At 41.0% G+C, this 47,421-nt stretch carries 40 protein-coding genes and 4 pseudogenes; 15 read left to right on the top strand and 29 right to left on the bottom strand.

What is annotated here, in order from left to right; translation table 11 throughout:
- Positions 1-117 precede the first annotated feature (117 nt).
- Together AB4407_RS18750 and AB4407_RS18745 are read right to left on the bottom strand one after the other, a co-directional pair.
- Entirely contained in the window at positions 118-246 is a 129-nt protein-coding gene (locus tag AB4407_RS18750; protein WP_372121609.1) for a hypothetical protein, read from the bottom strand.
- Positions 240-1,112 (bottom strand): hypothetical protein, encoded by an 873-nt coding sequence (locus AB4407_RS18745; RefSeq protein WP_372121608.1) that lies wholly within the window; start codon positions 1,110-1,112, stop codon positions 240-242. The genes AB4407_RS18750 and AB4407_RS18745 overlap by 7 nt, the downstream gene beginning before the upstream one ends.
- Before the next feature lie 612 nt (positions 1,113-1,724).
- Between AB4407_RS18745 and AB4407_RS18740 the strand changes: the two genes are divergently transcribed.
- The gene (locus tag AB4407_RS18740; protein WP_372121607.1) at positions 1,725-2,597 is read left to right on the top strand and encodes a hypothetical protein; all 873 of its coding nucleotides are present in this window, start codon (positions 1,725-1,727) and stop codon (positions 2,595-2,597) included.
- Here AB4407_RS18740 and AB4407_RS18735 read toward each other — a convergent pair.
- The 6 genes from AB4407_RS18735 to AB4407_RS18710 form a co-directional block, all read right to left on the bottom strand.
- Positions 2,586-4,463: a relaxase/mobilization nuclease domain-containing protein gene (locus AB4407_RS18735; protein WP_372121606.1), complete on the bottom strand. Its 1,878-nt coding sequence runs from the start codon at positions 4,461-4,463 to the stop codon at positions 2,586-2,588. The genes AB4407_RS18740 and AB4407_RS18735 overlap by 12 nt on opposite strands.
- On the bottom strand, positions 4,441-5,229 hold the full coding sequence (locus AB4407_RS18730; protein WP_372121605.1) for a hypothetical protein: 789 nt from the start codon (positions 5,227-5,229) through the stop codon (positions 4,441-4,443). Before AB4407_RS18730 ends, AB4407_RS18735 begins: the two co-directional genes overlap by 23 nt.
- 358 nt (positions 5,230-5,587) lie before the next feature.
- Positions 5,588-6,559, bottom strand: a complete 972-nt coding sequence (locus AB4407_RS18725) for a restriction endonuclease subunit S (RefSeq protein WP_372121604.1) — start codon at positions 6,557-6,559, stop codon at positions 5,588-5,590.
- Positions 6,559-8,439, bottom strand: coding sequence for a class I SAM-dependent DNA methyltransferase (locus AB4407_RS18720; protein WP_372121603.1), 1,881 nt, complete (start codon positions 8,437-8,439; stop codon positions 6,559-6,561). The genes AB4407_RS18725 and AB4407_RS18720 overlap by 1 nt, the downstream gene beginning before the upstream one ends.
- An 88-nt stretch (positions 8,440-8,527) precedes the next feature.
- Entirely contained in the window at positions 8,528-8,722 is a 195-nt protein-coding gene (locus AB4407_RS18715) for a hypothetical protein (RefSeq protein WP_272243397.1), read from the bottom strand.
- A 60-nt stretch (positions 8,723-8,782) separates the two neighbouring features.
- Complete coding sequence (locus tag AB4407_RS18710) at positions 8,783-10,591, bottom strand: recombinase family protein (protein ID WP_372121602.1); 1,809 nt, start codon at positions 10,589-10,591, stop codon at positions 8,783-8,785.
- 482 nt (positions 10,592-11,073) lie between these two features.
- Between AB4407_RS18710 and AB4407_RS18705 the strand changes: the two genes are divergently transcribed.
- The 3 genes from AB4407_RS18705 to AB4407_RS18695 all read left to right on the top strand — a co-directional run bounded on the left by AB4407_RS18705 (position 11,074) and on the right by AB4407_RS18695 (position 15,919).
- Positions 11,074-12,552, top strand: coding sequence for a peptide MFS transporter (locus tag AB4407_RS18705; protein ID WP_086027533.1), 1,479 nt, complete (start codon positions 11,074-11,076; stop codon positions 12,550-12,552).
- Between the two features lie 240 nt (positions 12,553-12,792).
- Positions 12,793-14,955 (top strand): collagenase, encoded by a 2,163-nt coding sequence (locus AB4407_RS18700; protein WP_372121601.1) that lies wholly within the window; start codon positions 12,793-12,795, stop codon positions 14,953-14,955.
- 181 nt (positions 14,956-15,136) lie between these two features.
- A complete protein-coding gene (locus AB4407_RS18695) occupies positions 15,137-15,919 on the top strand; it encodes a siderophore-interacting protein (RefSeq protein ID WP_372121600.1) in 783 nt (260 codons plus the stop codon).
- A gap of 146 nt (positions 15,920-16,065) precedes the next feature.
- On the opposite strand, the gene AB4407_RS18690 is transcribed toward AB4407_RS18695, so the two are convergent.
- The 6 genes from AB4407_RS18690 to AB4407_RS18665 all read right to left on the bottom strand — a co-directional run bounded on the left by AB4407_RS18690 (position 16,066) and on the right by AB4407_RS18665 (position 23,490).
- Complete coding sequence (locus tag AB4407_RS18690; protein ID WP_372121599.1) at positions 16,066-16,974, bottom strand: multidrug transporter; 909 nt, start codon at positions 16,972-16,974, stop codon at positions 16,066-16,068.
- 135 nt (positions 16,975-17,109) lie between these two features.
- Positions 17,110-17,814 carry a phosphonate utilization transcriptional regulator PhnR gene (gene phnR / locus AB4407_RS18685; protein WP_372121598.1) on the bottom strand — a complete coding sequence of 235 codons (705 nt, stop codon included), beginning with the start codon at positions 17,812-17,814 and terminating at the stop codon, positions 17,110-17,112.
- 67 nt (positions 17,815-17,881) lie between these two features.
- On the bottom strand, positions 17,882-19,591 hold the full coding sequence (locus tag AB4407_RS18680) for a putative 2-aminoethylphosphonate ABC transporter permease subunit (RefSeq protein ID WP_372121611.1): 1,710 nt from the start codon (positions 19,589-19,591) through the stop codon (positions 17,882-17,884).
- 20 nt (positions 19,592-19,611) lie between these two features.
- A complete protein-coding gene (locus tag AB4407_RS18675; RefSeq protein ID WP_102307070.1) occupies positions 19,612-20,721 on the bottom strand; it encodes a putative 2-aminoethylphosphonate ABC transporter ATP-binding protein in 1,110 nt (369 codons plus the stop codon).
- Positions 20,722-20,937: 216 nt separating this feature from the next.
- The gene (locus tag AB4407_RS18670; protein WP_372121597.1) at positions 20,938-22,359 is read right to left on the bottom strand and encodes an FAD-dependent oxidoreductase; all 1,422 of its coding nucleotides are present in this window, start codon (positions 22,357-22,359) and stop codon (positions 20,938-20,940) included.
- Positions 22,360-22,479: 120 nt separating this feature from the next.
- On the bottom strand, positions 22,480-23,490 hold the full coding sequence (locus AB4407_RS18665) for a putative 2-aminoethylphosphonate ABC transporter substrate-binding protein (protein WP_128644407.1): 1,011 nt from the start codon (positions 23,488-23,490) through the stop codon (positions 22,480-22,482).
- 351 nt (positions 23,491-23,841) lie between these two features.
- On the opposite strand from AB4407_RS18665, the gene phnW reads away from it, so the two are divergent.
- The 4 genes from phnW to AB4407_RS18645 all read left to right on the top strand — a co-directional run bounded on the left by phnW (position 23,842) and on the right by AB4407_RS18645 (position 28,705).
- The gene (gene phnW / locus AB4407_RS18660) at positions 23,842-24,939 is read left to right on the top strand and encodes a 2-aminoethylphosphonate--pyruvate transaminase (RefSeq protein WP_372121596.1); all 1,098 of its coding nucleotides are present in this window, start codon (positions 23,842-23,844) and stop codon (positions 24,937-24,939) included.
- Positions 24,939-26,378 carry an aspartate aminotransferase family protein gene (locus tag AB4407_RS18655; RefSeq protein WP_372121595.1) on the top strand — a complete coding sequence of 480 codons (1,440 nt, stop codon included), beginning with the start codon at positions 24,939-24,941 and terminating at the stop codon, positions 26,376-26,378. Before phnW ends, AB4407_RS18655 begins: the two co-directional genes overlap by 1 nt.
- Before the next feature lie 96 nt (positions 26,379-26,474).
- Positions 26,475-27,293 carry a phosphonoacetaldehyde hydrolase gene (gene phnX / locus AB4407_RS18650; RefSeq protein WP_372121594.1) on the top strand — a complete coding sequence of 273 codons (819 nt, stop codon included), beginning with the start codon at positions 26,475-26,477 and terminating at the stop codon, positions 27,291-27,293.
- A gap of 350 nt (positions 27,294-27,643) precedes the next feature.
- Complete coding sequence (locus AB4407_RS18645) at positions 27,644-28,705, top strand: OmpA family protein (protein ID WP_372121593.1); 1,062 nt, start codon at positions 27,644-27,646, stop codon at positions 28,703-28,705.
- 142 nt (positions 28,706-28,847) lie between these two features.
- Here AB4407_RS18645 and AB4407_RS18640 read toward each other — a convergent pair whose 3' ends face one another.
- On the bottom strand, positions 28,848-29,246 hold the full coding sequence (locus AB4407_RS18640) for an OsmC family protein (RefSeq protein ID WP_372121592.1): 399 nt from the start codon (positions 29,244-29,246) through the stop codon (positions 28,848-28,850).
- Positions 29,247-29,443: 197 nt separating this feature from the next.
- Between AB4407_RS18640 and msrB the strand changes: the two genes are divergently transcribed.
- From msrB to AB4407_RS18620, 4 genes are all read left to right on the top strand, one after another.
- Positions 29,444-30,586, top strand: a complete 1,143-nt coding sequence (gene msrB, locus AB4407_RS18635; protein WP_372121591.1) for a peptide-methionine (R)-S-oxide reductase MsrB — start codon at positions 29,444-29,446, stop codon at positions 30,584-30,586.
- 128 nt (positions 30,587-30,714) lie between these two features.
- Positions 30,715-31,830: a mechanosensitive ion channel family protein gene (locus tag AB4407_RS18630; RefSeq protein ID WP_372121590.1), complete on the top strand. Its 1,116-nt coding sequence runs from the start codon at positions 30,715-30,717 to the stop codon at positions 31,828-31,830.
- Between the two features lie 157 nt (positions 31,831-31,987).
- Positions 31,988-33,523: a mannose-1-phosphate guanylyltransferase/mannose-6-phosphate isomerase gene (locus tag AB4407_RS18625; RefSeq protein ID WP_372121610.1), complete on the top strand. Its 1,536-nt coding sequence runs from the start codon at positions 31,988-31,990 to the stop codon at positions 33,521-33,523.
- A gap of 15 nt (positions 33,524-33,538) precedes the next feature.
- Positions 33,539-34,960 (top strand): phosphomannomutase CpsG, encoded by a 1,422-nt coding sequence (locus tag AB4407_RS18620; protein ID WP_372121589.1) that lies wholly within the window; start codon positions 33,539-33,541, stop codon positions 34,958-34,960.
- Positions 34,961-35,073: 113 nt separating this feature from the next.
- Here the strand turns inward: AB4407_RS18620 and aroG are convergent, their stop codons facing one another.
- Together aroG and AB4407_RS18610 are read right to left on the bottom strand one after the other, a co-directional pair.
- On the bottom strand, positions 35,074-36,126 hold the full coding sequence (aroG, locus tag AB4407_RS18615) for a 3-deoxy-7-phosphoheptulonate synthase AroG (protein WP_012600346.1): 1,053 nt from the start codon (positions 36,124-36,126) through the stop codon (positions 35,074-35,076).
- 502 nt (positions 36,127-36,628) lie between these two features.
- Positions 36,629-37,078 (bottom strand): GNAT family N-acetyltransferase, encoded by a 450-nt coding sequence (locus AB4407_RS18610; protein ID WP_372121587.1) that lies wholly within the window; start codon positions 37,076-37,078, stop codon positions 36,629-36,631.
- 83 nt (positions 37,079-37,161) lie between these two features.
- On the opposite strand from AB4407_RS18610, the pseudogene AB4407_RS18605 reads away from it, so the two are divergent.
- Both AB4407_RS18605 and AB4407_RS18600 read left to right on the top strand, forming a co-directional pair.
- Positions 37,162-37,380 (top strand): annotated as a pseudogene (locus AB4407_RS18605) (IS110 family transposase); the annotation flags it as partial.
- A 477-nt stretch (positions 37,381-37,857) separates the two neighbouring features.
- Entirely contained in the window at positions 37,858-38,181 is a 324-nt protein-coding gene (locus AB4407_RS18600) for a hypothetical protein (protein WP_016786991.1), read from the top strand.
- 681 nt (positions 38,182-38,862) lie between these two features.
- Here the strand turns inward: AB4407_RS18600 and AB4407_RS18595 are convergent.
- Together AB4407_RS18595 and AB4407_RS18590 are read right to left on the bottom strand one after the other, a co-directional pair.
- On the bottom strand, positions 38,863-39,393 hold the full coding sequence (locus AB4407_RS18595) for a GNAT family N-acetyltransferase (protein ID WP_372121586.1): 531 nt from the start codon (positions 39,391-39,393) through the stop codon (positions 38,863-38,865).
- A complete protein-coding gene (locus AB4407_RS18590) occupies positions 39,390-39,659 on the bottom strand; it encodes a DUF1778 domain-containing protein (protein ID WP_139684390.1) in 270 nt (89 codons plus the stop codon). The genes AB4407_RS18595 and AB4407_RS18590 overlap by 4 nt, the downstream gene beginning before the upstream one ends.
- A gap of 152 nt (positions 39,660-39,811) precedes the next feature.
- On the opposite strand from AB4407_RS18590, the pseudogene AB4407_RS18585 reads away from it, so the two are divergent.
- A pseudogene (locus tag AB4407_RS18585) lies at positions 39,812-40,111 on the top strand (transposase); the annotation flags it as partial.
- 290 nt (positions 40,112-40,401) lie between these two features.
- On the opposite strand, the gene AB4407_RS18580 reads toward AB4407_RS18585, so the two are convergent.
- The 10 genes and pseudogenes from AB4407_RS18580 to AB4407_RS18535 form a co-directional block, all read right to left on the bottom strand.
- Positions 40,402-41,286 carry a hypothetical protein gene (locus AB4407_RS18580; protein ID WP_372121585.1) on the bottom strand — a complete coding sequence of 295 codons (885 nt, stop codon included), beginning with the start codon at positions 41,284-41,286 and terminating at the stop codon, positions 40,402-40,404.
- Between the two features lie 113 nt (positions 41,287-41,399).
- A complete protein-coding gene (locus AB4407_RS18575) occupies positions 41,400-41,942 on the bottom strand; it encodes a DinB family protein (RefSeq protein WP_372121584.1) in 543 nt (180 codons plus the stop codon).
- 111 nt (positions 41,943-42,053) lie between these two features.
- Entirely contained in the window at positions 42,054-42,515 is a 462-nt protein-coding gene (locus tag AB4407_RS18570) for a hypothetical protein (protein WP_372121583.1), read from the bottom strand.
- Positions 42,516-43,087: 572 nt separating this feature from the next.
- The gene (locus AB4407_RS18565; RefSeq protein ID WP_009845653.1) at positions 43,088-43,306 is read right to left on the bottom strand and encodes a DUF3820 family protein; all 219 of its coding nucleotides are present in this window, start codon (positions 43,304-43,306) and stop codon (positions 43,088-43,090) included.
- A 12-nt stretch (positions 43,307-43,318) separates the two neighbouring features.
- A pseudogene (locus AB4407_RS18560) lies at positions 43,319-43,417 on the bottom strand (DUF3313 domain-containing protein); the annotation flags it as partial.
- Between the two features lie 29 nt (positions 43,418-43,446).
- A complete protein-coding gene (locus AB4407_RS18555) occupies positions 43,447-43,800 on the bottom strand; it encodes an XRE family transcriptional regulator (RefSeq protein WP_135383695.1) in 354 nt (117 codons plus the stop codon).
- A 155-nt stretch (positions 43,801-43,955) separates the two neighbouring features.
- Positions 43,956-44,930 (bottom strand): heme o synthase, encoded by a 975-nt coding sequence (gene cyoE / locus AB4407_RS18550; RefSeq protein WP_372121582.1) that lies wholly within the window; start codon positions 44,928-44,930, stop codon positions 43,956-43,958.
- A complete protein-coding gene (locus AB4407_RS18545; RefSeq protein WP_372121581.1) occupies positions 44,920-45,975 on the bottom strand; it encodes a heme A synthase in 1,056 nt (351 codons plus the stop codon). Before AB4407_RS18545 ends, cyoE begins: the two co-directional genes overlap by 11 nt.
- A 116-nt stretch (positions 45,976-46,091) precedes the next feature.
- The gene (locus AB4407_RS18540; protein ID WP_372121580.1) at positions 46,092-46,700 is read right to left on the bottom strand and encodes a hypothetical protein; all 609 of its coding nucleotides are present in this window, start codon (positions 46,698-46,700) and stop codon (positions 46,092-46,094) included.
- Positions 46,693-47,013 (bottom strand): annotated as a pseudogene (locus tag AB4407_RS18535) (SURF1 family cytochrome oxidase biogenesis protein); the annotation flags it as partial. The pseudogene AB4407_RS18535 and the gene AB4407_RS18540, both read right to left, overlap by 8 nt.
- Positions 47,014-47,421: the final 408 nt, after the last annotated feature.

Raw genomic sequence — 47,421 nt, 5'->3', positions numbered from 1 at the left:
ATAATATATAAATAGTTCAAGATTACTTAATAACAAATCTTTAAGGATTGAAGTTAAAGAAATAAAGTGATTTGTAACAAGTAAACATAAAACTAAGTAATCAAAAAAACACAACTCTTAAGTTGTGTTTTTTGGTTTTGGCTCTTCGTTTTTTTGTTTTGATTGAATGCTTTCAATTTCTTTTCTAAGTTCTTCAATCACTCTTTTTTCTTCTTTTTCATAGTCAAAAAATTTAGTCGTTACCATAATTTTAAATTCCTTTTCTTGCGTTGTTTTTTAGTTGGTTCTGGCTCGTCTGGGTTTAGTTCTGGATCGTTTTGAGCTTCGAAACTGCAAGATTTTTCTACCGTCATAGCAAAATTTTCTTTGAGTTCTTGATCTGACACTTGATCAGAAAGAAAATAGTTTTTAACGTGTTCAATTTCAAAATCGTTAAGCTTGCGATCTCCAAGAACTTCTTTAAATTCGTCAATAGTAAGACCTTGAAAATTACTGTTTTCAGAAAGTGAAATGTCAGTGATTGAAGCTGTTTTTTTATGCTTATACCAGTATTTAATTTTGTTCTTTATATACTCTTTGTTGTTTGAATTTACTTGAACAGATTGCCAACCATTTTTAATCTGCTGTTTCGTCATTAAATCAAGGCTTTTACTATCTGACTTGCAGACCATTTGACCATTTTTAAATTGTTTAAAAACAAAGTTATTTTTATCATTATCAAGATAAAAATATGTGTTTCCGTGCTCGTCATTCCATTTTAACAAGCCAGAACGTTTAATTTTTGCCTGTTTCGGATTTATCTCGCTGTTTGCGTGTAGTAGTTCCAGACGTTCAAAAAAGTCCTTGTAACGCTCTAAAAAGCTCTTTTTTGTAATGTTTGGACTGTTGAAGTCGTCGAGACTGAAAGACTTGATAAGCTTGTTCTTGTCGTTTTTGACGTTGAACACCATATTTTTATTCTTGTCTAGGATTGGTTGAATGTTCGATTTTTGAAGCGTCTTGAAAAACTCGTTGGAGTTTTTAGACTGGTTCAGATTGTAGATTATGAATTGAGTTAGTAATTTCAGTAATTCTAATTCGTTCATATTTGAGTTGTATATAAATGATTTCATTTGTTCACCTCCATAGTGTTGAAGTAAAAAGTTTTAGCTCATATAACTACATAGAAGCACATTTATGAAAATATCAAAGTATTTAGAACTAGAATATTTATTTTTGTCAATAGATAAACGGATTAAAAATTGCCATATCAGAGATGAGCTTGCGATTTTAATGAGCGTCAAATCGCTTTGAGCGATTTTCTACGCATAGATCTATTCGACGTAGGAGAACAAACACATCTCAAAGTGAATGAGTTCACGAGTTTCACTATCTATATATAAAGTCTCTTATTAATAGTCTATATATAGGGGGGTGATATGTCGGTATTTGAAGGGGGGAGTAAGTCGGCATTCAAGGGGGGGAGTATTTCGGAGGTATAACGATATTGAATACAATTATTTTTATAATTAGACTTGAGTTAATTTATTTTAATGATATTCGTATAGTTAGAAAACAAAAAAGAGCACTTTGTAAAGCACTCTATTTTTTGAAAGCAAGGAGACAAACCCTTTTTTATTAGTAGTTAAATATTCGACCAGATAACTATAGATAAAATAACTTGAGTATTAATTTTTGTCAATACCATTTGGTTAGTCTCCATTAATTTTTAAGGAGACTTTTTAATGTCAAAAATATACAAAATAAGAACACCAAGAACTACAACACTACAAAGCACGGAAGAAAACACTTATAACTACTATTACAGTGATATTTCACTAACCGCTAAAAAGCTTTTCTTTATATTGATCGGAAATGCTCAATATTCATACTTAGACAATAATCAAGAGAATGACTTTAAAATCAAGGTTAGTAAAATCAAAAAACTCTTTAATAACTCAAAAAAAGGTTTTGATTTTTTTCTTGAACACTTAAACGAATTAAAATCTTCAAACAAAATTTTGTTCAATTCTATCAATAGAAATGAGATCGAATACTCGATTGTCGAACATACCGATCTAATAAAACCAAATCAAGATAAATCAGAAATTGATACATATTTCAACGTCTACGACATTATAAAGTGCAGAAGTGAATTAAGTTTATTTTTAACAATTACAGGTTCGAGACTGAGAACAAGTAAGCATAATTATAGAATAAACATTAGAACTATTTTCAACATAATGAAATTAAAACAATCTACAAAAAACGAAAGGAAAGAGTCAAAGAAATTAATAATGAATATTTTGAAAAATGACAAAAACGGATTTAATTTTGAGTATAAAGATTATTGTTTTAGTTACTCGTTGAAACCAGTTGAAACACAAGAAAAACCAGAAGTTACAACGAATAAAGAGACGAAAGCACAAGAGAAGCCAGTAACAAAAGCGGTAGAAAACGAGCTACAACGCACAGAGAGCGAAGAAACGGGTTTCAATGGTCTTAGTGCTTGGCAAGGAGCTTTAAAACGTCCAGAAATTGATTTTGAACTGGAAGCGGAAACGATTTTTGAAAATGAGAAAACAGAAGAAGAGTTGTTAGACGAGTTAGATTTTTAAAGCTTTGTTTTTGTCTTTCTTGTTCTTGTCTTTTTTCTTCTTCAAGACAGAAGTAGAGACTTGTTTATTCGAGCTATGAAGCGGTTTTCTGTTAGCTGCTTGATACTGACTAGCAAGCTCATTGCTTGAAGTTTTGAACTTGTTTAACAGTCTATCACGCTCTCTTTTTTGTTGTTCGTCGCTTGGTTCATAAACTCGATAAGCTCTTGACAGAATTTCATCAGAGGCTTGATTTTGCTTTAAGCTATTGAATAAATGCTCTTTTTCATTTTGACTAAGAAAGTCTTTGTTGTCTTCTAAAAAGTCAGTAATTTTATAAGCGTTTTCTTTGCCATTCCAAGACTTTGGAGTTTTTGCAGTAGTTAGATCAAAGCCTTGTTCAAGCATTTCTTGATATTTTGTTTCGCTTGGTTTTGTGAGATTAGCAAACCAACCAACCGATTTTTTAATATCAAGATTAATCGCCTTTTTCGTTGATTTTGTTGGCTTTTTTGGTTCTTCGCTAACGAAACTAGACTCTTCAATCAAAGACTTTTCAAGCTCTTTTTCAGCTCGTGCTTGTTTTAAATTTTCTTTCTCCTTTAGCTCTCGGTAGTCGTCAACGAAAAGCTTGAAAATCCCGTCTTTATTCTCATTCTGTTCAGCTCGTTTTTTCGCTTCAACCTCGTCATAGTAATCCATCATTTGTTTTTGATATTGTTGAATTTTTTTGGTTTCTGCGTCAGCGAATTTATCAATTTCATTTGATTTTTTCGGTAGATTTGAAATGTGAGACTTTGACGGCTTTTTGACTGACTTGTTAGACGTTGAAGCCGTTTGTTTTGTCGTAGGGGCTTTGTTTTTAACGGTTTTAAGCGTTGTTTGCTTTTGCTTGTGTGTCCCTTTGACAGTATCAAACAAATCATTAAAACGCTCATTTAAAGCTTTTGCGGTTAGACTTTTACGGTCAATTTTGCTTCCTGAAGAATAAGCTAACTTTTGATCAGTTTTAGGATCGACAAGTGCAAACGAAACACCTTTAATACTTCCGTGTTTGTCTTCAGTTAAGTTCATTTTTATGTTGTTAGCGTCAAGCAGTTTCAAAAAATGATCGCTATTCTTGGCGTTTGTAGTTGCGTATTTAACTTGCTTTTTTAGCTTGTTCCAGTGCTGTTGCTTGCTCGTGTTTCTCTCTTCAAGCTTCAAAGCTCGTTCGAGATTTGCTTTGTGTTTATCTTCGTCAATGTCGCCTTTTTCAAACTTTCTTTGACTATCAAGCTTGATCTGTTTTGCGATCTCCTCAAAAGTTTTTCCGTTTTTCGCTCGTGCTTTATGGCTTTGCTCATTGCGCAATTCTTCAGGAACATTATCACCAGTAAGAACTAGCTCGTGTTTACGTTCTAAGCTTTCAGCCACTTCTTTGTAGCGTAAAAAATTACCTTTTAAGTCGCTGAAAACGAAATTGTTTGAGAGTCTTGGAAGAACAAAATGAAAGTGCTTTGTTCCACTATCGTTTTGAAGAACACAAAGAAAAGGAGTATTGTCAAAGTCTGGTGTAGTTTCTCGCAACCCTTGGATTGCAAGTTGTCTCAACTCCTCGTCAGATTTGTTTATGTGATCTTCTGCGTCGAAGCCGCAAACAATGTGAGAATACAAACCTGCATCTGATCGTTGTTTTTTCGCTTCTCGATTGTTTAAGACTTTGTTCATAAAGTTATCTTTAAGAATAGAAACAAGATCGGGATCGTTGTTGAAAATTCCGTTTTCATTACTAACAATTAACGTTCTAGCGTCATAATCATTTTCATTCTTTGAATTAAGAACGTAATCAACTGTATTTTTTAAACTGGTTGTTGAATTCGAGTTATGCAGAACTTCGTAAATCATAATTTCTTTCCAGCTCTACATCTTCAAAAATCCCCTCTTTTATAGAAAACAATTCAAGATTGTAATTTTTTTGTTGAAGTGTTTTTGTATGATAGTTGTAATGATTTAGTTTATTTTTCTTGATTAATTGAAGGTAGGCTTGATTAAATCCAATTCCTTTGTTATTCATTATTTCTTCAATACGTTTTCTATATTTGTTTTTGATATTCCTTTCAAAATTGAAGTAACTAATAAAATTCTTATCAAAAGTTTGGTCGTGATTATTTATTTCGATAAAATCAACAGGGCAAGTTTTTAATAAATGTAGAATATATTCAGAATGAGTTGTTTTTTGACTGTCATTCAAAACTCTTGAAGTGTCAAACTTTAGCTTTTTTGATTGATAAATGCGATTTTTTTCTTTCGTATTCATTCGTAAGTTTATCAATGCTTTGGCGTTTGGTTCTTTGATATTTGGACGTTCAACGTCTAAGATTATGTTTGAAAGAACTTTGTTTATTTTATTCAGAACTTGCTCAATAAATAATTTTTTTGTGCTATCGTCTATATTCTTTAAGAGAAAGCGATAATAACTTTTATAAAGTTCTAATGTTTCTCTGTCCTTTTCACTAACAACAAAAACTGTATTGAGTTCAAATTCAGCAATATAATTTGATAATGATTGAATGTTTAAGACTTTTTGCAAATGCTTAATTTCACAAATAACTTCATTATTTGCTTTAACTTTTATTCTTACGTCTGTTTCTCTTCTCCTCGTCGTTTTCACTATTGCTTTCCTCCTTTCTCTTTTCGAAATATGCACCCGTCGAGGGTTGCTATTTCAAACTAGACAATAAGCTAAGAGTTTCTCGAAGCTATACCACGTAGTGCAAGTTTAGATAGGGGACCCTATCTACTACCTTGCCTCTTTTAGCTATCGTGTAGTTATATTTATTATTATATCTTGGATTTTGAGAACTCAAAATTTTAGAAATCTTGAAAAGAAAGAAAGCTTTTACTTTATGTATTTTTAAAATTATTTTATGCGAAATATTATTTAAAAATTGTGTGGTAGGGTTTGAGAAACGAAAAGCCACACTATATAAGTATGGCTTTATTGATTTTTAAAACTAGTTATTAACTTCTCAATCAATATTTGAACTATAAGGAAGAGAGTTAATGTAATTTATAACTTTATCTATGTCTTTTCCTTCAATCTTTGGAACTTTAATAGACTTCAATTTATTTCCTTTTGGTTTCCTACCATAAGAAAATAAATACCTATTTGCAGTAATACATTTTGCATAAAATAACTTTTCTTCAGTACTCATTTCTCTTTTCGGAGTCAATACTGAAACATCGCTGTTCGGAACAAATTCATCAGTTGAGACGTATGAGTAACTATGGCTACCTTCGCCATTCGTTGACACGAAAAGAGAGCCTTTGGGAAAAATCTTATCTTCTGACACAGAAGACTTAGCGATATAGCTACGTAATGTTCTTGCTTGTGTAGCAGCAGGGCGAATATACATTATGCTATTTTCAAACGTTTTATCTTTCTCTTTTAATCCTGTAGCTGCTATGCCATTCGTAATATCAAATATTTCTTCAATCCGAATGGTCTTGCTAAGGTCTGGAAGATTAGCTTCTTTTGTTTCTTTTTTCGGTTTATCAATGCCTTTGTATATGGTTAAGTCGACGCCAGAAACCCATTCAGGTATTTGATCTAAGTTAGGTACTAAGAGGTTTTTCAGAGTCCTATTAGCCTGACGCCCGTAGCTATAACGATACTTGTTTGCTCGAATGCAAGCACAATAGTAAAGCTTCACTTCGTCACTCATTGCTATACCGTCTTTAGGTGTTAAGCAATAAATATGATAGCCAGTATAATACTCGTCACATTGAAGAAAGGCTTCCAATACAGATCCGCCTAAAGAAACTGTAATTGATCCTTTAGACATTTTTTTAATACCAGCTAATTCTTTAACTTTTGCTGAAACACCGTTGTTTTTTGCTGTTCTAGAGATGAAGTTTACTCCATCGGACTTTTGAACCAGCTTATTCAAGTCCAAGCTATTACCATACTCAATGTTAAATAACTCTTGTAATTCAACCATTATTTTTCCTCATTGAGTATCTTGAACATTGCATAGTTCTTGACTAGATCAACAAAGCTTTCTTCTGTAATTGTAGAGTAATCGGTTTCCATATAGGCTTCTGCAATCCACTCACTATCACCGTCAACATATGCAGTTACAGACTCACCAGCGTGAACTTCGTTATTGTTGTAAGCTTCTAACCAACGAGATTTTATATCTTGCCATTTGTGGTTTAAATCAATGCGTCCCATATGTTTCGTTTTGATATAGCCATCTTCACGCCAGTAACCAAACCACGTTTTTTTGTTTGTGTCTTTGTGCGGCTTATGTGCTTCAAACACAACGATACAAGTTACCGTTCCAACTGGGTAGAAAAGCTCGCTAGGCATCGACATAACGGCTTTTAAAGTGTGCTTTTCTAGTATCTCGTGTTTTGCTTTGTTTGGGCTTATAACGCAACTAACGGGAATAATTGCGACACCAAGACCACCTTTTTCAAGAAGGTCTAGCATTTCTTTTACAAAGTAGAGTTCGTGCAGCTCTGCATCGCTTTTTGATTGAGCATAAGGAGGGTTTAGCAAACCAATGTTTGGTCTTTTAACACCCAAAGCAGGATCGGGAGCTGTAATAGCTTTCTTTAACGTTGGTTCGAAACAACTACTTTGGTGTAAGTTTGCTTTGCCGTCACCTCGTAAAATCATATTGCTTGCAGCTAATGCAAACATTTTAGGGCTGTTCTCGATACCGATCAGACGGTTCTTTTTAATGTCTAAACGTTCTTCTTCAGTCATCGCTGTTTTCAGCATTCGGTGCATTGCTGAAATCAAGAAGCCACCAGTGCCAGCACAGATATCTATAACCGTATCTTTTTTAGTAATGTTGGCAATATCGCAAAATAGTTCTGTTACGTGCCTTGGAGTCAAGACAATGCCAAGAGCTTTCTTATCTCCAGCTGTGTATTTTAAGAACTCACCGTAAAAATGACCAACAACGTCAAAGTTGTGATAAACGCTGATAAATGGCCAGACATTATCGTTGATTTCTTTGATCACTTCGTAAAGAACGCCTTTCGGATACTTTTTAGCGATTTTTGCATCAGGTTTACCTAGATTTGGCTGTCCAGCAACAGCCGCATAAGGTTGAAGCATTGTGTCTTTTTTAGCCTTGGGAATGTCAGCTTTATCAAGTTCGTCTTTGATAGCTTCTAGCCATTTTCTAGGCATATCCTCCGAACTGTAATATTGGAATGAATTTAAAAATGGTTGGTTCATTAATGCAATCAACGTTCCACTAACTAGCAAAGGCTTATCTTCTTCTGAAATCTTCGCTGCTGTCCAGATTAGTTCGTGGAGATCTTTCGCAAACGCTAACAGATCGCTATGACGTTTTCTTTCAACCTGTGGGTCGAAAGAAGCTAAACGGTAATAGTCTTCAAATGAAAGAATATCGTTTACTTCAATACCATCTTCATTGGTTAAGACTTTGTGATCTTTACTTCCACAAGGTATTAAGTAGTTAGATACTTTTGTATAGTCTTCTGACGTGCCGCTAACAGCCAAAGCTAGAACAGTGAAGTCTTTTGATAGATACCTTGCATAGTGCAATACACCGTCAACGGCATAGTCTTTTGGTTTGTCTAAATCAGGGCTTTCGTGATACTTCGTGTCAGCTTTACACTCAACCACGATTAGGAAGTTAGGATCTGACTCCCAAGTGATAATAAACTCTGGGTAGCCGCCTTTGCCTGTTTTTGCTTTACTTGCAGATTTTAAGAGGGTTTGAACTCGCTTGATTTGCGATTTTTGTTCTTCAATGACTACGCCATTGTCGGCTTCATAGTAGCCGTTTTCTCTCAACTTCTCTCTTACATAGTTTTCGGTAATTCTTTCATTTGCCACAAGTAATCCAACCACGTTCAACAATTAAAATTTTGTCAGGATTATACTCGAATCAAAGAAAAACACTATTTAGGAAAGCAGTAAAATGCTATTGAGCTTTCAATATCTGATAGAGATTTGCGGTTTCTTGCTCGAAGTCTTCAATACCTCTGTTTCGCAAGGTCATTTTTAAAGCTTTTATGTAGCGTTTCATATTTTTTCGATCTTCGAACAAGATTTCTAACTGTTCGTCGTTGCTCAAGTTTTCAAAAAAGCCAATTTCTCGTTCAAAATCCAATTTCATTAGTAAACCCTTACATATGGCGCAGAAAGACTCAAAACGTGTTTTGAGTTCTTGAAGTGTCTAACAAATCTCTGATTTGTATTGTATATCTTCAAACTCACTTAAAACCGACTGAAACTCGTCTAGCAAACTGTGATTTTGACTATCCATAACAAACTTACTTATTAAAAGACTAATTTTTCGACCTGCTTTAACGGATTTCTCGTTATCCTTGTCAATGTTACCCAACAAATCAATAGATTGAGTAATCATTTGCCAGATCATTTGATCGACAGCTTCTATACTTTCGCCGTTGAGCCTAATCAGACTGTCTTCTTCATTCTTAATACTACAACCACCGAAATTGTAACGTTCGTCAATGATTAAAGAATGAACACTTTGATCCTTCATCGTGAAAACTATTGAAGGCAATAAACCTATCGAATAAATGTAAGCACTATCAATTTTCTTATTAAGATTGCTATTAAATCTTACTCGATTAGAGAATTTCTTAGTTGAGTCAGTCTCAACAACTATATCATGATACAAATCTTCATAGTCATAATCAGCTTTCAAAGTTAATAATTTATCTTCGATTTCGGCTATCTCGGACTCAAACTTAGCCAGATCTTCAGTTAATTCTTCAATTTTTGACATTATGATTGGTGCGGTGAAATCACGTTCTAATAATTTAGAAAGTCTGCTGTTTGTTTGCTCTCGTTTGCTTGTAGCAAGTTCTAACTGTTGCTGTAGATCGCCTGGCTTTTCGGGTTTTGGCATAAACCCATTAGCCGTAGATAAATGAATTAACATATGCTCTAACGGCAAATAACGATAGTGCTTTGAGTGATTACAGTGACCACCACGCTTTGCATTACTACAAGTCAAATACAGCGTAGAGGCTTGTTTAGCGGCTTTGTTGACGTATTCAACAGGCGAATCACAATGACCACAACGTAAAAAACCACGAAAAATATTTGAAAAAGAATCCGCTTTTACTTTTCCCGCTCCGATCTTTCGACTTTTCAATGATATTTGAGCATTAAGAAATGTCTTTTCGTCAATGACTTGTGGAAAATAGTCTTTAATCGGCTCTCCAACAGGCTCACGCTTGGCGTGATGCCCTTTATAAAGTTGGTGTTCACCTAACAACCTTCGATCAGACAGCAACCTTTTCACGGTTGATCTAACCCAAAACTCCTTTTTTGTAGATGGTGGGGGATATTTCTCAATATTATTGTTTAAAGAGCGAACTATTTGAGTTGCCCCAAGTCCGTTTATGCACATATCAAACATATCTTCGATGATTTGTGCTCGGTCTTCTTTGACGTAAAACTCGGTTTTATCGTCAGATCGCACCAACCAATGAGGATAACAACCACTCATCTTAATTTTATGTGCGTTTTTTCGTTGGTTAGCCCAAGATTCTTTTAATCTTTTTTGCTTCGTGAGGCTTTCTTCGTGCGCTCTCGACATAATGATAAGGCTTGTCATTATGTCTAATAGTTGGTTTTCACTATCTCGCCCGTCATTGTTCGAATAGTGCTTCTTGTCTTGTAAGGTGTAAATATCAACGTATTCGAGAAGACTCAGAAATTGTCGCATAGCGACATTAATCGCTTGTCGAGAAAGCCGATCAAGGTTTTCGACTACAAGCAAGCTTCCTTTCTTAACCTTTCCCGTTTCACAATCATTGATAAATTGCTTTAAATGCTCTTGGTCGCCCTTGAATCCACTTACACCAAGTTCTTTGTAAATGGATAGCTCAGTATCAAGCTCGTAGCCATTGGCATCACAATAGGCTTGTGTAGCCGCCAGTTGGCGGCGATAGCTATCACCGCTTGCTTGTTGAGGGGAAGAGTAACGTATGTATGAGTATGCTTTTTTCATATCACTACCATAAAGATCCATTTAGTAGTGATATTAACATATGTTAATCCACATGGCTCCTCCTTGTGAATAACCGCTAAGAACACGAGTCTAGAAAGCCGCTGTAGAGACAGCATTCTCGTAAACGTCGTTTTCGATACCCAAACAGAGCCAGCCACCAAGCTGGCTTTTTTATTGGCTAAAATCCAACAGCTAATTGAAAGTGATACTCACTTGAATATTTTACAAGATTACCACCCGTAACTTTCCTTTCTTGGCTCGCGGATTAGCAACAAATAAATCTGACCGACATTTACACAACCATCCACTAGCAAAATCTAATATTGCATATTTAACGCATGAGAAAAATGAATCGCCCGATAAGAAAAGATATAGAGAGCAAAGTAACGAACACAGCAAATGTTTCATTTTATGTATTGCTATTAATGATATTATAATTGGGTAATTACACTACATATCAACACAAATGTGAGAATAAAATAATGTGGAATAGATTAAACAAATCAATGATGTTCTGCCAAATGATGTTCGGACTTTCGTTCTATGGCGTCATGGTGATCTTGACTCGTTTCTTCCTTGAAGATCTGAACTACAACGAAGCCGACACCATGATGGTTGTTGGTGCTTTCTCTGCAATCGGACCGCTATTTGCTATCGCAGGCGGTTTCATCGCCGACAAATTTTTAGGCGCATACCGATCATTGACCATTGCCTTTCTTGGATTCGCAAGTGGTTACGGTCTACTGGTACTAGGTGCCGCAGCGACTAATGTTCCAATGGCTTTATGTGGTATTGCTTTAGCGAGTTATGCGCGTGGTTTGATGTCCCCTTCTTACCCAAGTCTTTACAAACGCACGTTCAAAACTCAAGAAGATTTCGAAAATTGCTACCCAATCAACTACTCAGTAAACAATATTGGTGCTCTATTAGGTCAATACTTGTTCCCAATGCTAGTGCTAGTTGTCGGTTTCCACGGTGGCTTCCTTCTTTCAGGTGTTCTAGCCGGTGCTGCACTTCTGATGATGCTCTTTGTTCGCAAAGGCCTTGTTGAAGCAAGTGCTGAAATCGACCAAAAACCAGTTAGCACGAAAAACTGGGCTGCGTTCCTTGGTCTTTCGGCGGCGATGATCGGCTTGGTATTTTTCATGTTCTCTAACATGGATATTGGTCAGAACATCGTTTACGCGATCGGCGCGGCAGCAATCATCTACTTTGTCTCTTTGATGATGAAATCGAAGAAATCAGACATGCTGAAAATGGGTACTATCTTAATCATCACATTCCTGACGACATGCTTCTTCGTGTACTACGGTCAAATGATGACGTCGATGACAATGGTAGCGATCAACACAATGCGTGGTGATCTACTGGGCTTCATCCCTGTAGCCCCGGAAGCTTCAATGGCAATGAACCCACTTTGGTGTATGGTTGCAGGCCCTATTATTACGGGTATCTTCTCTAAGCTAGAAAAGAAAAACATTCACTTCTCTACCGCAACCAAAGTAGGTTTCTCTTTCATTCTGACGGCGATCGCTTTCGGTATCTTAACGATGGCAGTAACGACCGTAGGTGAGGATATTCTGATTCGCCCTGAAGTGTTCTTAGCAATCCACTTCTTCCTGGCATTTGGTGAAGTTATTGTTGGTTCTATGGTTGTAGCCTTCATTCTGTCTGTTGCACCTAAGCACATCGAGAACTTCTCAGTAAGCTTATTCTCTGTAGCAATCGCAATGTCAGGCATTGTTGGTGCCGTATTCTCAACGTCTATTGCACTTGAGAAAGGCCAAGAGATCACACAAGAGATCGTTCAAACGGTTTACGGTGATTACTTCCAAATGCTGACTGTTCTAGCGGTTGTAATGGTGGGTATCGCAATGGCAGCATCGTTCATTATTCGTAAGATGCTAGACGCAGCGAAAGCCGCAGATGAGACGATCGAACTAGAGCAAGCAAACAGCTAATTCTGCTCACGTTAAATAGCTCTAACACTTCAAGCCCTTTAGTTTTCTAGAGGGCTTTTTTTACTCAGCGCCTTCAGAAAGTGTTTACATATTCAGGAGAACCAAGTAAACACAGGACCCGAATGTTGGTGCCTATAGAAAGGTAATGAAGTCTATTACATACCATTACATTCTGTATATTTAATATCCGTACATTTACCTATATGTTGAAAGGAGAAGATTCAGTCAAAGGATAGAATAATGAAAACCAAGCATTGGCTCATTATGATTGTTAGCATCAGCTTCGCATCACCCATTTTTGCCACATTGCACCATGGATTGGAGAGTGAGTTGCTCGCACCACTCTCTCCGACTAAGCTAACAGCCCCAAAACAAATATCACGAAGCTCCTCTCCCTCTTGTGATATAGAAAAACTTATCACTCAAGATAGTCAAGAGCTTCTCGATGAAATTAAACGTCAGGGTTATCACTGTATTAATAACCTTCAAGATATGGGGGAAACATTAGAGACAAAAGTCTTCACACAAAAACACATGCTTGCCGTTGCCCAACAAGCCGCTCTGCAATCACAAAGCTACCAGGGCAAAGGAGATTTGCACTTAGCGACTCTGTTTTATTTTGTCAGAATCGGATACTACGTCGAGTTTTACAACAAACAGATCACCTACTCAAAGTCGGTCCAAGTTGCAGCAAAAAAAGCAATCGATAGCTTGGTAAACAATGGTAATTTTTTCAATAAGAACGACGAACATGGCTATGTACTAACAGAAGTAATGACGCTGATGGACAGTGCGAAGCTTCAACATGAGTACATAGATATTGCGACGCAGTGGATTAAGCGCTGGGACAGGAGCTATGCCGAGTCTGCACAAATGAAAAATGCTATGAATAGTGCTTTTTATCTTCTATATCGAGGCCTCTCATACGCGCCGTACAAAAATATTGTTGGACAGAAGACTGACCTCGCCCACGCCTTAGGTGATTTCTCGCTTCAAACCTCGTTAATTGGGACCCAAGAAGAAATACTATTAACCAACGCAGCACGCGAACTCGCTCGACTGAGCTCTATAAAGAATGCCCCTATAACACCAATTGTGGATGATTATTTAAAGAAGCTATTTTCAAGCTATCCTCAAATTGGGGATGGGGGGACAGTTTGGCTAGCCGCGGCTGAGGTTGTCTCTTTCTATAAACGCTGCGGTGATTTTAATGTCTGTAATTATCAGAAAGGGTTGTATGGGAAGGTATTTACACGTTCATCGCCTTGTCAAAACAACATCACTATTGCTTCTCAAGCTATGTCTACTGATCAGGTATTGAATGCATGTAAAAACCTTCAAAACAACGAGATAAGATTCCACTCTCAACTTGAAACCAATCGTAACCCTGTAAGAAACGATCTCAACACGCGCTTGCAAGTCAATGCATTCAAATCTGTTAACGAATATGAAAAATACGCCAGGTTACTCTTTGGTATCGATAGCAATAATGGTGGTATGTATTTGGAGGGAACCCCTAGCAAAGCTGGAAACCTTGCTAAATTTATTGCCTATCAGTCGCCAGATAGCAAACCAGATCACAAGGTGTGGAACCTAGAGCATGAATACATCCATTATCTGGATGGTAGATATAATCTTTTCGGTTCTTTCACTAACCCAACAGAGCCTGTGGTTTGGTGGGCAGAAGGTTTGGCAGAATATATCAGTAAAGCCGATGTGAACCCTGATGCTCTAGCGACACTGCAGGACGGTTCTACTTACACGTTAACTGCTATTTTTGAGTCAAGCTATGTCAATACTCCACCTGACCGTATCTATAGTTGGGGATACTTAGCTGTGAGATTCATGTTTGAAAATCATAAAGATGAGGTTAATAAAATGCTCATCAAAACCAGAACTGGCGATTGGAAAGGTTACAAAAAGATAGTCGATCGATGGTCAACTCAATATCAGGCTGAGTTTGAAAAATGGCAATGCGACAAAATTGATTTGAGTACAGGTAAACCCTCCGTACATATAGTCAGCCAGCAAAGTGGAAAAGTTGGGGAGAAGATCCAATTAACTCAACGATCGTGCTCTTCAAATGGTTTTACTCCAGTTAGCTACTTATGGACATTTAGCGACGGAACGGTGAGCAAAGAAGCCACACCTTCTCATAGTTTTAAAACTGGCGGCAAAAAAACGGTCACATTAAGAGTTAAAGACAAATCTGGTGAACAAGCATCTTCAACAACGGTTATCAATGTCATTGGAGCAAAAAGTGGGGGCGGAAAGTCCGGAGGTGTCATCGACCCTCTTGTTGCTCTCTTACTTATTTTGGGAGCGCTAATGAGATGGAAGCTTCCTAGCCGTTTCGATACTAAATTGATTGGTATTTTAGATAAAAACACCTCTAAAATTTAGTGCATACGAGGAATAACCACCAAGCTTAAAGTAGCTCCGCTGAGTTTCATTTAGATATATCAATATGATGGCTGACATTCGAGTATTAAATCGTCAGCCATCATCAAATGATAATTATTATTATTGAGTGTTTTTATGTTCAGGATTATGATGTAAAAATCAAAATCTAAGAGAGCCCTATATGAGCAAGCCTAGCCCTATCACATTAACTGTTACTCAAACCTCAACCATTACACCGAACATGCAGCGTATAACGCTGAACGGTGAGGGATTAAGTAAATACCCAACCGAATGTGCCGGCGGCTACATCAAGCTTTTGTTCTCGCCACTCGGCACCACTGATTTAAGCCAACTGAACGAAGGTGAGCGCCCAATCATGCGCACTTACACCATTCGTCAGTACAATCCTGTAGAAAAGTGGATTGAGGTTGATTTCGTTCGCCACATCACCACAGATCTACAATGTGGCTTTGCCGCAAGATGGGCAATGAACGCAGAAGTGGGTGACACGGTTTCAGTGGCTGGCCCTGGTTTGATTCAAGGTCTGAATCTGGAGTCTGATTGGTTCTTCTTGGTCGCAGACATGACGTCGCTACCTGCGCTTTCCGCAAAAGTAAAATCACTTCCAGAGCACGCGAAAGGTCACGCTGTGGTTCAAATCAACTCAGCAGCAGACAAGCAAACTCTTGAAGCGCCTAAAGGCATCAAAATCACTTGGTTGATTGAAGATGAAACTGAAGAAACACTATCACAAACCGTTCGCAGCATTGAATGGTTAGACGGTCAGGTTTCAGTATGGACAGCGTGTGAATTTGAAAGCATGCGCGAGCTAAGACAGTACTTCCGTAACGAAAAAGAAGTCGCAAAAGAGAACATCTACATCAGCAGTTACTGGAAACGTGGCGTCACTGAAGATGGCCACAAAGTGCTGAAACAACAAGATGCTCAAACTTTAGCGAGCTAAAGATCATTGCTACAAAAGCACTTAAGCTAAAAGCACAAAAACAAATTGAAAACGCCCTTAACACATCATATCGTTAAGGGCGTTTTAATTTCTAACGCAAGAGATCATTTACTATGTATCAAAGCAAGCAGGGCTAGTAGGCCCTTTTAAATCAATGAGATAACTAAACCTGCAATGATAAAAACGACGCCTACACCACGTGTAACGTGCCACTTTTCCTTTAAAAAGTAGATCCCCATCACTACGCCGAAGATGATACTTACTTGCCTAAGAGCAACAACCAAGCTGACGTTCTCAGTCATGGTCATCGCAAACAGCACCAAACCATAAGTCGAAGCCATCATGATGCCGGCCCCGGCCACAGTGGCTTTCTTTCGCAGTATCCAAGCATTATGAAATTCGATTCTTTGGTTGGTTACGAATAACCAAACACTCAGCGGAATCACAATCGCCCAAAACTGAATGCCTAGGTAGAAAATCGCAGTGTGCTTGTTAGTAACGGTGGGTGTGCTTAGAGGCTCTAATAATAGAAGCGCCTCTTTATCAATGATGGAATAGCCCGTGGTACCAATAGCGGCGATTAACGCCCACAACACACCAAGATTAAGGTAAGCCTTGAGCCTCAACTCAGAGAATTGCTTAAGCGGGACAAACAAACAGCCCAATGTAATCAGTGCAAAACCCATCCATTGATTCGCCGACAATTCATAGCCGATCAACACCGTGCCTAACCCCACCATCAACACCGGAAGTGCTCGTGCCATCGGATAGATCACACCAATATCAGCTTGTTTATAGGCAGCGCCTAACCCAATCAAATAGACGATTTGACAGATCCCACTCAAGAAAACCAACTGCCAGAATGGAAGTGAGATATTTGACAGGCCAACACTGTAGGCATACCAAACCAGATAGGGAGTCAATATCGCGGCAGCGGCAAAGCCAGAGGCTAGGAAGAAAGACGAGCCCGAGCCTTGATTAGATTTACCTAGAACATTCCAACCCGCGTGAAGCAGAGCCGAAATGATCACGATGACAATGGCAGAGAATTCCATTTCATTCCTAACTTATTGACTGATAAGAGCAGTCGCTTAAAACAGGGGATAAAAAAGGCCTCCAGATAAGAGACCTTTGAACATTCCAGTTGGGCAAACCCCTAAAGTGAGATGTGCCAGCGTTCTAACGTTCGACTAGCGCTTGAGCTGTGCTATCGACTCAATACTGATCGCATCATGACGCCAATACTCAATATCGCAGTCAATCAAATCACCGTTCTGATTGTAGTTAACACGCTCAACCACCATAGCAGGAGAGCCAGAAGTCGCACGCAGAGCTTGTGCTGTTTCACCCAGTAATGACGTTGTGCTCACGCGATAACGAATCTTCTGATACACCACGCCAAAGTGCTCTCGGTATATGTCCGTCAACGACTTAGACAAGTCGTAGTCAAGCAAGTTAGGGAACAGTTCAGGTCGAATATAGTTGGTCACATACACAACCGGTCTGTCTTCAAGGTAACGAACTCTGTCTACTCGATAAACATCCGAAAAAGGTTGTAGCTCAAGAAGCTTAGTTGCTTCCTTGGTTGCTAACATGCCTTTCGCTGCCACTAATTCTGTTTTCGGCTTACGATTCTGCGACAAAGCCATATTAGTGAAGTTCAGCGTTTGAGTTGGGTCGTAGCGCAGTGGCGCTGGAGAGATAAACCAACCACGGCGGTCTTCTCGATAAATACGCCCTTCCGCTTCAAGTGAAGACAGCGCTTCACGCAACGTTACTCGTGTTGTATCAAACGATTCAGCCAGTTTGCGCTCCGCAGGCAGCTTCTGTCGTGGCGTTAACATACCCGACTCTATCTGCTCTACGATGACGTCTTTGATTTTTACGTACTGCACTTCATTTCCTTTTATTCTTGTTCTTGTCGTCAGCCACTCCTTGGCCAACTGCAATATAAATGGTTCGCTAGCGCTTGCGCCAAGCTTGGGTGCGCTTCTCAAATAACTTGTTGATTAACAGATGAATCAACTTCGCACTTGCCGCCGATATCATGATCATGACGGCCATGGCTGCTGCTGCACCGGTTTGTCCCGCATCGTCCATATTCAGTACTGAAACTGACGCAGGTATCGTATCGGTAGAATACAAGAATACTACCGCAGATGTCGTGGTAAGTGCATTAATAAACAAGTATGTCGCAATATCTAAAATCGCAGGCAAACAAACCGGCACCGTTACCTTAAAGAACAGCTTGTATTGCGGTAGGTTAACTGAAGCCGCCGTTGCTTCTATCTCTTCAGGCAGCTGTTTTAATGCGGTTAATGCCGTCATGTGCCCTACCGTGTAGTAGTGAACCACGGTGTTGATCACCAAGAACGCCATCGTGCCATACAAAAAGTTAAGTGGGTTGCTCAAGTCATTAAAGTAGAAGATGTACCCCAAACCCAACACCATACCCGGAACCGCCATCGGCACAACGCTGAGCATTTGCATCGCTTGACGAACTGGACCAAATGCTCTGCCTTTCTCAATGCAATATGCACCCAAGAAAATCAACACTGTACCGATAATAGCAGTCCAAGCACCGAGCGTTAGAGAGTTGAAGAACGGCGTCCAACCGTAGGTACTCATTTCTGAGAAATTATAGTTATTCAAGGTGAGTGCTTTGTTCCAAGGCCAGAACGTGACCATAGAACCGTATATCGCCATGCCTAGCACGATAACAACAGCAGCAGAGATGATGGTGCAATAGAGCAAACACACGCCATCACGTAGAGTGTTTGGTTCAGGTTGATACGCGACGGATCGAGTATCAAACAAGCTCTTCTGTTTCTTTTGAACCCAGCGATCCACTGTAAACGCAAGCAACGCAGGCAACAGCAACAAAATACTGGTCACTGCACCCATAGAGAAATTCTGTTGCCCTACTACTTGTTTAAAGATGTCAGTCGATAGAACGTTATAACTGCCACCAATCACCTTTGGCACACCAAAGTCACAAACCACCAGCGTAAATACAACGATCAGAGTGCTGATCAAACCATACTTTGCCGCAGGTAGCGTCACCATGAAAAAGGTTTTTAATGATGAGGTATGCAATGCTCGTGCCGCCTCATACAGACGAGCATCAGAGGTTCTTAACGAGGTGGTCAGAATCATCAAGGCGTGGGGAAAAGTCCAGAATATTAAGCCGAGTGATATACCAATCAAACCGTATACCGAATTCCCCCCTAACACTTCTTTGGCGATACCTTGGTTACCAAATAAGAAGATCAAACTGATCGCAGGAAGCAACGACGGAGCTAAAATCGGCGCTGAACCCAACACCTGAAAAAGCCCCTTGAAAGGCATACATGAACGAGTCAACGCATAGGCATAACCAAACGCTAATACACCCACGACAACCGTGACTAACAGCCCAAGTGTAAACGTGTTACCTACCGACTGCCAGAGGCTCTGCGAAGTAAAATACGTTGCGAAATTCTGTAATCCTACAAATTCACCGTCTGCGTTCTGAACACTTTTTTTCAACATTGCCCACAGTGGCATCAGAATGAATAGCGTCATGACCACTGACAAAAAAGCCAGAAGCCCGAATAGGATTACGTTGTCTTTACTTAACTGAGCAAGAAAAGGCGTTACTCGTCGTTGAATTAGCAGCTTAGATTGCATCATTTGAGTCGATTCCATGATTGTTACGCCGCCTCGTCTTTCATCACTTGCAGGCTTTCAGATGGGTAAGCTCTAAGACCTTCTTCATCAAACGCTACGTAACGAATATCGCTGCGACGCAGTTTCAATCGATTAAACTCTTTGACTGACACATCAACGATGATCTCTTTAGCCGTTGAGTCATGTTGCAGCTCGCACTCAACTCGATAGAACGCCCCAAGGAACTCGCTCGATATGATTCTGACGGGTAAAGACTCGTTAAAGCGATCAACAAACTGAATTTGTTCTGGACGCACCGCGATATCAAAACGATCGCCATGCTTTGGTGTCAAATTATCTAAAACTGGCAACGCTAACATCGACTCTGCAATGCGCATTTTGCCTTTCGCAGCAACAGATGCTTGAATGAAGTTCATGCTACCAACGAATTCAGCGACAAAGCGGCTGACTGGGTTTTGATAGATTTCTTGCGGAGCACCCACTTGTTCAATAACACCATGATTCATGACCACAATGCGATCGGCCATGGTTAAGGCTTCATCTTGATCATGAGTCACCATAATAGTGGTAATGCCCAGCTTACGCTGCAATTGACAGATCTCGTCACGCAGATGTGTTCTTACCTTCGCATCAAGTGCAGAGAGCGGTTCATCGAGGAGTAGCAAACCTGGAGACAAGGCCAATGCACGAGCGAGAGCCACGCGTTGCTGTTGTCCACCAGACAGCTGATTTGGGTATTTTTGGCCAGAAGTTGGTAAACCAATGGTTTCTAACCAAGATTCTACCGCTTCCAGAGCTTCTTTGGTCGACATCCCTTGGTTCTTCAATCCAATTGCGATGTTCTCTTCCACAGTCAAGTTTGGAAATAGAGCATAAGATTGGAATACGATGCCAAAGTCGCGCTTTTCTGGTGGCAAGAAGGTCGTATCATTACCGTTCTGCTCAATAGATCCTGAGGTCGGTAAATCCAGTCCTGCAATCGCACGTAGTAGTGTCGTTTTACCGCAGCCAGACGGGCCAAGGAAACAGACGAACTCACCTTTTTCGATCGATAGGGATATGTCTTTTAACGCTGTAAATTGGCCAAATTGTTTTACAACGTTTTCAATATTCAAATAAGTTTGGTTGCTCATACTACAGCACTCTTTAAATGGTATATACCAATTTTAAACTTTGAATATTGCAGTTGAGTGACAAATTTATAGAAGCTAAATGACAGTTATATTGCAGAAATAATAAGCATTAAAGATTGCTATTTAATCGGCATTAAAAGTTAGTTCAGAAAGCCCTCAATGACTAGCCCATTAGTCACTGAGAGCCTTAGTGTGTACCTCTAATTTAAATCTTATTTATGATTCAACCTTGTCGGCTTTACCTGCCGCACCCGCGAGCTTTGCCAATTGCTTATCCAGCCACAATGGCGTGCTACCCGAATCTTCCGCGTTCTCTTTTCTTCGAACAGCATCTCTAACCATCATTGCCCCAACCCAACGGAATGGCTCTGGCGGGAAGTGTCCTAATGGGCCTTTAGTTAAACCGCTTCGTGTCCAAGCATTGTTGATATCGAGTACCATTGAAGACAAAATTTTGCCTCCCATGCGAGTTTGAGCAACACCATTACCTGAGTAACCAAGCCCGTAATAGATGTTTTTTTGCCCTTTTAGATTACCGAAAAATGGCAATCCTGTGACGGATCGGTCAGAACCACCCGACCAGTTGTAATCGAATTCATTCTGCTCCAGTTTAGGGAACAATTTCTGGAAAGATTGATTGAGAATCGGTAGGTAATTAGTCGTTTGGTTGAACATGCTTTCAACCTGATTCGCAAACGAGAATTTATTGCCGCCTTTGCCCAACATGAGTCGTCCATCCTCAGTGTCACGGTAGTAATGAACAAAGATACGCGAATCCACCACCGCAGCTCCTTTCTCTGGACCAAACTGTTTAAGTTTTTCTGGAATTGGTTTGGTCACCACCATGTCTGACGAGACAACCACAATGCTGCGTTTGAACTCTTTGAAGTGATCAAGCATCCATGCGTTGAGTGCCAAAATCACTTTGTCGGCAAATACAGATCCGCCCTTGGTTTGGATTCGAGCTGGGGAGCCATAGTCGAGTGATGTCATCTCTGTGTTTTCGTGAATTTCGACACCCAGTTCGAGAGCGACTCGGCGTAAGCCTCTCGCCAATAACGCTGGCTGCACACTGCCCGCGGCTTCTGAGTAACAACCTTCAATATGACGCTCCGATCCCGCTTTCTCAGCCAAAGAGTTATCACACTTCTTCCAACTATTTATGCCTTGCTTGACCAACTCGTTCACAACAGGTTCCATTCCCCCCTTTTGCGCTTCATTGGTCGCCGTGTAGTAAGTACCGCTTCGATAAAGATGCGCGTCGATGTTATGTTCGTTACAGAAAGCTTCGATCTCATAAATGACCTTTTCCGATTCTTTAACCAGCCATTTTGCTTGCTCTTTGCCGTATAGCTTCTTCAACGTTGGATACTTAGTCGACCACGTCAACATGCAGCCACCGTTCGCGCCAGAAGCGCCGCTGCCACATAGGCCTTTTTCAATCACGACAACATGTTTTTCGGGTTGCTGTTGTTTGATTAAAATCGCCGTCCATAAACCCGTATAGCCACCGCCAACAATGGCGATATCACAGTTGACATCTTTTTGGAGCGGCTTAGCCGAATCTAACCCCGCATTGATGTTGCCAAACTCTTGTTCCAACGCTTGCTTGAACCAATATGAGTAGTGCTTTTTCATTTGTTGTACCTTACTTAAAACCTAAAGGCGTAAAACTAAAAAAGGAAGACCGAAGCCTTCCTTTACTGATTTCTAACTTCTAATGAACTCAATAATTAAGTAACTGAATAGGTCGTCAGATTAAGATTTTGGCTCTGATTTAGCGTCAAACTTCTCAGACCATGTTTTCAATACATCTGCGCGCTCGCTGCCCATGCGTGCAAAGTCCATTTTTGCCATGTTCTTTTCGACGTTAGGGAAGTTTTCAATGGTTGCCGTCACATCTTGGTGGCCAACAACTGGGTACATTTCGATGTAAAGCTCGTTTGCTGCTTTAGAGATAGACCAATCGACAACGCGTTGCGCTGCATCAGAAGGCTTCACAAGGCCTACCGCTTCAGATTCCCAACCGATACCTTCAGGCGTAATCACAGAAAGTGGTGCACCCTGAGTTTTTAGCTTAGCGCCACGGCTCGCCATAGAAATACCGATAGCGACTTCACCCATACCCGCTTGAACACATGGCTTAGAACCAGAGTGCGTGTAGTGAGCGATGTTTTGGTCTAGCTTCTGCATGTAGTTCCAACCTTGGTCTTCACCCATGTTTTGTAGCCACGCCGACACTTGCATGTAGCCCGTACCAGAAGACGCTGGGTTTGGCATCGCAATGTGACCTTTGTAAATAGGCTTCGTTAGATCATCCCAAGATTTAGGTGCTGGTAGGTTAAGTTGTTTCGCTACCGCTTCGTTGAAACAAACCGCATTGAAGAATGCATCGTTGCCATACCAAGCTTGAGTCGATTGCGGATCGTTGAGGTTTGAACGCAACGCTTCTACACCTTGAGGAGTGTAAGGCTTAAGAATGCCTTCTTCTTTGAGTAGAGCCATTGAGGAACCTGCAAGGCCCCACACAACTTCTGCACGAGGGTTGTTTTTCTCAGCCAATAATTTTGCCGTCATGATCCCGGTTGAATCACGAACCCATTTGATGTTGATGTCTGGGTTTTCACTTTCAAATGCGTTTTTGTATTTCGCTAAAATGTCAGTTTCAAAAGCTGTGTAAACCGTCACTTCCTGTGCTGCATAAGCATTACCAGCTAATAGAGTAACTAATGCTGCAAGTGATCCTTTCATAAAACGGTTTTTCATCATTTTCTCCAGTCAGGCTCAACTCTAAAGTGAGAATTAGCCAAGGTTAAAATTGCTAAAGCTAGAAGCTCCATCTAGAGGCTTCTATATCCATAAATTCATTTAGGTTGTTAGCACACACCCTTCACATTGGTATGTACCAGATTTCGAGTATTAAGCTAACTGGCTTTTATGACGATTAAATGAACAAAAAATGGCAGTTTAAAGATCGGAAAATTTATCAAGACAAGTGGCCAATTTTAATATGAAGCTTTTATTAAAATGATGTTTGGGCTATTTACGACCGTTTAAATTGGTTGTTAAAGTAGCTGCAAATATTGGTATAGTCCAAAATGAACATCACGAGAATTGAACATGAGAAACGAATACTTACTACTGACACCCGGTCCTCTATCTACTTCTGAAACCGTTCGCCAAGCAATGCTAAAAGATTGGTGTACTTGGGATGATGAATACAACAAAGACGTTGTTGAAGTGATTCGTAGCAAGCTAGTGACTTTGGCGACTAAGCAGGCGGGATATACAAGCGTATTAATGCAAGGTAGCGGCACAGCTTCAGTTGAAGCTACGATTGGCAGTGTTATCTCTAACAGCGGTAAGCTTCTGGTTGTTGATAACGGTGCGTACGGCACTCGTATTGCTCAAATAGCAGACTATTTAAACATTCCATGCCATGTCGTTTCCCCAGGTGAAACATCACAGCCTGACTTGAACGAAATGGAAACGGCATTGGATTCAGACATTACTCACGTTGCGATTGTGCACTGTGAAACCACGACTGGCATGCTGAATCCAATTGAAGAGATTGCCAAATTGGCAAAGCAGCACAACAAAACCGTCATTCTTGATGCGATGTCGAGCTTCGGCGGCATCCCGATGGATATTGCTGACTTAGGCATCGACTACATGATCAGCTCGGCAAATAAATGTATTCAAGGCGTACCGGGGTTCGGCTTTGTTATCGCCAAGCAATCGGAACTAGAGAAGTGCAAAGGCCAAGCTCGCTCATTGAGCCTTGACCTGTTTGACCAATGGCACTGCATGGAAAGCAACCACGGTAAATGGCGCTTCACCTCCCCGACCCACACAGTGCGTGCTTTTTACCAAGCCTTGCTTGAATTAGAACAAGAAGGAGGCATTGAAGCTCGTCATAATCGTTACCAAACCAATCAAACCACATTGGTTGCTGGCATGCGCTCTCTAGGTTTTGAACCTCTGTTAAATGATGACCTTCATTCACCGATCATCACCTCTTTCTATTCTCCAACTCATAGCGATTACCAATTCAAGGAATTCTATGATCGTTTGAAAGAACAAGGTTTTGTGATTTACCCGGGCAAGGTTTCAAACGCAGACTGCTTCCGCATCGGCAACATCGGTGAAGTTTACCCGTCAGACATTGAAGCCCTCATTGGCGCAGTGAAGAACGCTATGTACTGGGACATCAAATAATGACGATGACCAATCAAGAGGCAGTTCTAAAAGCGACACACTTTCGAAGCGAAGGCGATGTGAACACCACGCCAGCGCGTGAGAAATGGAACGAGTCGCTAAACGATGATGCAACTCAAGCGATATTAAAACGTGACTCTGACGTATTTCTTCATCAAGCGATGTCAACGCCTTGCCTAGACACACTTGAAGTAGCCGAAGGCATCTACATTCAAGATGCGACTGGCAAGAAGTACATGGACTTTCACGGCAATAATGTTCACCAGCTAGGTTATGGTCACCCACACATCATCAATAAGGTGACTCAACAAATGGCGTCATTGCCGTTTTCACCGCGTCGCTTTACCAATCAAACTGCAGTTCAATGTGCTGAGAAACTCACACAGATCTGCGGTGGTGATTTGAATCGCGTGTTGTTTGCTCCCGGTGGCACATCAGTGATCGGCATGGCGCTCAAACTAGCTCGACATGTCACTAACAACTTCAAAGTCGTTTCATTGTGGGATTCCTTCCATGGTGCGTCGCTGGATGCAATTTCAGTGGGTGGTGAAGCCTGTTTCCGCGAAGGTATGGGGCCGTTGATGGCTGGCGTAGAACGTATCCCACCAGCAGTTTCCTATCGTGGTGCTTTCCCGCTCAATGACTCTTTTTCGCTTCGCGGGCAAAGCGCAGGCGATAACAATGAGACTGCATGTGATGTGCACTATGCCGATTACCTTGAGTACGTAATTGAAAAAGAAGGAGGTATTGGCGCCTTCATTGCAGAAGCGGTTCGTAACACAGACGTGCAAGTGCCAAGTAAGGCTTATTGGAAGCGAATCCGTGAGATCTGTGACAAACACAACGTCCTATTGATCATTGATGACATCCCAAACGGCATGGGTCGTAGCGGGGAATGGTTCACTCACCAAGCGTTTGATATCGAACCTGACATCCTTTGTATCGGTAAAGGTTTTGGCGGTGGTTTGGTTCCAATTGCAGCCATGATCACTAAAGACAAATACAACACGGCAGCGCAAGTATCTCTTGGTCACTACACCCATGAGAAAAGCCCTATTGGCTGCGCGGCAGCACTGGCTACCATGGAAGTGATTGAGCAAGAAAACCTACTTGAAAAAGTACAAGCGGACAGCGCATTCGTGCGTGAGCAGCTGCTTCAGATGAAAGAGAAATACCCAGTTATTGGTGACGTTCGCGGCATCGGCCTACTTTGGGCCGTGGAGTTGGTCACTGACCATATCACCAAAACCCGAGCGTTCGATGAGGCAGAAGCCGTACTTTACCAATGTCTGAACGATGGCCTGAGCTTTAAGGTGTCACAAGGTAACGTGATTCAATTGAGCCCGCCATTGATCATCAGCCGCAGTGAACTAGAAGTCGCTCTGTCTATATTCGAAAATGCGATAGCGAAAGTCTGCAAAGATTTTGAATACCTTTAATTCACTCTCTAAATCAACATTAAAACCAATAACCTAAAACAATCATTCGTCCTTCCAACAACTGAACTGGGAGTGACACAAAAATAGGACACTATTATGAACACGACATCACCTATCCAAGCGGTTATCTTTGACTGGGCAGGCACTATCGTTGATTTTGGATCATTTGCTCCGACTAGCATCTTCGTTGAAGCATTCAGACAAGGTTTTGACTTTGATATCGACTTAGCAGAAGCGCGTGAACCTATGGGGATCGGCAAATGGGATCACATCCAAGCGGTCGGTCGAATTCCAGCTGTTGACGCTCGTTGGAATGCTCAGTTCGGACGCTCGATGACCAGTGAAGACGTTGACGCGATCTACGCGGCATTCATGCCTCTTCAAAAAGCGAAAGTAGCCGATCACGCAGCACCTATTTTGAATGCGATAGAAGTCGTGAATAACCTAAAAGAAAAGAACGTAAAAATAGGCTCTTGTTCTGGTTACCCACGAGAAGTGATGGATGTGCTAATCCCTGCTGCTGCAGATTACGGTTATCTTCCTGACAACGTAGTAGCGACTGATGACTTACCGCAAGGCGGTCGCCCCGCTCCATTCATGGCGCTTAAAAACGTCATTGACCTAGGTGTGACGAACGTCGCTGCGTGTGTGAAAGTGGATGACGCTGCACCGGGTATCGATGAAGGCCACAACGCAGGCATGTGGACAGTAGGCCTTATACTATCAGGCAACGAAGCAGGCTTAACGTATCAAGAATATTTAGATGCAGACGAGACAACACTTGCAGCTGCGCGAGAAAAAGCAAACGTGAAGCTAAACAAATCAAACCCACACTACCTGATCGATACCATTGCAGATCTACCAGGTGTTATTGCGGACATTGAAAAGCGGTTGTTAGCCGGTGAGCGCCCTTAATAGCTTAACCTCCGCTCCCCCCCTACAACTCCGGCTATGTAGGCAAACATTCAGTACACATGAAAATGAAACCTCATATCACCTAAAAATGATACGAGGTTTCTTAGTTTCCAAGATTTGAGACAACATTTTTTCAACAAAAAAGCTATAAATAGCGCCTTGAAAACTATGAATACCAACAATCTGATTGACTATCATACGCAATCAGACTAACAATATATTAGTAGTACTTTAAAAGCTCTACCTGAATCAACGCCTTGATTTACTTACGGTCGCAGTGTCTTAGCCAGTAAGTTATCGCTTTACAGGTCAGTTCAGATAACAATAAAAATTAATCCAAGGATAAGATTATGAAAAAACTATCTAAAATCATGTGTGCTGTCGTCGCAGCTTCCGGCTTCGCTGCTGCTCCCTCAATCGCTGGAACCACGTATGTGGGTGCAAAAGTCGGGATGGGTTGGCTAGATAGTGCGTGTGTGGATGGCGTAAGCTGTGAAGACGATTCAGTGGCGGGGGGTATTTACGGTGGCTATAACTTTTCTGACAAGTTTGCTCTTGAACTGAGCGCAGACTACCTAGGAGACTACGATACAAGCTTTAATAGCACAGGAACTTTGAAGCAATATAGTGATTCAATCGTCGCTATCTCTCTGAACCCTATGTATCGACTCGCTATCCAACAAAAATTTGATATTTTCTTCAAAGCCGGCCCTGCTTACATCATGCACGATGACGAAGATGACGTAGTATTGTCTCTTGGTATCGGTGCTGAAAAGCAATTCGCTGAAGACTGGGCACTGCGTGTTGAATATCAATACTTCGATGATTTCGATGATAAATTCGTGCAAGACTTAAACTCTAACCTTGTTACCGTTGGCCTTAGCTACAACTTTGGTACAGGTAATACTACAGCTTCAGCAGCCGCCGCTTCTGCAGCCGTTGTAACACAAGCTCCTTCTGAGCCAATTGCCGAACCAGAAGTCGTTGTTGTTGAAGAAGAAGTTATTGTGACTAAAGCGAAAACTGAAAGCTTCTCTCAAGGTATGTTTGAAACAAACAGCACTGAATTATCTTCAGAAGGCAAAGCAGCATTAGCACCACTAGTTGAAGTACTGCAAGCTCACCCTCAATCATCAGTTAATGTTGTTGGTCACACTGATTCAACAGGTGCAGCTGAATACAACATGATGATCTCTAAGAAACGTGCCGCTGCTGTAGCTGCATACATTGAAGAACAAGGCATCGAAGCAGACCGTATTACAGCTTCAGGTGAAGGGGAAGAAAACCCTGTAGCATCAAACGCTACAGCTGAAGGTCGTGCGCAAAACCGTCGTGTTGACGCAACGATCCCAAGCTTCGAATACCAAGAAAAAGCGCAAATAGAAGAAGTTATCGTAGAAACTGCTGAATAATAGCACTCTACCTTAATTAAAATAATAAGGGCGGAGCACTTTCAAGTGCTCCGCCCTTTTCTTTACAGGCTCTCCCCATATGCCGTCAGCTATAAGTAGAACCCGTAAAAATCAGTCTACCGCCAAGCTGTACAATCAGAGACTAGACTATTTCCCAGCTGTGGGTCATCTCTACACCAGCACCCAGCATTAAGCATACTGAACAGTATTTTTCTAATGAATCCGCACAGACCTTAGCAACCAACTCAGGATCAAGATTTTCACCCGACACTTCAAAGTGAATGTTAATCACAGTAAAGATTTTTGGCGCCGTTTCACGACGTGTCGTTTCAAGTTTTGCATTGCAACCCGTGATGTGCTGACCTGCAGATTTCAAGCCATCAACCACATCAACAGAGCTACAACCGCCAGCAGCCATTAACACCATTTCCATAGGGCTTGGCGCGGTAGCACCGCCACTGCCGTCCATAACGACAGAGTGACCTGATTGGGATTGACCTAGGAATTTAAAGCCTTCGACCCATTTAACTTCTGCTTGCATGCTGTTCCTTAGATGTACGGAAACCGCCATCATTATCTATTCTATCAATAATGGATACACTACTACTGGCAGCATTTATGAGCAAGATTTTCTGTTTGAGATATTTATTTCATGAATTGTGTAATTTTTTACATCTAAACCCTGTCTCTATTCGTACATTCAAAATCGAATGAGAAAAACGTCAAGATGAGGTATCTATGAATAAATTATCTAAAATATTGGTATCACTCGTGGTTGCACTACCACTGACTTCGTTGTTTATAAGCCATGCTGGCACTGCCAATACAATGGATAAAGCGATGGATTCAGGTAAAAGTGAAATCGCGACACTGGCCGGTGGTTGTTTTTGGTGTACAGAATCCGACCTAGAAAAGCTGACTGGTGTCACCGACGTTATCTCTGGTTATTCCGGTGGTGAATTAGAAAACCCAACCTACAAACAAGTCTCATCAGGCAAGTCTGGACACATCGAAGTGATCAGCGTGACTTACAATCCAGATGTAGTGAGCTATGAGCAAGTGCTTGACCAATTCTTCCGACACATCGACCCAACCGATGACAAAGGCTCATTCGTAGATAGAGGTCCTCAATATCGACCTGCTATTTTCTATCATAACCAACAGCAAAAAGACATTGCTCAGAACTTCATGATGGAGATCGACAAAGCTCAGATCTTTGGTGAGCCACTAAAAACAGAGCTGATTAAGTTTGAAAAATTCTGGCCAGCAGAAGAATACCATCAAGATTATTACAAGAAGAGCAAAGTTCGTTACAACTACTACCGCTACGCTTCTGGTCGTGATCAGTACCTAGATAAAATCTTCGGTGATGATAGAAAAGAAAATCCGAAAACGATCCGCCAAATCATCGATGGCAAAAATGCGACAGCTAATACTAAAACATACACCAAACCATCTGATAAAGAGATCAAAGCCAAGCTAACAACACTTCAGTACGAAGTGACACAAGACGATGCAACAGAGCGTCCTTTTGATAACAAATACTGGGATAACAAACAGGAAGGTATTTACGTCGACATCGTGACAGGTGAACCTTTGTTCTCTTCAAAAGACAAATACAAATCAGGTACTGGTTGGCCGAGCTTTACCCAACCAATCAGCGAGGCTTATGTGGTAACCACCACTGACTACAAGCTGCTTTACCCAAGAACAGAAGTTCGTAGCCGTTTTGGTGATTCCCATCTAGGACATGTATTTAAAGATGGTCCAAAACCAACAGGGTTACGCTACTGCATGAACTCAGCCGCAATGCGCTTTATCCCTGCAGATAAATTAGCCGAGGAAGGCTACGAAGAATACGTAGAGATGTTCGAGGGCTAAGTGCTCAAAAAGTTATTCTAAACATCTAATAATGAAGCCAGCATATCGCTGGCTTTGCTCTATAAAGGTAGAGAACAAAAGTGATTTCTGCTAATTTCTAACTCACTATTTCTGCGGCAGTACACACAATGAATGAATTCATAACCCAAGTACAAACCTACATTAACCAGAGCCATAGTGATTGGGCAAACAGCGTCCTATTCATCACTATTGCGAGCTTTTTCGCGTGGGTCGCTTGGCGAATTATCCATAATCGCTTAGAAATTCTGGTTCAGAAAACCCCATTCCACTGGGATGACCTACTGCTAGAGGCGCTAAAAACACCTGTCAGTACATTACTCTGGTGTTGGCCTGCAACTGTCTCTGTGGGGTTAATCCTTCAAGACCAGTTTGGTAATGAAATTAATTGGTTAAAAACACTTAAGCACATATTAATTATCTGTACCTTCGTTTGGTTTACCTTGCGAATGATCACCAACACTGAAGCGTACGTCTTAGAACAAAAAACCAGAGACGAAACCACAGTGCAAGCTATCGCGAAAGTCGCTCGCTTGTTCTTTATGGTGATGGGCGGTCTGACCATCATGCAGGCGTTTGGGCTTAGTCTTTCCGGCTTACTGACCTTCGGTGGTGTTGGTGGTTTGATCGTCGGTTTGGCAGCAAAGGATCTACTGTCGAATTTCTTTGGCGGCATGATGATTTACTTCGACCGTCCTTTTAAAGTCGGTGATTGGATACGATCTCCTGATCGCCAAATCGAAGGTACTGTCGAGCGTATTGGCTGGCGTATGACCATCATTCGCACTTTTGATAAGCGACCTTTATACGTGCCAAATTCTGTATTCAGCAACATTGTGGTGGAGAACCCATCAAGAATGCTGAATCGAAGAATCAATGAAACCTTCGGGCTTCGTTATCAAGATGCAGACAAGCTCGCTCTGATTGTGGATGACGTAAAAACCATGCTTGAAACTCACCCAGATATTGATGCAAAACAGACGCTGATCGTTAACTTTGATAAGTTTGGTCCATCAACCCTTAATTTCTTTATCTACACCTTCACCAAAACGGTTAACTGGGTGAGATACCACAAAGTTAAGCAAGATGTCCTGCTGCAGGTGTTGGCGATTATTCATAAACACAATGCTGATATCGCCTTCCCAACACAAACGCTCAAGATCGATCCTCAAGATTTTGGCGAAGCTCAGGACATGGCCACTTCTAATCCAGAAGGTCATCGATAAGTATGGCTATGTTGCTTATCGTTTATAGCTTGTCGTTAAGTCGATGGGTTATCGATAAGTAAGTCGGTTATTGCTAAGTAAACTGGTTATCGATAAAGAAACAGAGTGAAGCGTGGTAACATGGCGCCAGTATTCAAATACACCTAATTACCACTCTATGATTTTACCTGTGATCCTAGCTGGCGGCTCCGGAAGTCGCCTCTGGCCTCTGTCTCGCGAACTTTATCCTAAGCAATTTCTCAATATTGCTGGCAAACAGTCGATGCTTCAGCAAACACTTCAACGCCTGCAAGGGCTTGAGAAGCACTTAACAGATAGTACCTGCGATGCCCCACTCATCATCTGTAATGAAGAACACCGCTTTATTGCTGCAGAACAAGTTCGCGCCGCTAAAATCCAACACAGTGGAATCCTATTAGAGCCTGTAGGTAGAAATACAGCCCCAGCTATTGCGCTTGCTGCCCTGCAGGCTCTAAGTAAATCAGTAGATAAGAAACCAAACGAATATGACCCTGTCTTATTAGTGTTGGCGGCCGATCATCACATCGCTAAAACCTCTGAATTTCAACAAACAATTAGCCGTGGTATTGATTACGCAAAACAAGGCAAACTGGTGACATTCGGTATAACCCCAAGTGCTCCAGAGACCGGCTATGGTTATATCAAACAAGGCCCATCACTTGCCTCTAGCCTGCAAATAGAAGCCAACGCTACCGAGCAACCAATCCATGACGCCTACACCATAGAGTGCTTCGTAGAAAAGCCCGATAGAGAAACTGCAGAAGCGTACATCCGCTCAGAACAATACTTATGGAACAGTGGCATGTTCATGTTTAAGGCATCTCGCTATATTGCGGAACTCGCCGAACACCACCCAGAGATATTAGCGGCTTGTAAACTTGCTCTTGCGCAGCAAAATACCGACCTAGACTTTATCCGTATAGACGCTGAAGCATTCAAAAGCAGCCCGAGCGATTCCATCGATTATGCTGTGATGGAAAAGACCTCACACGCCGCAGTGATCCCAATGGATGTCGGTTGGAATGACATCGGTTCATGGTCTTCTATCTGGGATGTAAGCGACAAAGATGAGCACAATAACGTCATTGAAGGTGATGTATTAACCGTCGATTCTCAACACAACTACATTCATGCTGAAAATAAGCTGGTCGCGACTGTAGGTGTCGACAATCTGATCATTGTCGAAACCAAAGATGCAATATTAGTTGCCGATAAAGACAAGGTTCAGGGCGTGAAATCGATTGTAAGCCAACTGAATCAAGCCGGCCGAACAGAACACATTCACCACCGAGAAGTCTTTAGGCCTTGGGGTAAATACGATGTGGTCGATCTAGGTAAGCGCGACAAGGTAAAGCGTATCACCGTAAAAGCAGGACATAAGCTTTCACTGCAAATGCATCACCATAGAGCAGAACATTGGGTAGTCGTGGCTGGCACTGCGAAAGTGACCAACAACGATAAAACGTATCTAATCGAAGAAGATCAATCCACTTACATTCCGTTAGGTCATATTCACAGCCTAGAGAACCCTGGCGAGACACCTCTTGAAATGATTGAAGTACAAACCGGCAGTCACTTAAGTGAAGACGACATCATTCGATATCAAGACAGCTATGGGCGAGATGTTCGAAACCAACAAGCTGATTCACCTCACAACAACAAATCGAAATAAATCGGCGACAATCAAATGAAACCAACATTAGATCTTAGCTGCTTCAAGAACAACGACATTCGCGGCATCACTGGTGAGCAAATCAATGAACCGTTTGCCTATCTGCTTGGAAAAGCGTTTGGTGGATATCTTTTGTCACGAAATGCCAAAGATTCAGATGCATCGGCTCAAGTCGTGATTGGTCGTGATAACCGAGAAACGTCCCTTTCATTACAAGAAGCCATAACCAAAGGCTTAATCGAGTCTGGAATAACCGTCGTTGACCTTGGAATGACTGGCACTGAAGAAGTCTACTTTGCGACTCGTCACCTACAAGCGATTGGCGGAATCCAAATTACGGCAAGCCACAACCCAATCAATTACAACGGAATGAAATTAGTAGGTGTAGACGCTAGCCCGATAAGTAAAAACAGTGGGTTAGATGAAATCAAACGACGCATTGCAGAGCTTAATCAAGAGCTGAACTGCTATTTACCGTTCGTTCATGCACAACCAAGTAACTCTAGTAGATCGACCAGTATTCTCGCCCCTTATGTAGACCACCTACTCTCTTATATATCTCCTTCTGAGCTTTCACCTATGAAAATTGTGGTGAACGCAGGGAACGGCGTCGCAGGGCGTATTATTGATGATTTAGAAGCTCGCTTTGTCACGCTCGATATTCCGATCACCTTCATCAAGGTTCACCATACTCCTGATGGAACATTCCCTAATGGCATTCCGAACCCATTGATTAAAGAAAACCAAACCGCCACCAGAGACGCCGTTTTACAAAGCTCGGCCGATCTTGGTATTGCTTGGGATGGAGACTTCGATCGCTGCTTTTTCTTTGACGAGACAGGCAATTACATTGAAGGTTATTACATTGTCGGGTTGCTTGCTGAAGCATTCTTGTTAAAAGAGCCCAACGCCACTGTATTACACGATATGCGCATGACATGGAATACGATTGAAGTCGCCAACACACATGGTGGAAAAGCCATTGGGATTAAAGCGGGACACGCACTGATCAAAGAGAAGATGCGTGAAACGAATGCTGTCTACGGGGGGGAAATGAGCGCACATCATTATTTTCGTGATTTTGGATATTGCGATTCAGGAATGATTCCTTGGCTACTGGTTATTGAACTGATGTCGAAAACCCAACAGTCTCTTAACCAACTGACCAGCGCAAGTATGAATAGGTTCCCCTCGTCCGGAGAGCTTAATCGCAAAGTATCCAACCCAGAGCAAGTCATGGCTTGTGTGTTATTGCACTACCAAGATAATGCCGTTGAGATCGATCACACAGACGGGATCAGCATGAATATGGGCACATGGCGCTTCAACTTAAGAAAGTCTAATACAGAGCCATTAATACGCCTTAATGTAGAAACCAGACGAGATAGAGCTTTGCTATCACTTAAAGTCGACGAGCTACTGTCTTTTCTTATTTAAGAGTCCAAGGCGCTTTCCGTTTAAAACTAAAATCCACAAAAAAGCCCTTACTAGCGATTGCTAATAAGGGCTTTGAATTTTTAGCCGCTTAGCGACTGGCTGTAATAATTAGATTACTTGTTACGACGCGCTTCAACAGCACCTGCAAGTTGGCGAAGTACTGTTTCAGTATCTTCCCAACCAATACATGCATCAGTAACAGATTGGCCGTAAGTTGCAGCTTTACCGTCAACTAAGTCTTGGCGCCCCTCAACTAGGTGAGACTCAATCATCACACCAAAGATAGCTTTGTCACCGCCAGAGATCTGTGCACTTACGTCATCAGAAACGTTCATTTGGCGCTTGAACTGCTTTGAGCTGTTCGCGTGGCTGAAATCAATCATCACCTTCTGTGGAAGACCTGAAGCTTCTAGCTCTTCTTTAATCTTACCAACGTGCTCTGCACTGTAGTTTGGCTCTTTACCACCACGTAGGATGATATGACAATCAGGGTTACCTGCTGTTTCAACGATCGCTGAGTGGCCGTATTTAGTTACCGACAAGAAGTGGTGAGAAGCGCTTGCAGAGCGAATTGCGTCTGTTGCGATCTTGATGTTGCCATCCGTACCATTCTTAAAGCCAACTGGGCAAGATAGGCCTGAAGCCAGTTCACGGTGAACCTGAGATTCTGTCGTACGTGCGCCAATTGCGCCCCAGCTGATTAGATCGGCAACGTATTGCGGCGTGATCATATCTAGGAATTCACTCGCCGTAGGCATTCCCATGTCAGTTAGATCAAGTAGTAACTTACGTCCTAGACGAAGACCGTCATTTAGTTTGAACGTGTCGTTCATGTACGGGTCATTGATTAGGCCTTTCCAGCCAACAGTGGTACGTGGTTTTTCAAAGTAAACACGCATTACGATTTCAAGGTTATCGCCTAGTTCGTCGCGTAGCACTTTCAAACGTTTACCGTACTCAAGCGCAGCTTCTGTATCATGAATAGAACATGGGCCAACAATAACAAGTAAGCGATCATCGCTATCTTCTAAAATATTGTGGATCGCTTTGCGGCTTTCAAAGGTTGTAGAAGAAGCAATTTCTGTCGCTGGAAACTTTTCTAAAACAGCAACAGGTGGTAATAACTCTTTTACTTTGTTAATTCTTACATCATCAGTCTGGAACATTGCTTACTTCTTCCTATTTTCTATCCTTGAGGCTGAATGCACGTTATCTCACGTCACTTTCCATCAGCATTTATCTTCTTGTTCCCTGTAACTTAACGAGTAAAAACCACAGTTTCAATCACTAATTAAAAAAAAACGCAATTTATTTTATGTTTTATATTTAAAACACCCCGTATAACATTATTTACACTTTATCGATTGCGCAATTATCAGGTAAGGTAAGAACACCTAGCTTCAAACTCGGTGATTTCTAGTTCGGGTGGTATATAGAGAATTACACAGGCGAAACAGGAGGAGGTGTGACGACGAAAGAAGCTGAAAATAGCTAACTGGTTGATAGGATTGCTATCGCAACCTTATCTTGACCTCGCTCGCTTTGAGAAAAGCCTCAAAGCGGTGCGCCCTTCAAGTTCAATCGCACAATTTACTTAATAAAGTGGCTTCGGGCTTGTTCAACACTCGGGATTTAGTGTTGGCTGCGCAACACCTTAAGCCTTATTTGTTATGTGACTAGCACCTTTGATAGGCAGATTGAGCGTTTTACACCAACATACTTTCCATACGCACTCGATTCTGAGTAAGAGTTGCGCTCATAGAAACTGACTGCTTTTGAGTTAACTCTACGTGTCGACAGAATAGCTTTTCGATACCCTTTGTTAACTGCGTAGCATTCGAGTTGTTTCAGCAAGTAGGACCCTGCACCAGATTTGTTGGAGTACATTCGCTTTAGTTCACAAACTTCATTTTCATGGTATCGAAACACTCCACATGCTACTGCGACAGTATTTAGATATACCACGATGCATCCATCTTTCGAAGAATCAAAAGTATCAGATGCAAACGAGCTTTCACCAGAGTCACGGGTAATTTGAGCCAGTGATGAGTTCAATTCAGCGACCAACGACTGAAAATCACTGTTACTTGGTTCTACTTTCTTGTGTTCGAATTTCATACCTGTCACATAACGAATGACATGGATTCCCCCTACCGAGGATCTGCCACACTTATGTGGTACTTAATTGCACTGGAGGCACCATGTCTGATTATTCTTATTTCTGCGGTATCGATCTAGCTAAAAACCACTTTAGTCTTCATGACGTAGACCAAAATGGTAAAGTCATACTTCATAAGTCAATAGCCCGATCTAAATTATTGACTACAATAGCAAATATACCTCTCATGCGTATAGGCGTTAAAGCGTGTGGTGGTGCACATTATTGGGCAAGAACGCCTAAGAAACTCGGTTACGACGCATGAATTATGGATACTGGCTTTGCGCGTGTTGAAGTGAGCCGAACCACGTAGCCGAAGGCATCGAAAATAAGGGGAATGGCATTGACGAAAACTGAGGAGATGTGACGACGAAAGAAACGAAAAATAGCTAACTGTTTGATAAGATTGCTATCGCAACCTTATCTTGGCCTCGCTCGCCTTGAGAAAAGCCTCAAAGCGATGTGCCCTTCAAATGCAATAGTACAATTTAATTAATAAAGTCGCTTCGGGCTTGTTGAACACTCGGGATTTAGTGTTGACTGCGTAACACCTTAATCCTTATTGGTTTATTTTTTGTTAGTTGACCGTACCACTACGGTCTAAAACCGGCAACGCGTAATAACGGTGTAATATTATTTTTTGAAAACTACTTTATAGTTATTCCTACCTACTTAGTCAGTAGGAACTCAAGCAAGTTAAATCGAAAGTGAATCAATATATATCAATAGGATTAACATAATGAATACTGCCGAAGCTACAAAAACAATTAAATTGGAATATAACAAAGCAATAAAATTGGAACACGGGAATGTTGCAGAAATGCGTAAAACTAACGAGGGTTCAAATTCTCAAGTCGTCATAAAGAATTTAAGTTCACAGAATACTATTACCATATCTATTACTCTAGGGAAAGACGGAAGTACACAAAAAATAGCACCAAAAGAAGAGCTGTTTTTTCATGATACACCAAGTGACTTTGATGGAAAAGTACTACAAATTTTCAATCAAACATCTAGTCAACATGCTGGAACAGCTGAAATCACTGTCAATGGCGTGAGATAAAATAATGTAGCTGAGAGCAAAGCCTCAACTACATTAAATTTTTCGACTAAACTTCAAAGTTACCTCCAAAAGGTTAATAAGTGCAACTTACGTTCTAATAATGGGCTAAAAATTGTTTGCTAAAATGTTGAGAAACGAAAACAGAAAACTGTTTTTAGTCCTTATTTATTAGCTTGTTATATGCCAGAACTACCAAAAGCGCCACCATGATTTTTTATTTAGAAAGTTAAGAAGTTTAGCGTTGTCGTAACATGGCCACAGAGAGTTTTAATATTTGCAAATTCTTCAGCTTCTCCTTCCTACTCTCCAATTTTATTCTCTAAGTCTTCGCATCCGGAACACCACGCGTCCGGCCTAGGGCTTTCTGGTTGCTCAATTGACCACCAAAAACCTCTAGGGTTTCCATCTTTCAGACTCTCAACAGTGTGCTGCCAGACATAAGTTTGTTGCTGCTTTCCATGCTCACAACATTCAATATACTCGATTTCATCAACCATACTTCAGTGTCATATAACGAATGACATGGATTCGCCCGTCTTGAGAAGTACCTCAAAGCGATGAGCCCTTCAAATGCAATCGTACAATTTACTTAATAAAGTGGCTTCGGGGTTGTTCAACACTTGGGATTTAGTGTTGGCTGCGCAACACCTTAATCTTTATTCGTTATATTCACTCTTACGTCTAAGTGAATAATTTACCGACTGTTTTCATCGGAATAAACATTCTTACACGACCATTGATTTCACAAAGAACCTCGAAACCATATTTTGCGTAGAATGACTCAGCTTGTTCAGTTAAACAATCGACAACAATGGCATAAGCTCTCATGTGAGAGTTAATTTCCCAAAGATATTCAAGAGCTTTGATTAAGCTAACTTTACCTAACCCACTTCCATGAAATTCTTTATGAACTGCCAGTTGAGCTAAAAGGAAAACAGGAATTGGATAGCGTGGTAATTTTTTAGCCATCGCTTGTGGCAACGTATCACGGCTAATTGAACTTGGCGCAATACTATAAAATGAACAAATTGGATATTTTTGATTTGGCAGTGGCACAGAAGCAGGCAAAACCATAGTGCGGCTAATACCTGCTTGCATATGTTTAGCGGCTTGAGTTTGGACAAAATCATTTAACTCTTTTTCACCGCAGTCAAATGATGCTCTATCGTGTTGTGATTTATCCAATTCTTTGAAAGTTTTGGAATAACTCACTTAAACTCACCACTTTTAGTAAATGCAGCAGCTTCAAGTAATGCTTTATTCGGAGCCTTAGCCTCGTCACAAGCAATCATGAATTGATCAAATACATTTGCTTCAACAGTGATACCTTCATGCTCAGAAATTACCTGAGTTGAATCTTCGTCCATTAGACGAACAACGTATTCAGTTAAGCTTTTTAAACCAAGTAAAGCTGAAGCTTTCTCAGCCTTAGCTTTGATTTCTTCATCCAAGCGAATATCAAGTCTTGCAGTAGCCATAAAACCTCCAATCGTACGGAGTAATTCCGTAACTAAATTGAGTATAAGATTTAGACAACCAAAGTACAACTTGTACGGAGCTAATACGTATTTAATTTTTAAGTTTTGTAAATATAACGCCTAACATAAGGTGCACAACGACAAACTGACCAAGCGCACTTCATACTCACAGCCGACAACGAAACTTGCACCCACACCTGCACATTATTGTGGCAGCAGGCCAATACGATGCATCAAGACAAACGTGGCAAAAAGGCAACAAGCATTACCTTTTTAACGCATTTGCTTTGGCCAAAGTATGGCGGGTAAGAATGCTAGAAGCGATTAATCAACACCCAACGTTGTGGCTGCCGAGTGGTATTCCCAAACAATGGGTCGTCGATTATAGGCAGGTTGGTTACGGTCAGTCGCCGCTCAACTATTTGTCGCGGTATCTCTATCGTGGTGTGTTGGAGTGAGCCGACCCACCTAGCCGAAAGGCATTTGATAATAAGGAGAATGGTATTGATGAAACCAAAGGAGATGTGACGACGAAAGAAACGAAAAAAGCTAACTGGTTGATAAGATTGCTATCGCAACCTTATCTTGACCTCGCTCGCCTTGAGAAAAGACTCAAAGCGGTGCGCCCTTCAAATGCAATTGTACAATTTACTTAATAAAGTGGCTTTGGGCTTGTTCAACACTCGGGATTTAGTGTTGGCTACGCAATACATCAATCCTTATTCGTTATATTTTTATTGTATTAAAGTGCCTTCCAAATAAATGAAGTGACATCTCTAGGCATAAAAGTACTTTCATCATGTTGTAAATAATCAAATCCACTATATATTTGAAACTCATCCATTTCATGCTCAAAAATAATACAAAATGGTTCACAATAAGTCGCATCTGCACGTAATGTATCACTGATGAATACGTTATCAGAGTAATCTATATGTTCACTTTTGAATGGGTGAGTTGTACGGAAGTATTTAATTTTATATGACTCAAATAATTTATAATTACTCAAAATAGGTATAGATCTATGTATTCTGCTAGCAATAAAACTCAAATAGTGCGAAAGCTGATACAGCTTTAATAAATAGTTTGATAATTTAGCTTCTATTTCCAAAAATTCATCTTTATTCAAAAAATCATCACCTGCATGCGGTATTTGATAAGACGTTATTTCACGAAGATCTCGTAGAGTTTTTGAAAAACTTTCAAATTCATTTTTATCAAAAATTTTTCTTTTTCCCTGACAATAGTGATTCATAAACATATTAATTGATTGGCTGTGACCTAACCTAGGATCAAATTTTTCCATTGGTGTTAAATAAAGAACCGATTTGACAGCATGTAAAAAAGAATAATATTTAGTAAAAAATACCGAAGCAATACAGTACTGTTTTTCTGTTAGCTTAGACTCTGTGTACATAAGTGAAGAATGAAAAATTTGTCGGAAAGATCTAAAGCTCCTAAAGTGCCAATCCATAGAGTTTTCATTTTTAGAGAAATCAACTTTATTTTTAAAGTACTCAACATTAGCTGAATGGAATTTATTAATACTCTTTGGGGTTTTTAATGTCTCATCCAACAAATTGAAATTCGCGTGATATTCAAAAAACTGATTTAATCGTTCATTCATAAAGAGGTATGCACCTAAAATATAACGCCGCATTAAGCGGACTAAAATTGTGGGTTATACTGTGAAGCGAAGCGGAACGTAACCCACTGTTTTAGTTCCGTTTAAATGCCTTGTTATGCCTGATGATCAGGTATTTCACTCAAAAAATCAGTTCCACCAATATCAAGTTTCATTTGAGTGAAAAGAGTACTTAATTGTCCTCGGTGATGTGTTTGATGATTAAATAAATGACTCACCAATTCACCAAAGTCGCGCTTACTCACCACCCCTTTAGAGTTTGAATACTCAAATAGCATTTTAAAATCATTTTCTTCAACTTCACTTTTAAGCCATTTGCATATTAAAAAATCAACTTTTTTACGTGTTTCAAATAACAATGTGAAATCAGGAATAATAACATCATCTAACCCATTGGGTTTAGGTAGGTCTGATAACGTAGCCAAGGATACGTATCTGTCTGAATGCTTAGAAAATCTAGTTAACCAAATAAGATCACCTACTAAAATATGATTAAGAGTTCCAATTATAGATTTAAAGAATGCTCCTCGATTTTCAGTTCTATCAAAATCATTTAGCTCTTCAACTATTCTGTAAAATTGGTTATTCATGCGCTGATTGTAATCAGACATTAGGGTAAAGTGACTCTGTAAGTTCATAGGATTCCTTTAGGCATAACGCCAAGCTAAGCTGTGAATGCGCGTGTGCCATAATGAAGCGAAGCGAAATCGGCACGCGTTCACGAATCAGACTTAAGCGCCTTGTTATATTTATTGCCCAAAACTAAACGCTTCGCTAAGTTGCGTAACGATGTTGTCATAGCTCAGGGCGTTACTTACTAGCTTTGCAGCAGAATCTTTGGCACCTGTACCTATTACTGAGATAAGTTGTTCACCAAGAGTAACTTTACTGTCAATAGACTTCGGAACTGATTTCATTAAATGCAACCCCTTGAGAGAAAGTGTCAAGGACGCACTATGGTCTATGTGATTCTGTAGTGTTCCGATCACGTATCCGCTATCAATTAGCCAGCGAATTGAATCACAAAAGAATTTTAGGTCTTCCGAAGTTAAGTCCGTAGAATCTCGCCAAATACCATCAACGTACTCGCCTTGGTCTGTACAATCGAAGAAATCATAAACACTTACAGGCTTTCTAACTGGGAATGATTTATATAGCTCGGCAAATACATACGCTACAACACGATCAAACTTTTCTATATTATTTGGCATTCATGCTCCCTTAAAATATAACATTTTAATATCGTGCAAGCACGAATTCATCCAGCCAATATATCAAAAAAGTTGCTTATAACCAACTGAATGCTATGCATTTAATGTAAAAGTAGGTCTAAACATTCAGTGTGTAGACGTACAAGCACATTGACGCCGATGTAAGGCACGTTATCATTCTTAACCACCAATCAATCTTACTATCATTCAACAACTTAACACCAACACCTTTGTTAAATTGGTGCTCATTCAGAGTTAAAAACCACTCTTCTTTAGATCATGATTGATTCAATACGCAATAAACTGTCTGTGTACAGGTCACAGAGGGGAAGCTAAAGCTAGTCGATTCTGACTCGTCATTAATGAACTTGTGAATGACTAAAAGTAATAATAAATTCTGGAGCTTTGAGGGAGGTGTTGGTGGAAATATTAAAGTTACAGCGACTCTGGGTTCATAAACATTCAAAAGGCAAGATTCAGTTTTTTCCTTTTGAATGTTCCTCAGAAAATCACCACTACTCGTCACTTATTTGGATGGGATGTTGATTTATGACTGTGAGATGCGACTAGGGCTAATAGTCATATTTAAGCGGTTGCACCACAGAATCTAAGCCCTCAATCTTGAGAGCCAAGCATAGCTGCATTAAATCGCCCAACTCACCTTGTGGGAAGCCCTTTTTATCAAACCACAGCAAGTATTCTTCAGGTAGGTCAATCAAGGTGCGGCCAGCGTATTTACCAAAAGGCATTTGCATTCTGGCTAGCTTAATTAGGTTCTCTTTCTCTAACATTACAAGCTCTTTCTAGACATCGTCGATGTTCTGTAGAGTATCACCTAAACGTTCAACCCAATAGTTGATCGCATCTTTGGCATCATCTAACGAATCAATCATAGTAGAAAAAGAGGTAAAACTCAGAGCTAGATCCAAAATCAATGATTCTGAACAGTATGTGCATACTCTACGATCACCTGATTACCTTCGATATAAGCATTTTGGATCTCACCATCAACACTCATTCTACTTTTCAGATAAACCACTTTAGGCCCGGATTCATTGTCTTCTTTAAGTGAAGGGAGCACATTCCTTGGATCCAAATGAAGCAAACGACAGAAGTGACTAACGAAAGACATGGTTAATGCTTTCTCCCCTCTTAGCACTCGCGAAAAATCCAACTGGTTCATGCCTAGCTTTTTTGAAAACTCCATCTGCGTAATTCGCATTCGAGATTTTTGTGACATCCACGTTTGGTACAAAGCGTCTCTATCTTGCTCAGTGAATTCCATTACCGGTTCCTTTATATAATTCATGCCAATCAATTGTCCGGCTTTTCATACATGGCATGTCAGGGTTTGGTTAGTGGAAACCAAAGGTTTGGTTTTGATATGACCTTGTATTGAGCTACTCACCGCTATCAGAGCTATCAGAGCTATCAGAGCTATCAGAGCAAATAATGATCCGCCAACAGAGCAACAAACAAGATCATGAGATGATAAATGGAGAACTTGAAGGTCTTCATCGCCATGTTAGGCTCATCACGATACTTAAGTACCCAAGCGTGATAAACAAACCCACCGTTGAGTACCAATGAAGCGCTTAGATATATCCAGCTGCTCATGCCGACCAATACAGGCAATATACACACGATGCTAAGCAACAAGGTATAGAGCAAAATAGAAGTCTTGGTGTATTCGATTCCGTGGGTCACAGGCAGCATGGGGATGTTCACTTTGGCATACTCGTCACGACGATGAATCGCCAACGCCCAGAAGTGCGGAGGCGTCCAAATAAAGATGATCATCACCAATAACCAAGCGTTTGAATGAAGCTCATTGGTAACCGCCGTCCAACCCAATAACGGTGGCATTGCGCCAGCGATTCCTGCAATTACGATGTTCTGCGGCGTCGCTCGCTTTAAGTACATGGTATAAATCACTGCGTAACCCAACAAGCTTGCAAAGGTTAACCAAGCGGTGAGTTGATTGACCCACACCACAAGCGTGACGAAACCAAGTAAGCCAATACCCGCGGCAAAGCTGAACACGCGTACACTACTCAGTTCACCGGATGGTAAAGGGCGTCGATTGGTTCGAGTCATCTGGCCGTCGATCTTTTTATCGATCAAATGGTTAAACGCAGCCGCTGAACCTGCCATCAACCCTATCCCAATCATCCCGAGCAGAGTTTGCTGTAAAGGCAATCCATTCGGTACAGCCAAACACATTCCAACCAATGCCGTCAGCAGCATCAAAGCCACCACTTTCGGCTTGGTCAGTGTTAAATAGACCTTCCAAACGGCTTTGTTTTTTCCAGCTATTTCATTGCTTATAGCAATGTCATTGTTGGCTGTTATCTTATGAGTTAAGGCTGCGTCTTGAGCCACCACTTCATACTGTGTTGACGTTCTACTGACCATGATTACCTCCTTGTAATACACTGTTTTTCACCAAGCTCTTACTCGGTTTGCGTTGCCACACGACAAAATTGGTGACAACCATGCTGATGAGCAACATCGCTGCGACTAGGTTATGCAAAACCGCGACTGAGATTGGTAGGTGAAACCATACATTACTGATCCCAAGGCTTATTTGAGTAAACAATACTAATGCGACAATCACGCTCAGCTTTTGGTGAGGCGCTTGGCCAAATTTCCATAGCTGGTACACGAGCATCAGCACCGTTAACGTCGCCACAATAGCCCCGAACCTGTGCATAACATGAATGGTGAGCCTTGCGGGATATTCCAACACGCCAAACTCATAGTTATCATGGCCGTGTTGAGCAAAATCGAACGCATTTTTGAAGTCGAGATAGCTCATCCAATTACCTTCACATATGGGTAATTGTGTACACACCAGCGCGGCATAGTTCGACGATGTCCAACCACCAAGCAGTATCTGCCCAACCACAATGAGTAGCCCAAACAGCGACCAAGCTTTAAGTGATGAAGTGTACGAGGCCTCACCAAAACGGCTTTGGAATTGAGACAAACGACAGTAGAGCAGACACAACAGTGACAGCAACGTGAAGCCCCCCATTAAATGCGCCATAACCACAACGGGCATCAACTTGAGAGTCACCGTCCACATTCCAAGCAAAGCCTGAAATATCACGGTTGCAGAGATAAGTAACGGAAGACCAGCAGTTGTTATATTCTTTTTAATACACCAAGCAACGACGACAAAGATAAGCAGCCCTAACGTTCCTGCGAAGTAACGATGGATCATCTCTATCCACGCTTTGTCTGCTTCGAGAGCACGTTCTGGAAATTGTAGATTGGCTTGATTCACTGCTTGGGCATCAGAAGGAACGGTTATCTTGCCGTAACACCCTGGCCAATCAGGGCAGCCAAGGCCAGCATCCGACAAACGGGTATAAGCGCCGAGCACGATCACGGTAAGGGTTAATAAAATCGTTAATCTCATCATGTGTATGAGTAAATCAGGGGCTCTATTCTGCATCGTTTATCTCCCTATATTTATTCCCTTTTCGCTAACAACACTCAGCATTAACGCAATCTGCTACAGCTCACCAACTCCACCTTATTAACTCAAGCTCATCAACTTAAGCTGATTAACTACCCAACTCGTGACAGCTTGAGTAGCTTTCTTAAATCATGAATCATGCCTTTAGATTGGCTGACTAGCTGCGAAGGATCAGAAACACTTTTGTATTCCATAACCAATTGCCCGAGTGGGTCAATTATGACAATGGAAGCGGGTGCAAACTCAGTACTTAATTGATTACCACCTGCTAACAAAGATAAATCCGGCTTGTTGAGCGAACCCGACAACGAATTACCTTCTGAGACAAAAACAACGGCAGTCACTCGCTCTTTGTTTTTCCCTAACGCCAAATAGCTTTGATTCAAATAATGGAGTTGTTGTTCGCACAAGCTTTCACACTCTGTAGGAGCGATATAACCCACTAACCACCCTTCTCCAGCCATGGGTACCGTTACTCCGAAATCCGCAAGCGTGGTTCTTGGTTCTACCAATTCGCCTGAGTTAGTGACACCTGAGGTATACCAATTCTGGTCCAACACAGTTTTGGCGATAATGGCTGGCAAAGCGAAAATTAAAACAAGTCCAATTAATACCAAGCGCCCTTTAGTACGACGGCTTCTGAGCTCAGCCATGTTTGCCTCGGTAATTTCCCTGTTCACTTGTGCTTGAGACTTATCCATCGTTGTTCTCCGTGATAGGTGTCGCTTTTAGGTACCGATAGCCAATTAACAACATCAAAAACAAAAGTACCGCAGCCATAACAAACCATTGAAACGAATAACCAAAGTGCTTCTCAGATTTCATCGCCGTTGGACGCCATAACATTTCATAGGGCCATGAATCTAAGCTCTGTGGTTGAAAGACAAAGGGCTGCACTTCTTGCCCGGTGTACTGTGATAACGCTGTTATGTTTAAGTTTTGGATTCTATTCGGTGTCGTATTTTCTAAACCCAACTCATGACTTAGAGGATTCACCGAACGAGTGTACAAACGCTGTAAAGGGACTATTGATATGAACAATCTGTGTTATAGGGTGTTATCGTGTGTTATACGTGGGGATTGTCTCGGAATCCTAGGGATTATCCCGAAATAATTTAGCCTCTAATCCCTTGCTCAATGGGGCTTTAAGGGTGCTAGTGCCAATAGATAGGGTTAAGTTCGCCTTATCTGATTTGGACAAAATCACGCTTTATATTAGCTTTTACTGAAATGAGCATTATCGGGACAAACGGACGAAAAGGACGATTTAAGCCTGCAAAAGTGAGCACGATTACAGAGTTTGTGAAAATGTTTAAACGACATTTAAACCATTGATTTATTGTTTAAAGATAAATTTAAACTCGTCTAGATTTCGATTAAAAAGGTATTTTTCTCACTATTAGAAAAGGACGAAAGATCCTT

Source organism: Vibrio sp. 10N.261.46.E11 (assembly GCF_041472735.1).
GTDB lineage: Bacteria > Pseudomonadota > Gammaproteobacteria > Enterobacterales > Vibrionaceae > Vibrio.
Note: the sequence above shows the minus strand (reverse complement) of the source record. Positions and strands in the feature narration are given on the sequence as shown.

Coding starts and splice junctions, on each gene's coding strand:
- AB4407_RS18745 (WP_372121608.1), bottom strand. CDS start 1,112: ATGAAATCATTTATATACAACTCAAATATGAACGAATTAGAATTACTG.
- AB4407_RS18640 (WP_372121592.1), bottom strand. CDS start 29,246: ATGCAAGCAGAAGTTAAATGGGTCGAAGGCTTTAAATTCCTAGGTCAA.
- AB4407_RS18580 (WP_372121585.1), bottom strand. CDS start 41,286: ATGAATGAACGATTAAATCAGTTTTTTGAATATCACGCGAATTTCAAT.
- AB4407_RS18690 (WP_372121599.1), bottom strand. CDS start 16,974: ATGGAATTCTCTGCCATTGTCATCGTGATCATTTCGGCTCTGCTTCAC.
- AB4407_RS18680 (WP_372121611.1), bottom strand. CDS start 19,591: ATGATGCAATCTAAGCTGCTAATTCAACGACGAGTAACGCCTTTTCTT.
- AB4407_RS18700 (WP_372121601.1), top strand. CDS start 12,793: ATGAAAACCAAGCATTGGCTCATTATGATTGTTAGCATCAGCTTCGCA.
- AB4407_RS18575 (WP_372121584.1), bottom strand. CDS start 41,942: ATGAACTTACAGAGTCACTTTACCCTAATGTCTGATTACAATCAGCGC.
- AB4407_RS18630 (WP_372121590.1), top strand. CDS start 30,715: ATGAATGAATTCATAACCCAAGTACAAACCTACATTAACCAGAGCCAT.
- AB4407_RS18555 (WP_135383695.1), bottom strand. CDS start 43,800: ATGGAATTCACTGAGCAAGATAGAGACGCTTTGTACCAAACGTGGATG.
- AB4407_RS18675 (WP_102307070.1), bottom strand. CDS start 20,721: ATGAGCAACCAAACTTATTTGAATATTGAAAACGTTGTAAAACAATTT.
- AB4407_RS18600 (WP_016786991.1), top strand. CDS start 37,858: ATGAATACTGCCGAAGCTACAAAAACAATTAAATTGGAATATAACAAA.
- AB4407_RS18695 (WP_372121600.1), top strand. CDS start 15,137: ATGAGCAAGCCTAGCCCTATCACATTAACTGTTACTCAAACCTCAACC.
- AB4407_RS18665 (WP_128644407.1), bottom strand. CDS start 23,490: ATGATGAAAAACCGTTTTATGAAAGGATCACTTGCAGCATTAGTTACT.
- phnW (WP_372121596.1), top strand. CDS start 23,842: ATGAGAAACGAATACTTACTACTGACACCCGGTCCTCTATCTACTTCT.
- AB4407_RS18570 (WP_372121583.1), bottom strand. CDS start 42,515: ATGCCAAATAATATAGAAAAGTTTGATCGTGTTGTAGCGTATGTATTT.
- AB4407_RS18655 (WP_372121595.1), top strand. CDS start 24,939: ATGACGATGACCAATCAAGAGGCAGTTCTAAAAGCGACACACTTTCGA.
- AB4407_RS18590 (WP_139684390.1), bottom strand. CDS start 39,659: ATGGCTACTGCAAGACTTGATATTCGCTTGGATGAAGAAATCAAAGCT.
- AB4407_RS18735 (WP_372121606.1), bottom strand. CDS start 4,463: ATGATTTACGAAGTTCTGCATAACTCGAATTCAACAACCAGTTTAAAA.
- AB4407_RS18705 (WP_086027533.1), top strand. CDS start 11,074: ATGTGGAATAGATTAAACAAATCAATGATGTTCTGCCAAATGATGTTC.
- aroG (WP_012600346.1), bottom strand. CDS start 36,126: ATGTTCCAGACTGATGATGTAAGAATTAACAAAGTAAAAGAGTTATTA.
- AB4407_RS18670 (WP_372121597.1), bottom strand. CDS start 22,359: ATGAAAAAGCACTACTCATATTGGTTCAAGCAAGCGTTGGAACAAGAG.
- AB4407_RS18565 (WP_009845653.1), bottom strand. CDS start 43,306: ATGTTAGAGAAAGAGAACCTAATTAAGCTAGCCAGAATGCAAATGCCT.
- AB4407_RS18540 (WP_372121580.1), bottom strand. CDS start 46,700: ATGGATAAGTCTCAAGCACAAGTGAACAGGGAAATTACCGAGGCAAAC.
- AB4407_RS18625 (WP_372121610.1), top strand. CDS start 31,988: ATGATTTTACCTGTGATCCTAGCTGGCGGCTCCGGAAGTCGCCTCTGG.
- AB4407_RS18710 (WP_372121602.1), bottom strand. CDS start 10,591: ATGAAAAAAGCATACTCATACATACGTTACTCTTCCCCTCAACAAGCA.
- phnX (WP_372121594.1), top strand. CDS start 26,475: ATGAACACGACATCACCTATCCAAGCGGTTATCTTTGACTGGGCAGGC.
- msrB (WP_372121591.1), top strand. CDS start 29,444: ATGAATAAATTATCTAAAATATTGGTATCACTCGTGGTTGCACTACCA.
- cyoE (WP_372121582.1), bottom strand. CDS start 44,930: ATGGTCAGTAGAACGTCAACACAGTATGAAGTGGTGGCTCAAGACGCA.
- AB4407_RS18620 (WP_372121589.1), top strand. CDS start 33,539: ATGAAACCAACATTAGATCTTAGCTGCTTCAAGAACAACGACATTCGC.
- AB4407_RS18545 (WP_372121581.1), bottom strand. CDS start 45,975: ATGCAGAATAGAGCCCCTGATTTACTCATACACATGATGAGATTAACG.
- AB4407_RS18610 (WP_372121587.1), bottom strand. CDS start 37,078: ATGAAATTCGAACACAAGAAAGTAGAACCAAGTAACAGTGATTTTCAG.
- AB4407_RS18715 (WP_272243397.1), bottom strand. CDS start 8,722: ATGAAATTGGATTTTGAACGAGAAATTGGCTTTTTTGAAAACTTGAGC.
- AB4407_RS18645 (WP_372121593.1), top strand. CDS start 27,644: ATGAAAAAACTATCTAAAATCATGTGTGCTGTCGTCGCAGCTTCCGGC.
- AB4407_RS18750 (WP_372121609.1), bottom strand. CDS start 246: ATGGTAACGACTAAATTTTTTGACTATGAAAAAGAAGAAAAAAGAGTG.
- AB4407_RS18725 (WP_372121604.1), bottom strand. CDS start 6,559: ATGGTTGAATTACAAGAGTTATTTAACATTGAGTATGGTAATAGCTTG.
- AB4407_RS18740 (WP_372121607.1), top strand. CDS start 1,725: ATGTCAAAAATATACAAAATAAGAACACCAAGAACTACAACACTACAA.